Annotated in this window: 67 protein-coding genes and 1 riboswitch (1 of these 68 only partly in view); of the genes, 39 read left to right on the forward strand and 28 right to left on the reverse strand. The window is 39.3% G+C overall.

What is annotated here, in order from left to right:
• Window positions 1-374 (reverse strand): crossover junction endodeoxyribonuclease RuvC (gene ruvC, locus ABNR88_RS00775; RefSeq protein ID WP_348669788.1); only part of this gene is annotated, 374 nt, incomplete at its 3' end.
• 205 nt (window positions 375-579) lie between these two features.
• Here ruvC and trxA point away from each other — a divergent pair.
• Complete coding sequence (gene trxA, locus ABNR88_RS00780) at window positions 580-948, forward strand: thioredoxin (RefSeq protein WP_291925890.1); 369 nt, start codon at window positions 580-582, stop codon at window positions 946-948.
• Here the strand turns inward: trxA and ABNR88_RS00785 are convergent.
• The 13 genes from ABNR88_RS00785 to ABNR88_RS00845 are packed head-to-tail and all read right to left on the reverse strand — an operon-like array spanning window position 945 to window position 9922.
• A complete protein-coding gene (locus ABNR88_RS00785) occupies window positions 945-1271 on the reverse strand; it encodes an arsenate reductase (RefSeq protein ID WP_291925893.1) in 327 nt (108 codons plus the stop codon). The genes trxA and ABNR88_RS00785 overlap by 4 nt on opposite strands.
• An 11-nt stretch (window positions 1272-1282) precedes the next feature.
• Window positions 1283-1906, reverse strand: coding sequence for a hypothetical protein (locus tag ABNR88_RS00790; RefSeq protein ID WP_291925896.1), 624 nt, complete (start codon window positions 1904-1906; stop codon window positions 1283-1285).
• Window positions 1903-2313 (reverse strand): PGPGW domain-containing protein, encoded by a 411-nt coding sequence (locus tag ABNR88_RS00795; protein ID WP_348669789.1) that lies wholly within the window; start codon window positions 2311-2313, stop codon window positions 1903-1905. The genes ABNR88_RS00790 and ABNR88_RS00795 overlap by 4 nt, the downstream gene beginning before the upstream one ends.
• Entirely contained in the window at window positions 2307-2744 is a 438-nt protein-coding gene (gene dtd / locus ABNR88_RS00800) for a D-aminoacyl-tRNA deacylase (protein ID WP_291925902.1), read from the reverse strand. Before dtd ends, ABNR88_RS00795 begins: the two co-directional genes overlap by 7 nt.
• A 6-nt stretch (window positions 2745-2750) precedes the next feature.
• On the reverse strand, window positions 2751-4787 hold the full coding sequence (gene glyS / locus ABNR88_RS00805; protein WP_291925904.1) for a glycine--tRNA ligase subunit beta: 2037 nt from the start codon (window positions 4785-4787) through the stop codon (window positions 2751-2753).
• An 8-nt stretch (window positions 4788-4795) separates the two neighbouring features.
• Window positions 4796-5509 carry a septum site-determining protein MinC gene (gene minC / locus ABNR88_RS00810; RefSeq protein WP_291925907.1) on the reverse strand — a complete coding sequence of 238 codons (714 nt, stop codon included), beginning with the start codon at window positions 5507-5509 and terminating at the stop codon, window positions 4796-4798.
• Window positions 5506-5922: an antitoxin Xre/MbcA/ParS toxin-binding domain-containing protein gene (locus ABNR88_RS00815; protein WP_291925909.1), complete on the reverse strand. Its 417-nt coding sequence runs from the start codon at window positions 5920-5922 to the stop codon at window positions 5506-5508. Before ABNR88_RS00815 ends, minC begins: the two co-directional genes overlap by 4 nt.
• Window positions 5922-6848: a cell envelope integrity protein TolA gene (gene tolA, locus ABNR88_RS00820; RefSeq protein WP_291925912.1), complete on the reverse strand. Its 927-nt coding sequence runs from the start codon at window positions 6846-6848 to the stop codon at window positions 5922-5924. Before tolA ends, ABNR88_RS00815 begins: the two co-directional genes overlap by 1 nt.
• Entirely contained in the window at window positions 6848-7300 is a 453-nt protein-coding gene (gene tolR / locus ABNR88_RS00825; protein WP_291925915.1) for a protein TolR, read from the reverse strand. Before tolR ends, tolA begins: the two co-directional genes overlap by 1 nt.
• 9 nt (window positions 7301-7309) lie before the next feature.
• Entirely contained in the window at window positions 7310-7978 is a 669-nt protein-coding gene (gene tolQ / locus ABNR88_RS00830) for a protein TolQ (protein ID WP_291925918.1), read from the reverse strand.
• A complete protein-coding gene (gene ybgC / locus ABNR88_RS00835; protein WP_291925920.1) occupies window positions 7968-8369 on the reverse strand; it encodes a tol-pal system-associated acyl-CoA thioesterase in 402 nt (133 codons plus the stop codon). The genes tolQ and ybgC overlap by 11 nt, the downstream gene beginning before the upstream one ends.
• Window positions 8362-9390 carry a Holliday junction branch migration DNA helicase RuvB gene (gene ruvB, locus ABNR88_RS00840; RefSeq protein WP_291925924.1) on the reverse strand — a complete coding sequence of 343 codons (1029 nt, stop codon included), beginning with the start codon at window positions 9388-9390 and terminating at the stop codon, window positions 8362-8364. Before ruvB ends, ybgC begins: the two co-directional genes overlap by 8 nt.
• A gap of 22 nt (window positions 9391-9412) precedes the next feature.
• Window positions 9413-9922, reverse strand: a complete 510-nt coding sequence (locus ABNR88_RS00845) for a lipoprotein insertase outer membrane protein LolB (protein WP_291925926.1) — start codon at window positions 9920-9922, stop codon at window positions 9413-9415.
• A gap of 96 nt (window positions 9923-10018) precedes the next feature.
• Here ABNR88_RS00845 and hemA point away from each other — a divergent pair, with 96 nt between their 5' ends.
• Together hemA and prfA are read left to right on the forward strand one after the other, a co-directional pair.
• Window positions 10019-11269 (forward strand): glutamyl-tRNA reductase, encoded by a 1251-nt coding sequence (gene hemA / locus ABNR88_RS00850; protein ID WP_291925928.1) that lies wholly within the window; start codon window positions 10019-10021, stop codon window positions 11267-11269.
• Complete coding sequence (gene prfA, locus ABNR88_RS00855; protein ID WP_291925931.1) at window positions 11269-12360, forward strand: peptide chain release factor 1; 1092 nt, start codon at window positions 11269-11271, stop codon at window positions 12358-12360. The genes hemA and prfA overlap by 1 nt, the downstream gene beginning before the upstream one ends.
• Here the strand turns inward: prfA and ABNR88_RS00860 are convergent.
• Together ABNR88_RS00860 and fur are read right to left on the reverse strand one after the other, a co-directional pair.
• Window positions 12352-13140: a metal ABC transporter permease gene (locus ABNR88_RS00860; protein WP_291925934.1), complete on the reverse strand. Its 789-nt coding sequence runs from the start codon at window positions 13138-13140 to the stop codon at window positions 12352-12354. The genes prfA and ABNR88_RS00860 overlap by 9 nt on opposite strands.
• A 15-nt stretch (window positions 13141-13155) precedes the next feature.
• Entirely contained in the window at window positions 13156-13563 is a 408-nt protein-coding gene (gene fur, locus ABNR88_RS00865; protein WP_291925937.1) for a ferric iron uptake transcriptional regulator, read from the reverse strand.
• Between the two features lie 63 nt (window positions 13564-13626).
• On the opposite strand from fur, the gene bamE reads away from it, so the two are divergent.
• The 11 genes from bamE to miaB all read left to right on the forward strand — a co-directional run bounded on the left by bamE (window position 13627) and on the right by miaB (window position 24381).
• Window positions 13627-14397, forward strand: coding sequence for an outer membrane protein assembly factor BamE (bamE, locus tag ABNR88_RS00870; RefSeq protein WP_291925940.1), 771 nt, complete (start codon window positions 13627-13629; stop codon window positions 14395-14397).
• Window positions 14398-14410: 13 nt separating this feature from the next.
• Window positions 14411-15013: a cytochrome c biogenesis heme-transporting ATPase CcmA gene (gene ccmA / locus ABNR88_RS00875; protein ID WP_291925942.1), complete on the forward strand. Its 603-nt coding sequence runs from the start codon at window positions 14411-14413 to the stop codon at window positions 15011-15013.
• On the forward strand, window positions 15010-15675 hold the full coding sequence (gene ccmB, locus ABNR88_RS00880) for a heme exporter protein CcmB (RefSeq protein WP_291925947.1): 666 nt from the start codon (window positions 15010-15012) through the stop codon (window positions 15673-15675). Before ccmA ends, ccmB begins: the two co-directional genes overlap by 4 nt.
• 178 nt (window positions 15676-15853) lie before the next feature.
• Window positions 15854-16987 carry a methionine adenosyltransferase gene (metK, locus tag ABNR88_RS00885; RefSeq protein ID WP_291925949.1) on the forward strand — a complete coding sequence of 378 codons (1134 nt, stop codon included), beginning with the start codon at window positions 15854-15856 and terminating at the stop codon, window positions 16985-16987.
• Window positions 16988-17018: 31 nt separating this feature from the next.
• Window positions 17019-17096: riboswitch (S-adenosyl-L-homocysteine riboswitch) on the forward strand.
• A gap of 22 nt (window positions 17097-17118) precedes the next feature.
• Complete coding sequence (ahcY, locus tag ABNR88_RS00890) at window positions 17119-18489, forward strand: adenosylhomocysteinase (RefSeq protein WP_291925952.1); 1371 nt, start codon at window positions 17119-17121, stop codon at window positions 18487-18489.
• Window positions 18490-18680: 191 nt separating this feature from the next.
• Window positions 18681-19664 (forward strand): hypothetical protein, encoded by a 984-nt coding sequence (locus ABNR88_RS00895; RefSeq protein WP_291925955.1) that lies wholly within the window; start codon window positions 18681-18683, stop codon window positions 19662-19664.
• A gap of 280 nt (window positions 19665-19944) precedes the next feature.
• Window positions 19945-20844: a glycine--tRNA ligase subunit alpha gene (gene glyQ / locus ABNR88_RS00900; protein WP_291925958.1), complete on the forward strand. Its 900-nt coding sequence runs from the start codon at window positions 19945-19947 to the stop codon at window positions 20842-20844.
• 6 nt (window positions 20845-20850) lie between these two features.
• Window positions 20851-21423 carry a VTT domain-containing protein gene (locus ABNR88_RS00905; RefSeq protein ID WP_291925961.1) on the forward strand — a complete coding sequence of 191 codons (573 nt, stop codon included), beginning with the start codon at window positions 20851-20853 and terminating at the stop codon, window positions 21421-21423.
• The gene (locus tag ABNR88_RS00910; protein ID WP_291925965.1) at window positions 21413-21991 is read left to right on the forward strand and encodes a M23 family metallopeptidase; all 579 of its coding nucleotides are present in this window, start codon (window positions 21413-21415) and stop codon (window positions 21989-21991) included. Before ABNR88_RS00905 ends, ABNR88_RS00910 begins: the two co-directional genes overlap by 11 nt.
• A 17-nt stretch (window positions 21992-22008) precedes the next feature.
• Entirely contained in the window at window positions 22009-23046 is a 1038-nt protein-coding gene (locus ABNR88_RS00915; RefSeq protein WP_291925967.1) for a mechanosensitive ion channel family protein, read from the forward strand.
• A gap of 12 nt (window positions 23047-23058) precedes the next feature.
• Window positions 23059-24381 carry a tRNA (N6-isopentenyl adenosine(37)-C2)-methylthiotransferase MiaB gene (gene miaB / locus ABNR88_RS00920; protein WP_291925969.1) on the forward strand — a complete coding sequence of 441 codons (1323 nt, stop codon included), beginning with the start codon at window positions 23059-23061 and terminating at the stop codon, window positions 24379-24381.
• Here miaB and ABNR88_RS00925 read toward each other — a convergent pair.
• The 4 genes from ABNR88_RS00925 to ABNR88_RS00940 form a co-directional block, all read right to left on the reverse strand.
• On the reverse strand, window positions 24378-24833 hold the full coding sequence (locus tag ABNR88_RS00925) for a hypothetical protein (protein WP_291925972.1): 456 nt from the start codon (window positions 24831-24833) through the stop codon (window positions 24378-24380). The two genes, miaB and ABNR88_RS00925, sit on opposite strands and share 4 nt — an antisense overlap.
• Window positions 24823-25512, reverse strand: coding sequence for an SCO family protein (locus ABNR88_RS00930; RefSeq protein WP_291925975.1), 690 nt, complete (start codon window positions 25510-25512; stop codon window positions 24823-24825). The genes ABNR88_RS00925 and ABNR88_RS00930 overlap by 11 nt, the downstream gene beginning before the upstream one ends.
• Complete coding sequence (locus tag ABNR88_RS00935) at window positions 25513-26007, reverse strand: copper chaperone PCu(A)C (protein WP_291925978.1); 495 nt, start codon at window positions 26005-26007, stop codon at window positions 25513-25515.
• Window positions 26008-26082: 75 nt separating this feature from the next.
• Window positions 26083-26463 carry a hypothetical protein gene (locus ABNR88_RS00940; protein ID WP_348669796.1) on the reverse strand — a complete coding sequence of 127 codons (381 nt, stop codon included), beginning with the start codon at window positions 26461-26463 and terminating at the stop codon, window positions 26083-26085.
• Window positions 26464-26575: 112 nt separating this feature from the next.
• Between ABNR88_RS00940 and ABNR88_RS00945 the strand changes: the two genes are divergently transcribed.
• From ABNR88_RS00945 to ABNR88_RS01020, 16 genes are all read left to right on the forward strand, one after another.
• Window positions 26576-27493: a PhoH family protein gene (locus ABNR88_RS00945; protein ID WP_291925986.1), complete on the forward strand. Its 918-nt coding sequence runs from the start codon at window positions 26576-26578 to the stop codon at window positions 27491-27493.
• On the forward strand, window positions 27486-28571 hold the full coding sequence (gene mnmA / locus ABNR88_RS00950) for a tRNA 2-thiouridine(34) synthase MnmA (RefSeq protein WP_291925989.1): 1086 nt from the start codon (window positions 27486-27488) through the stop codon (window positions 28569-28571). Before ABNR88_RS00945 ends, mnmA begins: the two co-directional genes overlap by 8 nt.
• Window positions 28564-29202, forward strand: a complete 639-nt coding sequence (hflD, locus tag ABNR88_RS00955) for a high frequency lysogenization protein HflD (protein ID WP_348669798.1) — start codon at window positions 28564-28566, stop codon at window positions 29200-29202. Before mnmA ends, hflD begins: the two co-directional genes overlap by 8 nt.
• 86 nt (window positions 29203-29288) lie before the next feature.
• On the forward strand, window positions 29289-29549 hold the full coding sequence (rpsT, locus tag ABNR88_RS00960; protein ID WP_291925994.1) for a 30S ribosomal protein S20: 261 nt from the start codon (window positions 29289-29291) through the stop codon (window positions 29547-29549).
• A gap of 64 nt (window positions 29550-29613) precedes the next feature.
• The gene (locus tag ABNR88_RS00965; RefSeq protein WP_291925997.1) at window positions 29614-30096 is read left to right on the forward strand and encodes a Smr/MutS family protein; all 483 of its coding nucleotides are present in this window, start codon (window positions 29614-29616) and stop codon (window positions 30094-30096) included.
• A 3-nt stretch (window positions 30097-30099) separates the two neighbouring features.
• Window positions 30100-31503 carry an exodeoxyribonuclease VII large subunit gene (gene xseA / locus ABNR88_RS00970; RefSeq protein ID WP_348669799.1) on the forward strand — a complete coding sequence of 468 codons (1404 nt, stop codon included), beginning with the start codon at window positions 30100-30102 and terminating at the stop codon, window positions 31501-31503.
• Window positions 31490-32314, forward strand: a complete 825-nt coding sequence (locus ABNR88_RS00975) for a peptidoglycan DD-metalloendopeptidase family protein (RefSeq protein WP_291926003.1) — start codon at window positions 31490-31492, stop codon at window positions 32312-32314. The genes xseA and ABNR88_RS00975 overlap by 14 nt, the downstream gene beginning before the upstream one ends.
• Window positions 32304-32699 (forward strand): RDD family protein, encoded by a 396-nt coding sequence (locus tag ABNR88_RS00980; RefSeq protein ID WP_291926006.1) that lies wholly within the window; start codon window positions 32304-32306, stop codon window positions 32697-32699. Before ABNR88_RS00975 ends, ABNR88_RS00980 begins: the two co-directional genes overlap by 11 nt.
• A gap of 70 nt (window positions 32700-32769) precedes the next feature.
• Window positions 32770-33009: a hypothetical protein gene (locus ABNR88_RS00985; RefSeq protein WP_291926009.1), complete on the forward strand. Its 240-nt coding sequence runs from the start codon at window positions 32770-32772 to the stop codon at window positions 33007-33009.
• 17 nt (window positions 33010-33026) lie between these two features.
• Window positions 33027-33362, forward strand: a complete 336-nt coding sequence (locus ABNR88_RS00990; RefSeq protein ID WP_291926012.1) for a septum formation initiator family protein — start codon at window positions 33027-33029, stop codon at window positions 33360-33362.
• A 52-nt stretch (window positions 33363-33414) separates the two neighbouring features.
• Window positions 33415-34122, forward strand: a complete 708-nt coding sequence (ispD, locus tag ABNR88_RS00995; RefSeq protein WP_348669801.1) for a 2-C-methyl-D-erythritol 4-phosphate cytidylyltransferase — start codon at window positions 33415-33417, stop codon at window positions 34120-34122.
• The gene (ispF, locus tag ABNR88_RS01000; protein ID WP_291926018.1) at window positions 34119-34592 is read left to right on the forward strand and encodes a 2-C-methyl-D-erythritol 2,4-cyclodiphosphate synthase; all 474 of its coding nucleotides are present in this window, start codon (window positions 34119-34121) and stop codon (window positions 34590-34592) included. Before ispD ends, ispF begins: the two co-directional genes overlap by 4 nt.
• Entirely contained in the window at window positions 34589-36010 is a 1422-nt protein-coding gene (gene murC, locus ABNR88_RS01005; RefSeq protein ID WP_291926021.1) for a UDP-N-acetylmuramate--L-alanine ligase, read from the forward strand. The genes ispF and murC overlap by 4 nt, the downstream gene beginning before the upstream one ends.
• A 9-nt stretch (window positions 36011-36019) precedes the next feature.
• A complete protein-coding gene (gene murB / locus ABNR88_RS01010; protein ID WP_348669803.1) occupies window positions 36020-36853 on the forward strand; it encodes a UDP-N-acetylmuramate dehydrogenase in 834 nt (277 codons plus the stop codon).
• Window positions 36850-37737 carry a D-alanine--D-alanine ligase gene (locus ABNR88_RS01015; protein ID WP_348669805.1) on the forward strand — a complete coding sequence of 296 codons (888 nt, stop codon included), beginning with the start codon at window positions 36850-36852 and terminating at the stop codon, window positions 37735-37737. The genes murB and ABNR88_RS01015 overlap by 4 nt, the downstream gene beginning before the upstream one ends.
• Window positions 37738-37759: 22 nt before the next feature.
• On the forward strand, window positions 37760-38500 hold the full coding sequence (locus tag ABNR88_RS01020; protein ID WP_348669807.1) for an FtsQ-type POTRA domain-containing protein: 741 nt from the start codon (window positions 37760-37762) through the stop codon (window positions 38498-38500).
• Here ABNR88_RS01020 and ABNR88_RS01025 read toward each other — a convergent pair.
• Genes ABNR88_RS01025 through ABNR88_RS01040 form a run of 4 tightly spaced genes read right to left on the reverse strand, consistent with a single transcriptional unit; the run spans window position 38484 to window position 42047 of the window.
• Window positions 38484-39176 carry a hypothetical protein gene (locus ABNR88_RS01025; protein ID WP_291926034.1) on the reverse strand — a complete coding sequence of 231 codons (693 nt, stop codon included), beginning with the start codon at window positions 39174-39176 and terminating at the stop codon, window positions 38484-38486. The two genes, ABNR88_RS01020 and ABNR88_RS01025, sit on opposite strands and share 17 nt — an antisense overlap.
• A 5-nt stretch (window positions 39177-39181) precedes the next feature.
• The gene (locus tag ABNR88_RS01030; RefSeq protein ID WP_348669809.1) at window positions 39182-40789 is read right to left on the reverse strand and encodes a LysM peptidoglycan-binding domain-containing protein; all 1608 of its coding nucleotides are present in this window, start codon (window positions 40787-40789) and stop codon (window positions 39182-39184) included.
• Window positions 40729-41037, reverse strand: a complete 309-nt coding sequence (locus tag ABNR88_RS01035) for a BolA family protein (protein WP_291926040.1) — start codon at window positions 41035-41037, stop codon at window positions 40729-40731. The genes ABNR88_RS01030 and ABNR88_RS01035 overlap by 61 nt, the downstream gene beginning before the upstream one ends.
• Window positions 41034-42047: a CDP-6-deoxy-delta-3,4-glucoseen reductase gene (locus ABNR88_RS01040; RefSeq protein WP_291926044.1), complete on the reverse strand. Its 1014-nt coding sequence runs from the start codon at window positions 42045-42047 to the stop codon at window positions 41034-41036. The genes ABNR88_RS01035 and ABNR88_RS01040 overlap by 4 nt, the downstream gene beginning before the upstream one ends.
• Before the next feature lie 58 nt (window positions 42048-42105).
• On the opposite strand from ABNR88_RS01040, the gene miaA reads away from it, so the two are divergent.
• The gene (gene miaA, locus ABNR88_RS01045) at window positions 42106-43056 is read left to right on the forward strand and encodes a tRNA (adenosine(37)-N6)-dimethylallyltransferase MiaA (RefSeq protein WP_291926047.1); all 951 of its coding nucleotides are present in this window, start codon (window positions 42106-42108) and stop codon (window positions 43054-43056) included.
• On the opposite strand, the gene murD is transcribed toward miaA, so the two are convergent.
• On the reverse strand, window positions 43034-44332 hold the full coding sequence (gene murD, locus ABNR88_RS01050; protein WP_291926050.1) for a UDP-N-acetylmuramoyl-L-alanine--D-glutamate ligase: 1299 nt from the start codon (window positions 44330-44332) through the stop codon (window positions 43034-43036). The genes miaA and murD overlap by 23 nt on opposite strands.
• 64 nt (window positions 44333-44396) lie before the next feature.
• Here murD and ABNR88_RS01055 point away from each other — a divergent pair, with 64 nt between their 5' ends.
• The 6 genes from ABNR88_RS01055 to ABNR88_RS01080 all read left to right on the forward strand — a co-directional run bounded on the left by ABNR88_RS01055 (window position 44397) and on the right by ABNR88_RS01080 (window position 50276).
• Window positions 44397-45062: a Bax inhibitor-1 family protein gene (locus ABNR88_RS01055; protein ID WP_291926053.1), complete on the forward strand. Its 666-nt coding sequence runs from the start codon at window positions 44397-44399 to the stop codon at window positions 45060-45062.
• Between the two features lie 22 nt (window positions 45063-45084).
• A complete protein-coding gene (locus tag ABNR88_RS01060; protein ID WP_291926055.1) occupies window positions 45085-45630 on the forward strand; it encodes an RNA pyrophosphohydrolase in 546 nt (181 codons plus the stop codon).
• Window positions 45631-45718: 88 nt separating this feature from the next.
• The gene (locus ABNR88_RS01065) at window positions 45719-46996 is read left to right on the forward strand and encodes a homoserine dehydrogenase (RefSeq protein ID WP_348669810.1); all 1278 of its coding nucleotides are present in this window, start codon (window positions 45719-45721) and stop codon (window positions 46994-46996) included.
• Window positions 46997-47008: 12 nt separating this feature from the next.
• Window positions 47009-48073: a threonine synthase gene (gene thrC / locus ABNR88_RS01070; RefSeq protein ID WP_291926061.1), complete on the forward strand. Its 1065-nt coding sequence runs from the start codon at window positions 47009-47011 to the stop codon at window positions 48071-48073.
• Between the two features lie 34 nt (window positions 48074-48107).
• Window positions 48108-49001: a cysteine synthase CysM gene (cysM, locus tag ABNR88_RS01075; RefSeq protein WP_291926082.1), complete on the forward strand. Its 894-nt coding sequence runs from the start codon at window positions 48108-48110 to the stop codon at window positions 48999-49001.
• A 3-nt stretch (window positions 49002-49004) separates the two neighbouring features.
• On the forward strand, window positions 49005-50276 hold the full coding sequence (locus ABNR88_RS01080; RefSeq protein ID WP_291926063.1) for a chloride channel protein: 1272 nt from the start codon (window positions 49005-49007) through the stop codon (window positions 50274-50276).
• Here ABNR88_RS01080 and hemJ read toward each other — a convergent pair.
• Window positions 50273-50695, reverse strand: coding sequence for a protoporphyrinogen oxidase HemJ (gene hemJ, locus ABNR88_RS01085; RefSeq protein ID WP_291926064.1), 423 nt, complete (start codon window positions 50693-50695; stop codon window positions 50273-50275). The two genes, ABNR88_RS01080 and hemJ, sit on opposite strands and share 4 nt — an antisense overlap.
• A 103-nt stretch (window positions 50696-50798) precedes the next feature.
• Here hemJ and ABNR88_RS01090 point away from each other — a divergent pair, with 103 nt between their 5' ends.
• Window positions 50799-54482, forward strand: coding sequence for a DUF3683 domain-containing protein (locus ABNR88_RS01090; RefSeq protein ID WP_348669812.1), 3684 nt, complete (start codon window positions 50799-50801; stop codon window positions 54480-54482).
• A 7-nt stretch (window positions 54483-54489) separates the two neighbouring features.
• On the opposite strand, the gene ABNR88_RS01095 is transcribed toward ABNR88_RS01090, so the two are convergent.
• On the reverse strand, window positions 54490-54831 hold the full coding sequence (locus tag ABNR88_RS01095) for a gamma-glutamylcyclotransferase family protein (protein ID WP_291926067.1): 342 nt from the start codon (window positions 54829-54831) through the stop codon (window positions 54490-54492).
• A 109-nt stretch (window positions 54832-54940) separates the two neighbouring features.
• Here ABNR88_RS01095 and ABNR88_RS01100 point away from each other — a divergent pair, with 109 nt between their 5' ends.
• Window positions 54941-55288 carry a hypothetical protein gene (locus ABNR88_RS01100; RefSeq protein WP_291926069.1) on the forward strand — a complete coding sequence of 116 codons (348 nt, stop codon included), beginning with the start codon at window positions 54941-54943 and terminating at the stop codon, window positions 55286-55288.
• Between the two features lie 205 nt (window positions 55289-55493).
• Here ABNR88_RS01100 and ABNR88_RS01105 read toward each other — a convergent pair whose 3' ends face one another.
• Window positions 55494-55701, reverse strand: partial view of an MASE1 domain-containing protein gene (locus tag ABNR88_RS01105; protein ID WP_291926071.1) — the 3' portion only. Its footprint extends 338 nt past the window's final position; the window shows 208 of its 546 coding nt (coding positions 339-546); its start codon lies beyond the right edge, outside the window; the stop codon is at window positions 55494-55496.

Genomic DNA, 55701 nt, shown 5'->3' on the forward strand with positions numbered 1-55701 from the left:
TAAGACACTTGATCTTTACCGGCATGCCCTTTGCCAACAACTGCTTTTTTAATTTGATTAGGACTGTACTCCACCATAGCAATACCATTCATGCCCGCCGCAGAAATAATTGCACCTCGTGCATGACCAAGCTTAATGGCCGCATCAGGATTAGGCCTATCTGGACGCATAAAAGCACGTTCAATAACCACCACATCAGGTTGGTACTTTTTAACCACTTGGTCGATCTCTAAAAATATAGTGGTTATGCGATCTGTGAGCTCGCCTTTGGTGCGAATGCAGCCACTAGCAAGATAAGCAAATTTGAGTTTTTCTGCTTCGATCAAGCCAAAGCCAGTAATTCTTGAGCCGGGGTCTACCCCTAAAATCTTCATAGACAATTTCACACTAAATAACTAAAAACAGTTTACTACAATATAGATTTATCATAGCACTCAAACCAATGACTTTTGAGCCATAATCAGAGCTTAAATGTTCACCACGATCATAGCGCAGATTAACAAAAAAACCATAATGCAATTACAAATATAAGATGTTTATGATATACTTTAATTTTTTTAGATTAAACAAGGACAAATCATGGCAGTACTAGAGCTAAATAAAGACAATTTTGACGACACTATTCAGAATAACGAACTTGTGATTTTGGACTTTTGGGCACCGTGGTGTGGCCCTTGTAAATCTTTTGCACCAACTTATGAAGCCATGAGCGAAAAAATTGAAGGTGTTACTTTTGCAAAAATTAACACTGAAGATGAGCAAGATTTAGCAGGTAAATTCCAAATTCGTTCTATTCCGACATTAATGATTTTTAGAGATCAAATCGCTATCTTCTCTCAACCAGGTGCAATGGCAGAAGCCGATCTTGAAACAGTGCTCAATAAAGCTAAAGAATTAGATATGGATATCGTTCGTAAGGAAATAGAAGAACAACAAGCTAAAGGTTAAGTCAAATCTGAATAACTTTTTTCACTAAACCCAACTCTGACATCGGCGCCTGTTACTAAAACAGGTCGCTTAATTAAGGTTGGGTTTTTTAACGCCAACTCTAAAGTGATGTCAGCTTTCTGTACATCAGTAAGATTTCTATAAGTGGTTGAGCGCTTATTGATGAGCTTATCCCAGCCTACAGAATCAGCAAAGCTTTGCAAGGTTTTCTCGTCAAGCGGCTGTTCACGAAAATCAATAAATTCAAACTCAATATTATTTAATTGTAAATATTTTTGAGCTTTCTTAACAGTGTCACAGTTCTTGATTCCATACATTTTCATCTTTCGACCGCCTATTGATTGAAAAACTCAAGAACTTCTTTCTGCTCTCTATCAACAATAATACGCAGACCTTTTTGCGGATAATGCCAATACGACACCCCTTCTGTGGCAAGCTCCACTCTAGCCGGCTTACCAAATAGATTTTCAATCACCTCTTTATCTAAATTAGCACCAGGTATAAAAGTTAGTGATTTAATTTTAAGCCTAGACATGGACCTCTCTCCTGCTGAAGTAAAGGTTGTATTTTTAACACCAGATGGCATTTGCATTGACTCATCAATATTGTTTGACAATGATTCAATGATTTGCTCATCCAATATTAAATTTAAAATAATTCTAGCACTAATGCCGCCTACCTTGGTGCTAGAAAAATACACTTCCAGTTCTGGTTTTTCCAATTCACTCTCAAATAAAGAGGCGTTTATTTCAGTGCCAAATTGACGAGCAGCATCAATTAAACGACTCTCAGCCATGGTTAAGTTAAACACCACAGTTTGCTGGTTTTCATTGATATAGCTTTGCCAAGGCATTGCCTGATTTTTAGGCATTTCAACATCACGAGTGAATAAAAATATTGCCACAAATGCAAGGATTGCACCTAATAATGTGTAGCCAACTATGTGTCTTTCTTTCATCGAATAAAGGGTGTTTTTCCAGCTTTATCGCGCAACCAGTTGAGCGTTTTAAATGTTGGATTGTGGTTAATAAATTTAATTTCCAATTGTCTCTTTCCTGGAAATTCCATTAGAAATATGCCCAATATTATTGAGATAAATCCCTGTCCTGGTGTCACCAACATAATAATGCCAGCTAACACCAAAAGAACGCCAACAAATGTTTTAACCGTAGTCTTAAGTAGGCAAAGTAGTGTTTTTCTTTTTACTTGATATGCATAATTAGCTGAAAAATAATCAGCTGGAATTAATCCTAATAAATAGGGTGTTAATAATAATGTAGCTACAAAAACAACAGCTGAAACAATACCCACTAAAATGAATATTTCTTCATACTGACTTACAAGTGTTAGCACTTGGTCTAGCATGCTAATAAAAAAGTGACCGGCCCATCATTGGTAAGTGATACCTGCATATCAGCACCAAACTCTCCACTTTGTACATCGGCGTGCTGTTGTGATATTTGCGCCATAAAATAATCGTACAATGCTCTTGCTTCTTTGGGCGCTTTGGCTGTTGAAAATCCTGGTCTTGTGCCTGAATTGGTATCTGCTGCTAAGGTAAATTGAGAAACCGCCAATATGCCACCCTTAATATCTGACACTGATAAGTTCATCTTGTCATTGGCATCGTAAAATACTCGATACGATAATAAGCGTTTAATCATTTTGTCTATCTGTGATTTTTCATCCTGCTTTTCAATACCAATAAACACAAGCAAGCCTTGGTTAATTTCACCAACAATTTTACTATCTACTTCAACTTTACTATGCGACACACGCTGAATTAAAGCTTTCATCAGGACTTAGCTTAAGTGCGAGACGTCCGCTACTGATAAGAACAAAGATCTTACCCAGTTAATTAAACTAAGGCGCGCTGTTTTAAGCTGTGGGTTATCTGCATTCACCATCACTTCATCAAAGAACGTATCAATACTTGCTTTGAGTGAAATTAGTTCATGCATATTACTAATATAGTCCGTTGATTGAGCAAGTTTTTTAGCAACAAGACTGGTCGACTCAAATAAAGCTTTTTCAGCTGACTCCACCAATACCGAGTGATCAACTTCAATTGAAAGCTCTTGATGATCTTTCAACATATTAGCGATACGCTTATTAGCCTCAATTAAACTAGCCGAAGCCTCATCTTTAGTAAAGATGTTTAACGCTTCAACCCGAAGATGAAAATCATAGGGAGATTCAGGCTCAACCGCCAATACCGCCTCAAATGCTTTAGCGCTAACCTTTTGTTCTTTGTAGTATGCGCGTAAACGATCCATCATAAATTTGTAAATAGCTGGTGCACACTCGCCATCTACCTCGCTTGAGTGAGCAGATAATGAAGCTGAGATAAGCGCTTTAAGATTAAGATTCAGCTTACTTTCCACCATCATCCTTAACAATCCTAATGCCATTCTACGCAATGCGTATGGATCTTTAGAGCCTGTAGGTCCTTGACCAATTCCATAAATTCCGGTAATGGTGTCTAGCTTGTCAGCAATGGCAACCACCAACCCTTCCGGTGTTGAGGGGAGAGTGTCGCCTGCAAATCTTGGATGATAATGCTCACTAATAGCACTGGCAACTGCTTTATTTTCACCATCGTTTAGCGCGTAATAACCTCCCATTACCCCTTGTAGATCAGCAAATTCTCCGACCATTTCAGTCACTAAGTCTGTTTTACACAACAGTCCGGCACGCTTTGAATCTTGCTCATTGGCGCCAATCATTTCTGCAATTGAGCCTGATAAAGTCCCAATACGCTTAGCTTTATCACCCATTGAGCCAAGTGATTTCATAAATAATACGCGATCTAATTTTTCTAGATGAGATTCTAGTGTTTGGCGCTTATCTTGTTCCCAGAAAAACTCAGAATCCGCTAATCTTGGGCGAATAACACGCTCGTTACCACTAACAATTACCGAAATATCACTAGACTCAATATTGGCCACAGAAATAAAGCTTGGTAATAATTTGCCATTTTTATCCAACATATGAAAATACTTTTGATGTGATTTCATCGCGGAAATAAGCGCTTCTTCAGGAACCGCTAAGAACGACTCACTAAAACCGCCTGAGAAGGCCCGCGGATACTCAACTAAAGCACACACTTCACCCAATAGCGCCTCATCAATAACAGCAGTTGCCTTATCATCAGCAGCCACTTGAATAACTTGCTGGCGAATCATTTCCTTGCGAGTGTCAAAATCCACTTCAATTTGTGCCTGATCCATCATGGTTTGACGATACTCGGACGCTTTGGAAATTTCAATTTTTTGTGGGCCTGTAAAGCGCAATCCACGGGTTACGCTTCCAGCAGAAAGCCCCATGATTGATGCACTGATTACTTCCTCACCCAATAGCATAACCAACCAATGAGTTGGCCTAGAAAACTGCACCTCAGAACTACCCCAGCGCATTGGCTTGGCAATTGGAATATTTTTAATTGCTGTATCAACTACTTGCTCTAGCAAGCCCTTAGTTTCTAACCCTTTTTGTTGCTTGCTAAAGAAATAGTATTCCGCCTTACCAAAAGTCTTTTGTGCAAGGTCAGCACGTAAAACACCACAAGATTTAGCAAAACCTTCAACTGCCTGATCAGGCGCACTGATTGCAGGACCTTTGCGCTCAATAACCTGATCCTCTTGCTGACACTGCAAGCCATGCACCAAAACCGCTAAACGGCGCGGAGTGGCAAATGACTCAACCTCCAAATGCTTAAGTTTTAATTCTGACAACTCTTTAATTACATTGTCAGTTAATGCTTTTGAAAGTTTTGGTAATAACTTGGGTGGCAACTCTTCTGTGCCTAATTCAAGTAAAAAATCTTGTGTATTCATCATAATAAATTTTAAATAATTTGGAATCGTAATTGATTGTTGAACAAGTCAATCATCACCGATCTAGCGTATAGCTTAGTTGGCACTACATCGAATTTCTTATAAACTCCAGCAATAGAAACCAATTCTGCATTGAATGATTGAACGAAAATAGTGGCCTTTTCATCACCTTGAATACCAGCAAACAAACTACCCTGAACTTCTTTATAGGCAGAAATAGATCCAAATGACATTACATCTGCCCCCGATTTAACTTTAGATAGCAGTACTAAATCTCTGTCTTGGGCAATTATTTGCTGAAATGAATAAACCTTATTAGTGACAATTTTTGGCGCTTGATAAGTTCTATCTTGATGCGGATTAGGGTTGCTTGATTCAGGCTGTTTTATAGCTTGCGTTTTGGCTTTGGTCTTTTTACTTGATGATAAAGACTTGCCAAAAACTGCTAAACCAGAAAATTTGGCAAAATCAATCAACTCTTGTTTTTGTGAGCGAATACCTACAGCCACCATCTCATTTTGAGCCAAAATTTCGATTAAAACTGCCAGCTCATTTGCCTGGAAATTTTTATTCTCAATTTCTAGAATAACAGGTGCATGCTGAAATTGCGCCTTATTATCACTGGCAAGTGTGGTGATCTCCTCAACCAAAGCATCGGTATTGTTAGTTAAAACTTTTAAGGTGTAAAGTGCTTCTGTTTGGGTGATAACTTCAATTTTATTCAACTGCGCCACCCTTGAGTGCAATCCAGAAAGTGCCAAACTCGATTCATGCCCGTATCGCCACTCAACATGAGCTCTAGTGGTGTTTTGTGTTTAAACTTTTTAACACTACGCTTTAGCCATACACTGGCGTACTCTCTATTAGTTGGAAATGTCGTGCCTAATGATTCATGGATGCCTAAAATCATTCTAGTGCGCTTAACCATCTCATCATTAAATTCAAAAGACTTATCACCACGACGATACAAGTATAAATGCCTTGGCTTAAGCACTTCTTCAAGGCCTAAAACAGTTAGCTGGTCGCCATCTTCTAATTTCCAGTTTTCTAAAATTTGAGATAACTGGAAGGTTAATTGATTTTGCTCATCCTTACTTAGGTTGACGATGTCTTGCTCTGAAGCCGTATCTTTGTGCATTAATTTACCCTGAAGTGGAACAATATTTCACGGTCAAATACGCTTTTGTCTGGTGCATGCGGTAGTGGCGAGGCTTTATACACCGCTCTTTCAATAGCATCTTTAAATACTTTTGCTTTAACACTGTTACTCACATTACAAGACTGTAAATTAACACTTTGCACATTACCATTCAAATCTTGCAATATATAAACATCACAACCCCAGTCATCTTGGGCACCTTGGTAACGCCATTTTTCTTTAACTCTTGAAGCAATCTGATTAACGTAATTTGCTTTTAGCTCATTTAAAATATCCTCTTGAGCTATCTCCCTCTCTTGATCTTCTTCCGCCTGAATCTCTTTCTTTAAAGAACGTGTATCTTGCTCTTTTTCAAATTTGTTAGCCTCAACCTTTCTTAACTTTTCAATTTTTTGCTTTTCTTTCTCGGCTGCTTTTGCTTTCTTTTCAGCAGTTTTTTTACGCTTTTCAGCTTCAAGCGCTTTTTTCTCTGCTAATTTCTTTTTCTTTAATGCTTGTTTGTTTTTCTTTTCAGCTGCTTTTCTGCTTTTTTCAGCTTTAGCTTTGGCTTGTTTTTCTTTCTTGGTTTTTGCTTTTAATTTTTTAAGACGTTGCTGCTCTTTATAGCGCTCATTTTCAACACGCTTTTCAGCACGCTTAAGATCGGCTAGACGCTTTTCACGCTTTTGTCGAATATCAACTAGACGTTGCTTCTCTTTCTTAATTTCAGTTAAATCAACCGTTACCGCCTTAGGGACGGCGCTAGATGATTTTGGTGCCTGTTTAGGAATCTCCCAACGCTGAACATTTGAAAATATCAAGCCGATCACTAATACCACATGCAAAACAATCGCCGTCCAAAAAGCTACCGGGTGTTTATTAGCAATCTTAGGTAATTTGATTTTTTTAAGTAGTTCGGTTTTCATTAGTTTGCATCACCTGATTCTGTCACGATACCCACTTTATCTACGCCATTTTTTTGCAAAAATGACATTAGCGATACAACCACTCCATACGCCACACTTGCATCACCACGTACAAAAACTTTCATGCTTGGATAAATCTCTAAACGCGCACTAACACGGCCAGCAATAATACCCAGTGGTAATTTTTCACCTTTAGAAACATCAGAACCATCCTCGTCTAGAGAATTAATAAAGTACTCACCCTCTTTATTGATAGTGACAATGGTGGGTTGCTGCTCTGTAAAGTCCACCATTTTGGCGTCAGCTGTTGGTAGGTCTACCTCAATACCCTGCTCAATAATAGGGGTTGTCATCATAAAGATCACCAGCAATACCAACATGACGTCAATATACGGAACAATGTTGATATGTGCATCAACACTTGGCCTATGACGTTGTGGCAGTTCAATCATGTTCTATAGCTACTTTTGTCTTTGAAAAGTAACAAACAACTCTTCAACAAACGAGGTGTACTTATTTTGAATCTCGCCCACTTGAGTAATTAAACGATTGTAGGCAATGGTTGCAGGAATGGCGGCAAACAAGCCAAATGCGGTTGCAATTAGTGCTTCAGCAATACCTGGTGCAACAATAGAAATCGTTGCTTGCTTAACAGAGGCAAGACCAATAAATGAATGCATAATTCCCCAAACTGTACCAAACAAACCAATGTACGGGCTTGACGAGGCAATCATGGCCAAAACACTTAAGCCATGGTCTAGACGATCAACCTCATTGTTAACTGCGGTGTTCATAGAGCGATATGCACGCTCCGAATTCATAACCAAGGCCTGATTAGAAGCGGAGGTTGTATGGGTAAACTCACCATATCCTGCGCCAAAAATATGTTCCATTGGAGTTCGGCTGGAAACTTGATCAGGAATTTGTCCATGCAATATTGACAAATCCGTATCTGACAAAAAATTATTATGAAAACGCTTAACATCTTTGTTGGCATCCATTAGCGTTTTCTTCTTAGACATGATAATAGTCCAGGAATAAATACTCATTAACACTAAAACAAACATAACCACTTGCACCACAAAACCAGCGCTAATAATTAAGCTAAAAATTGATAAACTACTGTCCATTTATTTTCTCCAGAATGTCACTTGGAATGGCGCGCGGTTTAAAATTTTGCACGTCCAAACAAGCAACGGTAACTTGTGCTTCAAATAATACCTTATTTTGTTTAAGATCCCTTATTTTCTGCGAAAAAATCAAGCTAGCACGGCGAGATTTTTCCACTTGGGTGTGAATGGTTAATAAATCATTAAATCGAGCAGGTGACAGATACTCAGCTTGAAGTGATCTAACAGCAAAAATAACACCTTGGTCGTTAATCAACTGGTCTTGTTCAAAACCTAATTCGCGCAAAAATTCGCTACGGCCGCGCTCAATAAACTTCAGATAATTTGCATAATAAACCACGCCTCCACTGTCTGTGTCTTCGTAGTAAACCCTAAGCTCTAAATCACTCATTAAATAAATCTTGGTGGTTCGAAGGTTGGTTTAATCCTAAATGCTTGTAAGTTAAGTTCGTGGCACTACGTCCACGAGGAGTGCGCTGAATAAACCCTTGTTGTATTAAATAAGGCTCAACCATATCCTCTAACGTACCGCGCTCTTCACCAATAGCAGTGGCTAATGTATCAAGGCCAACAGGGCCGCCAGCAAACTTATTAGTCATAATGAAGAGATAATCACGATCAAGTTGTTCCAATCCAGCTTCATCTACTTTAAGCGCGCTCAAGGCTTCATTGGCAATTGCTTGATGAATGATGCCATCCGTTTTTACATCAGCAAAATCACGCACCCGACGTAATAATCGATTAGCAATTCGTGGTGTTCCGCGTGAACGCATGGCGATTTCATGGGCGCCACTTGGCTCGATCTCAATACCTAAAATCTTAGCGGAGCGCTCCACAATAATTTGCAGATCTTGGTCGTTATAAAACTCTAAACGCTGAACAATGCCAAACCGATCACGTAGTGGTGAGGTGAGCATGCCTGCGCGCGTGGTTGCACCGATCAAAGTAAATGGAGGTAATTCTAATTGCACAGAATGCGCAGCCACCCCTTCGCCCACCATAATATCTAACTTAAAATCTTCTAGTGCAGGATAAAGGATCTCTTCAACAACTGGATTGAGGCGATGAATTTCATCAATAAATAAAACATCGTAAGGCTCTAACTTGGTCAAAATAGCGGCTAAATCACCCGAACGCTCTAAAACAGGTCCGGAAGTTTGCTTCATTCCTGCACCCATTTGGTTGGCAATGACATTAGCTAAGGTTGTCTTTCCTAGCCCAGGTGGTCCGTAAATTAAGCAATGATCCAATGCATCTTGACGTTTTTTAGCCGCCTTAATAAATAGTGACATCTGTGCTTTTACATCATCTTGACCAATATACTCAGACAGGCTGTCTGGGCGCACCGAAGCAATGACGATATCTTCGCCACCTTGATCTTTGCCACCTACTAAAGAATCTTCTTCTATCATACTAATTTAATCATTTTTTAAGTCATTTTAACTGATTAACTTCTTGTAACAGTAATTTGATTTTGATAGGCTTATTACGATGTTTCAATTTAACCATTTTGGCGATACTTGATCCTTGATATGGCATAAATTTGCCAATCTGAACCTGCCATTCACTCTGTGCATCGAGCCGATGCTTAAAGATGATATCGGACAAACTGTGTAGTGGGAAGTTCCAACCTAATTCTTGCGTCATCCACTGTTGCAAATTAAGTGGTGTTTGCACATGATCCACAAACAAGCCGTGCTCAGTTGAACGAACATTGACCTCGCCCAATCCCAATGCACTCACTAGCACCATCTCAAATTCTTGCTCAACAAAGCTAATATTAAAGCTAATATTTTGATTGCTGCCATTAACTAAAATACCCGCCCGACCCTTGGCACTCCATGCATCAGGAGCGATACTTGGCACACTATAGTGTGTTTGAGTATTGAGTGTTTCACAACCCTGTAAAAATAAAAGAATACACAATGTAAAGAGCTGCTTCATAGGGTGAGCATTCTAACATTGGAGTTGTAATAGCGAACGCCTAAAAATTGCGATTTAGGTATAATTAAGTGCTTATTGAGTTTGTTATTTGGGTTTATGTCACGCATTGCTATTTTAAGTGTTAATCATGCACAAGCACCGGTTTCGGTACGTGAGCGTGTGGCCTTTGAACCTAACCACTTGGCCGATGAATTGCAAAAGTTAAACAGTATTTCAGGTGTTGAGGCTTGTGTTATTTTATCCACTTGTAATCGCTCTGAAATTTATACTGTCGTGGACAACGACAACCCTCAAGAAATCTTAAGCCAATATCTATCAGATACGCACCAGGTCTCTAGGCAAGAACTTGACTCTTATCTGGTTTATTTTGAAAATGATGCAGCCTTAGAGCATATTTGCAATGTCGCTTGCGGTTTAGATTCTCTCGTCTTGGGAGAGCCTCAGATTCTAGGCCAACTTAAAGATGCCTATCATAGCGCCAAGCAAGCCAAAACACTAGATAAAAAGCTGGAAAAATTATTCCAGCACGCTTTTTCAACGGCTAAAAAAGTACGCACCGACACTCAAATCGGCTCATCACCCGTTTCCATTGCTTATTGCGCTGTCAAACTCAGTGAAAAAATATTTGCAGATTTATCTGAGCAAACTGTTTTACTTATTGGCGCCGGAGAAATGATTGAACTGTGTGCTCAACACCTAAGCCAAAAAGGCGTTAACAACATCATTGTTGCCAACAGAACGCTTGAAAATGCACAAAAAATTGCCTCCATTTATGGTGCTCAATCCATTAGTTTAAAGCAGTTTTCTTCAGTCATTCATCAGGCTGATATTATTATTTCCTCTACCGCTGCTTCAGTGCCTGTTATCGGTAAAGGGCTGATTGAAAGTGCATTGAAACGTCGTAAGCACAAGCCAATGTTTATGCTTGATATTGCCATACCACGTGATATTGAGCCTGAAGTAGGCCAACTAGACGATGTGTATCTATACACTATTGACGATCTTGAGCAAGTGGTGAGCGACAATGTAGATTCACGCGAAAAAGAGAAAGTGCTTGCGCAAGAGATTATTGTTAAGCAAGCTCAAGTATTTAACAAATGGTTATCAGTTTTGCCTAATGAACAACTGGTACAAAGCTATCGAACCAGTGCCAATCAAATTAAAGATGATATTGTATTAGATGCCATTAAACGCCTTAATAATGGTGACGATGGGGAGAAAATTATTAAAAAATTGGCCGACCAACTCACTAATAAAATATTACATACAACCTTTAAAAACATTAAGCAGACTGCACATACAGATTTATCTCAGTGTGAAGGCTGCGTTCCTAATATTAAAAAATAATGAATGAATCTATCCTTGCTAAGTTAGAGCAAATGTCAATGCGCCTAGAAGAAGTTGGCGCCATGTTAAGCGATCCAAGTGTGGCCAGTGATGCTAAGAAATTTAGAGAGCTATCCATTGAACATTCACAACTAACGCCTGTTAATGAGCAGTATCAAGAATACTTGGTAACCAACCAAAACCTTGAAGATGCCAAGCTAATGCTCGAGGAAGATGATGCCGAGATCAAGGCCATGGCCAAAGAGGAAATTAGCGATGCTAAAGACACTCTAGAGCGCCTAGATCTTGACCTTAAAAAATCTTTACTGCCTAAAGACCCTAACGACTCTCGCAATATTATTGTGGAAATTCGCGCTGGCACTGGCGGTGATGAGGCATCTATTTTCTCAGGGGACTTGTTTAGAATGTACTCTCGCTATTGTGAAAAACAAAAATGGCAATTGGAAACCTTAAGTGCTAATGTAGGCGATCACGGCGGCTACAAAGAAATCATTGCCCGCATTAGTGGCGTTGATGTTTACTCTAAACTTAAATTTGAATCAGGTGCACACCGTGTTCAGCGTGTACCAGAAACTGAAAGTCAAGGTCGTGTGCACACCTCTGCTTGTACTGTGGCCATCATGCCAGAAGTGGAAAATATTGAAGATATCGACATTAATATGGGCGATGTTCGTGTTGACACCTTTAGAGCCAGTGGCGCTGGTGGACAGCACGTTAACAAGACCGACTCAGCCGTTCGTGTCACCCACATTCCAACAGGAACCGTGGTGGAGTGTCAAGATGGACGCTCACAACACAAAAATAAAGCGCAAGCCATGTCAGTATTAGCATCAAGAATTTTAGATGCACAACAACAAGTTCAGCAAAAAGAACAAGCATCAGCCCGTAAAGAATTAGTCGGCAGTGGCGATCGATCTCAACGAATTCGCACTTATAATTATCCTCAAGGACGCATTACCGACCATCGAATTAATCTAACACTCTATAAATTGGCGGAAATCATGGAAGGTGATTTAGAGTCAATCATCGAGCCATTGATTGTTGAGCAACAAACCAACCAGTTGACAGAGTTAAATGACGCGCTAGCTTAACCTTCTTGGAAATAATTGCGATAGAATAAATAATACGCCAAGCGCAATTACAATGGTTGGGCCTGTCGCTAAATCATAAAACGTAGAAACAGTCAGCCCCATTAATACAGCCACCATAGAAACAACAATTGATTGTAAGACCATGCTTAATGGGGAGTTGGCAAACACCCTGGCAACCGCAGGTGGAATAATTAACAAGGAAGTGATTAGTAAAACACCTACAATTTGCACAGAAATTGAAACTGTTAAAGCAATCATCAACATAAACAACAATTGATAAAAAGTTCGATTAAGACCCTGGGAAACCGCCAATTCTTCATTTAAAGTCAATAAGAGTAATTTTTGCCAAAAAGCAACCAATAAGCCGATTACAATGATCAGTACAACATAAATCCAGATAATATCTTGATTATCAATTGACAAAACATCGCCGAACAATAGAGCGAAATAATCAGTGCTCTCTCCGCCAACAATACCCAATATAACAATACCAAGTGACAAAGCCAGATGTGAAAAAATACCTAAAATAGCATCATTAGATAAAAACTGTTTTTGTTGCAAAACAACAATCAACCCTGCAAACACAACACCCACACTCACCAAGCCCACATGCATGCCCATGCCGCTTGCCAAGCCAAGTGATACGCCAAGCAAGGCAGAGTGCGAAATAGACTCAGAAAAATAACTCATGCGCTTCCAAATCACAAAACAACCAAGTGATCCTGCAATAATAGAGATACCGAGCGCAGCTATTAGCGCTCTTAAGATGAAATCTTCCACAACCAAGTTAGTCAGTTATTGGCAATCTTTACACAAACCGTATAAATACAGACAGTGGTCAGTTAGCTTATAACCATATTTAGTGGCGATATCATGCTGATGCTGTTCAATTACATCATCAGAAAACTCATCGATTTTTCCACACTTAACGCACAACAAATGATCATGATGCTCAACATTTGACAATTCATACACGCTTTGGCCATTGTCAAAATTCAATTTGTTAATCATGCTCGCCTCTTCAAACTGCGTTAATACACGATAGATAGTGGCTACACCAACCTCTTCACCTTGCATAACCAAGGTGCGATAGATATCTTCAGCGCTCATATGGTGATTGTCGCTTTTTTCTAAAATTTCTAAAATTTTAAGTCGCGGCAATGTGACTTTTAGTCCAGCACTTTTTAAATCTTGAGCATCCATATTCAAATCCTTGAGGTAAAATCAGAAAAATAATTCCTAATCATTTTAATCAATTAAATCCAAATGAACAAACTAACTTTAATTGCAATCTCATTCTCATTTCCATTTTTGTCAGCTTGCACCCCTTCCATGCCAACATTGCCAGATTTTCCAGACATGCCAGATATTCTGCCAGATATGTCATTACCCACTCTATATAAAGACGATATTCAACAAGGTTCGGTTTTAACAAGATTTAAAATCAATCAACTCAAAGCAGGCATGTCAAAAGCACAAGTACAAGACTTGATTGGCTCACCTAGCATTAGCGACCCTTTTCACAACAATCAGTGGGATTATATTAACCATTCAACACGCCACGAGAAGGATGACACTCATTACCGCTTAGTGCTTAAATTCACCAATCAGAAATTAACCACAATTGACACTTCCGGTATCACCAGCCTGGATAAATTAACTGATAAAGAAAAGGCACTTGAAGACCAGCGTATCGCTGCAGAAAAAGCAAAAATCAAAGCGCAAAAACTGGCAAAAGAAAAAGCCAGAATTGCAAAAGAAAAGCGTGCTACAGAAGAAAAACGCATTGCTAAAGAAAAGATCGCCCAAGAACAGGCGGCGGCAGCTTTAAAAAAAAGAATTAAACTAGAGCAAGCTCAGCAGCATCAAATTGAACAGCAAAATGCAATCAAAACAGCTGAGTTAAAAAAAGCCCAAGCAGAACAACAGCTTGAACAGCAAAAAATATCCGCTGAAAAACTCCAAGAGGCTGTTGAAAAAACCAAAACTGAAGAAAAACCCAAAGAGGTAGAAACACCTTGGTATAAATTTTGGTAGAACTTCAGTAATCGTGTCGTCACTTGTTATTAACAATCTAAGTTGCCAAAGAGGTTACAACCAACTCTTTAGCGACTTATCCTTTCGAGTAGAGACGGGCGAAATATTACGAATTACCGGCGCTAATGGTAGTGGCAAAACCTCACTTTTAAAAATCCTAGCCGGTGTCAATATCCATGAACAAGGTAGTATCGAACTTGACCAGCATCGTGTTAAAAGTGACGAATACCAGCAGGAAGTTTTTTATCTAGGCCATCAAGCAGCACTCAGTGCTGAGCTAACCAGTCTTGAAAATCTTGAATTTTTAAGCGCTTTAAACCAGCCTGTTAAGCGAGATTCACTTATTCAAGCATTGGTTGATATCGGCCTTAAAGGCTATGAAGATGAGTACTGCGCCAACCTTTCAGCTGGCCAAAAACGTCGAGTTATTTTAGCCAGCTTATTTGTTTCTAACGCCAAAGTATGGCTACTAGACGAGCCTTTTACTGCGCTCGACCCCAAGGGCGTTGAAATTGTGGAAAATAGAATTACCCAGCATTGCACGAATGGCGGACTATGCCTATTTACCACGCATCAAGATTCAGCTTTACCCAATCAGCGCATGATTTCTTTATGAATATTTACTTACAAACCTTAAGTCGTGACCTGCGCGTAGCTCTTAGAAACCCTTCTAGTATTCTCAACCCTTTGTTATTTTTTATTATTTCTGTCTCATTATTTCCGCTAGCCATTAGTCCGGAAGCTGCAACACTCTCTCAGATTGCAGCTGGTATTATTTGGGTGGCTAGCATGCTGGCTGTGCTTTTATCTCTGAATGCTCTTTTCCATCATGACTTTGATAATGGTGTATTAGAGCAAATGGTTACCTCGCATCATTCTTTACCACTACTCATACTCTCAAAAATTACCGCACACTGGCTATTGACTGGCGTTCCAATTATTTTATTGTCACCTCTGCTCGGTGTGTTTTTATTTTTAGATGAAGAGGGTATTAAAGTACTAATGATGACTTTATTATTAGCGACACCAAGCTTAAGTTTGATTGGCAGTATTGGTGCCTCTTTAATTGTCGGTATTAAAAATTCCGGAATGCTTCTATCTTTACTTATTTTGCCACTCTACATCCCCATTCTAATCTTCGCCTCAAGTGCAGTCTCACAGGCGCAATTTGGCTTAGATATTAGCGGTCAATTGTATTTCCTAGCCATGTTTTTAGTACTAAGTTTAATGAGTGCACCTTTTGTGAGCGCCATCGCCCTAAAAATAAGTCTAGAATAAACCTTATTGTTTGTTATAATAACTAGAAGCGCTGATTTGTCCCGATTGCTAGCGTTACTACCTAGAGTAGTTAAATTAAGCTAAAGCAGGCGTTCTTCTTCATTGAAAACCCTTCTTGACAAGGGTTTTTTAATGTTTATAAGGACTGCAATACAAAGCAGTCTAAAGGAGAACAAAAATGATATTCACTTCTGAATCTGTTTCGGCAGGACACCCCGATAAAGTTTGCGACCAAATTTCTGATGCTATCTTAGATGCGGCACTAGCCCAAGATAAAAACTCGCGTGTTGCTTGCGAAACTTTAATTAAAGACAACAATGTTGTATTGGCTGGAGAAATCACCACCGGCGCTAGCATCAACTATGAAAAAATCGTTCGTGACACCATTAATGAAATTGGCTATAACGACGATGAATTAGGCTTTAACGGCACAACTTGTAATATTGCAAATCTTCTAGGTGAGCAATCTCAAGACATCGCTCAAGGTGTTGACGAATTTGAAAATCATGAACAAGGTGCAGGCGATCAAGGTCTGATGTTTGGTTATGCCTGTAATGCTACTGATGTACTGATGCCAGCACCAATATTATATGCACACCGTTTGGTTGCCAAGCAGGCAGAGTTGATGAAAAACGGCCAACTACCTTGGTTACGCCCCGATGCAAAATCACAAGTTTCTTGTATTTATGAAGGTCACAAGATTGTGGGCATTGATGCGGTGGTGCTATCTACTCAGCACGATGAAAGTATTGAGCTTAAAGATTTACAAGAAGCTATTATGGAAGAAATCATTAAGCCTGTTTTACCAAGTGAATGGTTGAGCGCTGATACACAATATCACATCAACCCAACAGGTAAGTTTGTTATTGGTGGCCCTGTTGGTGATGCTGGTCTTACAGGTCGTAAGATTATTGTTGATACATACGGCGGCATGGCTAGACATGGTGGCGGTGCATTTTCTGGAAAAGACCCTTCAAAAGTTGATCGCTCTGCAGCTTATGCAACACGCTATGTTGCCAAAAATATTGTCGCTGCCGGATTGGCAGACCGATGTGAAATTCAAGTGTCTTACGCAATTGGCGTAGCTGAGCCAACTAGCATCAGTGTAGAAACTTTTGGCACTGGAAAAATTTCCAATGAGGCTATTGAAGTTTTGGTTCGCGAGCATTTTGATCTACGCCCTAAAGGCTTAATTGCAATGCTTGACCTTAAGCGTCCAATTTATCAAAAAACTGCCAGTTATGGCCACTTTGGTCGCACTGAAGATGACATCACTTGGGAAAAAACTGACCGAGTGCATTTGTTGAAATAAACTTATAAATCAAGTTTGGTATAATAGCCAAACTGCCAAGGAGCGTTGCGTTGAAATTATATTTCAATCAGGCTTGGCAATCAGAACAATACAACGACGCTCATTTTTTTAAATTTTCCAAAGGAGAAAAAATGAGCAATCCAACGATTGATAACAACGACTATAAAGTTGCTGATATGGCACTAGCCGATTACGGCCGTAAAGAGGTAGAGCTAGCTGAAGCGGAAATGCCAGCGCTAATGACTCTGCGTGACAAATATCGCAATGAACAACCACTTAAAGATGCGCGCATCTTAGGCTGTATTCACATGACCATTCAAACTGCAGTACTGATGGAAACGTTGGTTGATTTGGGCGCTCAAGTGCGCTGGTCAAGTTGCAATATTTTCTCAACACAAGATCACGCTGCAGCAGCCATGGTTGCCGCAGACATTCCTACTTTTGCCTGGAAAGGTGAAACTGAGGAAGAGTTTTTATGGTGTATTGAGCAAACTATTCTAGATGGTGGCAAGCCATGGAACGCTAATATGGTGCTTGATGATGGTGGCGATTTAACGCAAATGTTGCATGAAAAATACCCTGAAATGCTCAATGATATTCACGGTATCAGTGAAGAAACTACAACTGGTGTTCATCGTTTATTAGAAATGATGGAAGCAGGCACATTAAAAGTACCTGCCATTAACGTAAATGACTCGGTTACCAAATCTAAAAATGACAACAAATACGGTTGTCGTCATTCATTAAACGATGCGATTAAACGTGGAACCGACATGCTAATGTCAGGAAAAAAAGCATTGGTTATTGGCTATGGTGACGTAGGCAAAGGCTCAGCACAATCGCTTCGCCAAGAAGGCATGATTGTTAAGATTTCTGAAATCGATCCAATTTGTGCTATGCAAGCTTGTATGGATGGATTTGAGATTGTTTCTCCTTATAAGCAAGGTAACAACACTGGAAATACAGATGACATTAATAAGCGTTTACTTGCCACAACAGATCTAATCGTTACCACAACGGGTAATTACAACGTATGTGATTCTGCGATGTTACAAATGTTGAAAAAAGGCTCAGTGGTTTGTAACATTGGCCACTTTGACAACGAAATTGACACGCAATATATGCGTGATAACTGGCACTGGGATGAAGTTAAACCTCAGGTTCATCGCGTTTACCGTAGTGATGATAAGAGCGATTACTTAATTTTATTATCTGAAGGTCGCTTGGTGAACTTAGGCAATGCTACTGGACACCCTTCTCGCATCATGGATGGTTCATTTGCTAACCAGGTGTTAGCTCAAATGCACTTGTTTGATGCAAAATTTGCAGACTTAGGTGGTGATATTTACGTTGAAGTTTTACCGAAAAAACTGGATGAAGAAGTAGCAGCTGGTATGGTTGGTGGCTTTGGTGGTGTATTGACCACACTAACTGACACACAAGCAGACTACATCAACGTCTCAAAAGAAGGACCATTTAAGCCAGAATCTTATAAATACTAGATTCCAACTTTAGTAAAATATCAAATGCGACTCTTGAGTCGCATTTTTTATGTCATATTGAAAATTTGCTAAATTTTTTTTAATCAATTAAAAATTAGACATAAATTACTAAAAATAGCCATTTTTAAGCGATATTCAGCTATTTTTTAACAAAATTATTAAAATATCGCCAATATTTAAGGTTTTTTACCATGTTAAATCCTATTTTTACTGAAAAACAGCTATTTGAACAAGCATTTTCCAATAATTTGGAAAAAATGCTAGAAAATAATGAATTAGGCGTGTTTATTTTGGTTCTAGCAAATGCACTATCTGATGAAAAACTCTGGCGAACACTCAAACCTGTATTAATTCAAAAGTTTGAATCTTTAAAAAATGGCGATATTATTGGCGCTGCAGATGATGTGACTGTTTTTAAGCAACTACTCAATCTAGATTTAAACACCCTTGAGGTGACCAAGTATAAAACACTTGGTAATTTTGAATTGCAATACAACCCACTTCGAGCGCTACGTCCACAACGAATGTCGAGTGCCAAAACCCAAGGTATGAGTGAAGATTTTAATGAGAATGGGTTTAACTTTAACAAGGCATTTTTACAAAATGAGTTGTTTTGGCAAGGCAACCTCTTTTCTAAAGACATCTCACTTTTTTACAATAAATTCCCCTTTGCCAAACTACACGGCTTGGTTGTTGTTGAAGCCGATAAGCAACATCCACAACTACTCACGTCTGATCTTCACCAGTTTGCTTGGATGATGGCCAATGCGGTTGGACTAAACATCAAAGGCTTTAGCTTAGCTTACAATTCATATGGTGCTTATGCATCGGTTAATCATTTTCATCTACAATGCTTTGTAAGAGAAGCGCCACTGCCGATTGAAAACAACGACAAACATCCCTTGGTTAATTATTGGTTTAACGCCGTAGGAGATGCCTGGGAATTTATCCAAAGCTTACATCGTGACGAGCAGCCTTATCATTTAATCTATCGAGATCAGGCTATTTTATGCGTGGTTCGCCAGCGTCAAGACGACTATACACATGAAAGCTGGACACAGGGTTACGCCTGGTATGAAGCCTGTGGCGGTGTTAATACCGCCACTTTAGAAGACTATGACCACCTAGATGAAGGCATGCTTAAAGCTGAACTTGTTAAATTAAAAATAACTTAGTAAAAAAGTAATTTATTAATTTAGTCAATTATACTAAAATCGTTTTTTTTTTTTTGCTATAATTGGTGCAATTACTAAATAACCTCAACATTTAGTAATTGTTAAAAAAGACTTTATCTCCATATTGCTTTTTTAACTTTTGGGGGTTTTGAATAATTCTTCTCGGCTTTACATAAACCCCCAATCCTTTAACACTTCATCTATTTACAAATACCCATTTACCATAAGTTTGATGCGGTAAAATTTTTGTAATTTTTAGACTTATTTCAACTGACTCATTATGTCAATTTCAGACTTAGATGCAAGTGCATCCTTTCAAAATTTAATTTTAAAACTGCAAACTTTTTGGGCGTCAAAAGGCTGCACATTATTACAACCCTTTGATATGGAAATGGGTGCAGGCACTTTTCATCCAGCCACTTTTTTAAGAGCTATTGGGCCAGAGCCTTGGAAAGCGGCCTACGTGCAGCCTTCACGCCGCCCCACTGATGGGCGCTATGGTGAAAACCCAAACCGCTTGCAACATTACTATCAATTTCAAGTCATTCTAAAACCCTCGCCTAAAGATATTCAAGATTTGTACTTAGAATCTTTGGCTGAAATTGGTATTGATTTAACCAAGCATGATGTGCGCTTTGTTGAAGACAACTGGGAATCCCCAACGCTTGGTGCCTGGGGACTTGGCTGGGAGATTTGGCTAAACGGCATGGAGGTTTCCCAATTTACCTATTTTCAACAAGTTGGTGGCTTAGCCTGCAAACCTGTTTCTGGAGAGCTGACTTATGGTCTTGAGCGCTTAGCCATGTACCTTCAAGGGGTTGACAGTGTGTTCGATTTAGTTTGGACCGAAGGTGTGAGCTATGGCGATGTGTTTCATCAAAACGAAGTAGAGCAATCTACCTATAATTTTGAAATTGCTGATACTGACGTATTGTTTAAACAATTTGACGAAGCTGAAGCCATGAACGAACAGCTAATTGAAAAATCACTACCTTATCCTGCTTATGAACAGGTGATGAAAGCTTCGCATTTATTTAACTTGCTAGATGCGCGTCACGCCATTAGTGTGACTGATCGAGCACGCTTTATTCGCCGTGTGCGCGCCATGAGTCAAAAAGTTGCACAAACTTACTTTGACTCGCGTGAAGCTCTTGGCTTTCCAATGGTGAAAGACAACTAAGCTTAAATGCAAATTTTCTCTAGATTTTATCAAACCGTACTAAATTGGGCACATAGCCGATTTGCTGTTTACTGGTTGTCTGTTGTTAGTTTTTTAGAATCCAGCGTACTACCCTACCCTCCGCCTGATGTACTCTTAGCGCCAATGGCGTTGAAACAGCCTAATAAAGCCTACTCATTTGCTTCTATTGCCACAATTTTTTCTGTTTTGGGTGGATTGGCTGGCTATTTATTGGGTGATATTTTATTAAATTTTTTACTAAGTTATGAGCTTGTTAAGCCTGAATCGGTGATTTTAATCAAAGGTTTTTTTGATGAGTATGGTATTTGGGTAGTGGGCATTGCAGCCTTTAGCCCTATCCCCTACAAGCTTGCCACAATCAGCGCCGGTAGTATGGCAATGCCATTATTGCCTTTTATCGCCATCTCTCTAGTAGCGCGAGCTGCACGCTACTATCTAGTGGCTGGACTAGTTAGAGCATACGGTAATGCTTGCGATCAATGGTTGCAAAAATATATTGACCGCCTAGGATATGGATTAATTATTATTGTTATTTTTGGAGTTTGGTATGCTGGCTAAATTATTAAGCGTTATTTTGCTAATTTCTCTAAGTGGATGTTATTCTACAACACCTAAACGGGCGGTTATTGTTGTTGAGAAGTCTCGTCATTTAGAGAATATTAACCAACAGCGTCACTCTGTTGAACAGCCAACCCAAAAAGCCCGCCGAATAACCGATCAAAGTGCTGAAAAATCAGCCAAACAAAACAAGCCTAAATCTGTACGTCAAAAATCCAACAAGAAGTCTAATACATGGCAAACTCCAGTTAATGCCAAAATTGCTAAAAGCTTTTCTAAAAAGCACCAAGGACTAACATTTAACACTCGACAAGGGCAAAAAATTCGCGCCATCCGTGATGGCAAGGTTATTTATATTGGCGACAAAATGAAAAGCCACGGCACTATGATTGTTGTTCGTCACCCTTTGGGGTTTTATAGCACCTACACTCAAAGTCAGTCTTTATTGGTCTCTGAGGGCGATCAAGTTGTAAAAAATCAAATTATTGCTAGTACGAATAATCAGTTGTTTTATTTTGAAATGAAAAAATTCAAACAAACCATTAATCCGCTCAAATACTTAAAATAAACGCTAAAATATTAATTATGAATGATTTCTTACAAAATACAACACCTTTTCAAATAGCCGGCATTTTATTTGCCATTGCTCTGGTTGCTCATGTAATTCTTGGCTTTATCTTAAACCAGGTTGTTAAACACACTGGAAAAACTAAAAACCAGTTGGATGATCATTTAATCAAAGCAGTATCTGCACCACTAAAGGTGCTCATTTGGTTTGGCTGGATCTATTTCTCCATTAGCGCGTTTAAGACTGAAATTAACCTTGTTACTACGCTCATTGAATATATCGATATTCTGCCAATTTTCATTATTACCTGGGGTGTGGTTCGTGTTATTTCCGGGGTCGAGTCTTATTTAGTTGAGGCGGACAATCATGTTGATAATGACTCAGTCCGTTTATTTACACGACTGATTAAAATATTAGTCATTGTTGCTATTTTACTGGGTGTGGCGCAACACTTAGGCTTCTCAATCTCGAGCTTGCTTACTTTTGGTGGTGTTGGTGGTATTGTCATGGGCTTTGCCGCCAAAGACATGCTTAGCAATATTTTTGGCGGCCTTATGATTCAAATGGATAAACCCTTCTCAACTGGCGATTGGATTCGCTCGGCCGAATTTGAAGGCACGGTTGAAAAAATTGGCTGGCGCATGACGCGTATTCGCACTTTTAGCAAAAATCCAGTTTATATTCCGAATTCAATTTTTGCCTCAATTCCAATCGAAACCCCATCACGCATGACAAACCGTCGTATTAAAGAAGTGGTGGGTATTCGTTATGATGATATCAAGCAAATGCCAATCATTGTAAATGAGATTGAAAAAATGCTTAAAGCACACAAAGATATTGATCAAACTGAAGCTTTACGTGTGTATTTTAATTATTTTAATGCTTCATCGATTGATTTTAATATCTACGCTTTTACCAATACAACTGGCAAGAGTGAGTACCAACTAATAAAGCAAGAAATTCTACTTAAGGTTGCTGAAATTATCGAGTCTAATCAGGCCGAAATCGCCTTCCCAACCCAAACACTGCATATTCAAAACAATACTGAATCGTAGTAGCAAGATTAAATGATGAATAAATTACATATCCGCACGTTCGGATGCCAAATGAACGAGTACGACTCTGATCAAATGATTAACGTACTCAAACACTCACACAATTTAACACTAACCGATCAAGCAGATGAGGCAGATGTGTTACTTTTAAATACTTGCTCCATTCGTGAGAAAGCCCAAGAAAAGCTATTTCACCAATTGGGTCGTTGGCGCAAGCTTAAAGAAAAAAATCCTAATTTAGTGATTGGTGTTGGTGGTTGTGTCGCCTCACAAGAAGGTGAGTTGATTCTCAAACGTGCTCCTTACGTGGACATTATCTTTGGCCCGCAAACCTTGCACCGACTTCCGGCAATGCTGAATGAGGTGCTGGGTGACAAAAAAACCAGTATTGACATCTCCTTTCCTGAAATTGAAAAATTTGATCACCTACCCGAGCCTGAATCAAACGGGGTAAGTGCCTTTGTTTCTATCATGGAAGGTTGTAGCAAGTATTGTACTTTTTGCGTAGTACCTTATACGCGTGGAGAGGAGGTTTCTCGCCCTTTTAATGATGTAATTAAAGAAGTGGAAATACTCGCCAAGCAAGGGGTTCGTGAGGTTAATTTACTCGGTCAAAATGTCAATGCTTACCAAGGTGAAATGGATGATGGCACCCTGGCCGATTTGGCATTTTTGATTAATATTGTTGCGCAGATTGAAGGTGTTGATCGTATTCGCTACACCACTTCTCACCCTGTTGAATTTTCAGACAGCCTAATCCAAGCTTACGCCGAAGTGCCTGAGCTGGTTTCGCATCTGCACCTGCCAATTCAAAGTGGCTCTGACAAAATCCTAGGCCTAATGAAACGCGGCCACATGGCCATTGAATACAAATCTAAAATCAGAAAACTGCGTGAGATTCGACCTGATATTTCCATCTCTAGCGACTTTATTATTGGCTTCCCAGGGGAGAATACTCAAGATTTTAACGATACCATGAAGCTTATTAACGATATTGGATTTGATAAGTCCTTTAGTTTTATTTACTCTGCGCGCCCTGGTACGCCTGCGGGTAATTTTGTTGATGATGTCGATATGCAGATTAAAAAAGAAAGACTGGCTTTAGTCCAAAAAACTATCGACGCATCTACCGAAGTTATTTCGAAGTCCATGGTTGGCAGTATACAAAAAGTATTGGTGGAGAATTTGGCTAAAAAAAGTGACGGCTTATTTGGCCGCACAGAAAATATGCGCAATACGCATTTTCCAGGGGATCAATCTCTCATTGGACAAATTGTCAATGTAAAAATCATCGATGCTCGCGGTAATTCTTTAGTGGGTGAGCTAGCCGATTAACTTTTATGCGTTTTAAAAGGCAGTGAAATGCGCCAAATTACGCCGTCTTCCTGAATACTTACATGCGCTAACCAATGCATAGTATCAAGCACACATAGCGACAAAAACCCCTTACCCACATATTGACCAACACCTACCTTATTAAGTATATACGGTGGTAAATGATGATTAATTTCAATCCCTTCGAAACTAACTAATACCTCATCCGCATCCAAACCATGTGTCAATACACGCAGCGACAAGGCTTGAGTAGTAGGAATACCGCGCGGTGTAATATCAAATTCAATGCTTTTACCACCCCCTAAGCTCACCATGCAGATTGATGTTGATATTTGACACTCAGTCACCTTAATATCATGAGTGATAGACCTTTCAACCATCCATTGGTAGGCATACCCACTAGCAATGAATAGCGCCGTCAAAACAATAACTAAGGCGGATTTACTCTTCAAAAGCCTTGACTAATTTCTCAATATCATTTGCCATATTGCTCAGATTATGCGAAGTTGGAAAGCCAGCTAACACTTCCCCATCAGGGCTAACAAGATAAATTCTGGCTGTATGGTTGATCACATAACCCTTCTCGATTGCATCCTCAGGTAAGGATTCTTTTTTATTAAGTGTAATTTGCTTGCCATTCTCATCATAAATGACACGTTCATAATACGCACCAAAATCCTTAACCAGTTGATCAATTTGCTGCGGATCACCCGACACCCCTACAAACCCTTTATCAAAATGAGTAACGTAAGTTTTTAACACCTTAGGTGTATCTCTTAAGGGGTCAAATGTCACCGCAACCACATTAGGGACAACCTCTGCCTGCGTGTTTTCCAGTTGCGCTTTTAACATAGACATGTTAGCCAGCTCTGTTGGGCAGATATCAGGGCAATGCGTATAGATAAACAACAATAAAGTCCAATTGTCCTTAAGGTTATTATTGCTAAACACATGACCATTATGGTCACTTAGTGAAAAATCTGATAGCGGCTTATCAGGGTTATGCATTATTTGCGCAGTTGCCAATTGAGCACTTAAACTTTTATAATTTTTAGCACCATCCAAAGGATAGAACGCTACAGTTATTAATAAAAGAAGTGCGCCAATTGCTGTGAGAATCTTGATATTCATTTAATGCGCTGAATGATGCTTCATCATTCTTTTTCCCTTCCTAACCAGCGCCTGAATTGTTTGTGTATTGCCATTATTAAATTCAAGACTTAACTCAATTTTTTCACCCTTGCCTGGCACTCTGTTCGGGCCAATTAACATAACATGCCAACTACCTGGCTTTAAGTGTAGTTTTCCTTGAGCTGGAATTGGCATAAAGTCCTGCTTGACCATTTTCATCATGCCGTTATTATTAATTGTTCTGTGTAACTCAATACGCTTATAGCCTGGAGTATGAACAGAAACAAGCCTTACCTCTTGGTTGGTATTATTACTAATTTTTAAAAATAGGCCTAATGCAGGTGCATTGGCTGGCGCTGAACGAATCCAAGGGTCTATGATTGTGATTTGATGTTGATCGTCATTCTGTTGATGAACATGGTTTTGTGCAATGGCAGCGGTTGTGCTGGCTAATGCTGTTAATGTAAATAGTGCTATTTTAATGTTGTTTAACATGATTGTTTTTTCCTTTTAACTGTCTAATGTGAGCCCCACTCTTAATTTACATATGGGGTTATATAAAAAAATGTATCAGCTAAAAAGAGGGGGTGCGCGAATGGCAAAAGATTTAGATAAATTATTTAATTGGGTATTGTCTTGAATCGTTAAAATGTGAGTTACACCGCCACTTGTCAGGCTAACGAGTTGCTCGGTATTGGAGCTTATCACGTCTAACGCACCAAGCGTTAGCAGGCAAACTGGGCAACTAGATGTGTCTGAACGCTCTTGCTTGTTATCTTGTGCAATCCAAACTTGTTGGTAACCTTGTGTGGTGCAAATAATAGAATAATGTCCGTTTTGCTTTGAATCTGAAATAAAAGCAGAAGCCGCTGGAGACAATAGCTGAAACAGCATGACTAATATAGTCATACGAATAGCATTTAAGGAAATTTTTCCCGTCATTAGGCGCATGTTTATCTATCGTTGTTATTGATTATTTTTTTATCATTGTATCACTAACCTACGCCCAATTCAAATAGTCAACTGTTTTATTGGTGCCATCAAAAATGCTAAAATATACCTTATGCATATTACCCTAGAAGTTAATAACACTGAGCAACTCGCAAGCGTTTGCGGATCATTTGACCGCAACCTTGAATCCATTGCCAAAAGCCTTGATGTTGAGATTAATAACAAAGGCGAAGAGTTCGTTATACATGGCGATAACAAGCATATTGCTGCGCGAATCTTACAAGATTTAAGCACTCTATCAAAAACTCAGGCAATCGAGGTACATGATGTGGAAATGAGCTTGAGAGCTTATACACAAGATGACTTACCTGGAGAATCGGTCAATATTAAAACCAAGCGCAAGTTTATTCATGTGCGTTCAAAAAATCAACAGCATTATGTCAAGGCCATCAAAGACCAAGATTGCACATTTGGTATTGGCCCTGCTGGCACTGGAAAAACTTATCTTGCTGTAGCACGCGCTGTTGAAGCGCTTGAGCGTTCAGATGTTAGGCGTATTGTTCTCGTTCGCCCTGCGGTTGAAGCTGGCGAGAAGCTAGGATTTTTGCCAGGTGATCTTACTGAAAAAGTTGATCCTTACCTGCGTCCTATTTATGATGCCTTGTATGAAATGATGGGTTTTGACAAGGTGACCAAATTATTAGATAAAAACATCATTGAAGTGGCACCACTCGCTTTTATGCGTGGACGCACACTAAATGAAGCTTTTATCATTTTAGATGAAGCTCAAAACACCACTACAGAGCAAATGAAAATGTTTTTAACGCGCATGGGTTTTGGCTCAAAAATGGTAATTACCGGGGATGTCACCCAGATTGACTTAGCTCGACCTGACAAGTCAGGCTTACTTCATGCTATGAAAGTCCTAGAAAGTGAACCCAAAATTTCTTTTTGTCATTTCCATTCCAGAGATGTGGTTAGGCACAAATTAGTTCAACGCATTGTACAGGCTTACGAAATCTTTGAATAAGCTCGGAAAAATTATAGTTGGCTTGTCTGGTGGTGTTGATTCGTCAGTTGCTACACTTATGCTGTTAGAGCAAGGCTACGATGTTGAAGCTCTATTCATGAAAAATTGGGATGAGGATGATAAAGATGGCCACTGCACGGCTGAACAAGACTTATCTGACGCACAAAAAGTGGCAGACAAGCTTGGTGTTAAACTTCACAGTATTAACTTTTCAGCAGATTATTGGGAGGATGTATTTGAGCATTTTCTACAAGAACATAAAAAGGGTCGAACACCCAATCCTGATGTCTTATGCAATCAAAAAATAAAATTTAAGGTTTTTCTTGAACATGCCCTATCTCTTGGTGCTGACAAAATTGCCACCGGCCACTACGCCAGAATTACCCATGACAATAACAGCTACCAACTTAGAACAGGATTGGATAATAACAAAGATCAAAGCTATTTCCTGCATTTGTTAAATCAACAACAGCTCAGTAAAAGCTTATTTCCACTAGGAGAGATTAGTAAAACAGAAGTTCGTGCACTAGCCAAAAAACACGATTTAATCACCGCTGATAAAAAAGATTCAACGGGTATTTGCTTTATTGGAGAGCGTAATTTCTCACAGTTTTTACAGACCTACCTCCCAAAACAGCAAGGCGACATTGTTAATGAACACGGAAAATTTATCAAGTACCATCAGGGTTTGGCTTTTTATACCATTGGGCAGAGAAAGGGTTTAGAAATTGGTGGTGGCTTTAGCGATTCACCAGAGCCTTGGTTTGTGGCTGACAAACGCATTGATAGCAACGAACTATTGGTTGTTCAAGGTGATCATCCCTTGCTGTATCACAACACACTGAGCACATCTAACCTCCACTGGATTGACACTCAACCCAATTTTCCATTAGCGTGTCAGGCTAAAATTCGCTATCGTCAAGCCTCTCAAGATTGTAAAATAATTCAAGATAACGACCAAGTTAAAGTCATTTTTACTCAACCACAAAGAGCCATCACACCTGGGCAGTCAGTTGTTTTTTATCATGAAGATATCTGTCTCGGTGGTGCAATCATTGAACAAAGGACTAATGAATAAAATACAACATCAAACCCTAGCCTTAGCCGGAATTTTACAAAGTGCCGTGCTGGTAGATCAGCTTGCTTCAAGCGGCATCTGCCACAATGAATGCTCTGGCGCCAGCCTTAGCAGTATTGTTAATACCAGCTCAGATGTAACAGATATTTTTAGCTCTAAAGAGCAGTTAGCTGTTGGTATTTCTACTTTAAAAGCAGTTCTGGGTAAGAAAACGAAATCCATGCAAACCATCACTTTCTATGCTCTTTCCTTGATCAATCTTGAAAAAAAATTGATGAAAAATCCTGCCTTATTAGACACAATTACAACTGAAATTAGTGCGTTTAATCAGCAAGCATTCTTTGAAATCACTCATGTCAACTCTATTGCACGCCTTGGGGAATTGTACAAATCAACCTTGGGCGGACTAAATCCAAGAATTATGGTCAAGGGTGAACAGGCATATTTATCCAATCAACGAACTGCAGACCATATTAGAGCTCTGCTATTATCTGGCATAAGGGCCGCTTCTTTATGGAAATCCCAAGGTGGAAAAACCTGGCACTTGCTTATCAACAAACACAAAATCCTTAAAACAATAGACAGCCTGGAAACGCTCGAAGACTCGTCAAAAAATATTACTCAATCTTAGTAATTTAAATTTTCAATTTTTACTAGACTTTTGCTCGCTAAGACTTTATAATTACGCCTTTAAATATTTAACCCTTATATATCAAGATGGCTAATTCAGCAGGTTCAAAAAAACGCGCAAGACAAGCAACAAAACGCAACAAGCACAATTCTCAAATTCGCGCTAAAGTTCGTACTTTTATCAAAAAAGTATCTTACGCATTAGAAGCTGGAAACAAAGAAGAGGCACAAGGTGGTTTTGTTGCCATGCAGAAAATGATTGACCAATCAGTTAGTAAAGGTCTTATGCATAAAAATCAAGCAGCAAGAAAGAAAGCTCGATTCAACGCACAAATTAAAGCATTGTAAAAACTGAGTTAACATTGCTATAATTAAGCCCTCATTTGAGGGCTTTTTTAATGCACAAACAAACATGATTAACGACGACGATAAGCAGCTTTTTAGGGCTAGTGTTGATGCTAACGCACCCATTGACAAAGATGGTGTAAGCTCAGCAAACCAGCAAACCAATCATGCCGCTTTTACTGCTTATAGCTACATTACTGAAGCACGTCTTAGCGGTTCAGAATCAGTAGCTTATGCAAAAAATGGCTTATCACCAAAACTAATCAAAAAAATGAAACGGGGTGATATCGACTTTGCACCCTCTTTGGACCTTCATGGACAGACTGTTATCGAGGCATGTGAATCCATGAGTCAATTTATGTATCATCATCAGCATGAACCCTTTATTCACATTATTCATGGCAAGGGCTACCACTCTGAAAATGGTATGAGTATTTTAAAGACTCAAGTAGTTAGCTTTCTACACCAACACCCTCAAGTAATAGCTTTTAATTCTTGCCCTGCTAAAGATGGCGGTAGTGGTGCGGTATTCGCCCTGCTTAAACAATAGGCCATGTTTAATTTAGATGAAATCTACACAGTCTCTGACTTTTTGTCATTGTGTAACAAAACGGTTGAAAACAACATTCCTACTAGCTGGCTGCAAGGGGAGATTTCTAACTTAGCGCGTCCGGCGTCTGGTCATTGGTACTTTTCTTTAAAAGATAGTCGAGGACAGGTTCGCTGCGCTTTGTTTCGCCTTAATCAGCGCAATATTAAATTCAACCCTGAAAATGGCCTAGAGGTGTTGGTGCGCGCTGCACCGACTTTGTATGAAGCTCGTGGTGACTTTCAGCTTATTATTCAACATGTTGAACCCGTGGGTGTTGGCAATCTTAATCTAGCCTTTGAGCAGTTAAAAAATAAACTTTCAGAAGAAGGTTTATTTGATTCAACCCACAAGAAGCCTCTGCCCGCTATTGTTAAGACTATTGGCGTTATTTCATCGTCCACCGGGGCAGTTATTCAAGATATTATTAGGGTGCTGAACAAGCGCTACCCTTTTGCTCATATTTTATTATTTGATAGCGTTGTCCAGGGTCAAGGTGCATTTGAAAAAATTGGCCAAGCCATTATTGCAGCAGATAATTCTCAACGCTGCGATGTATTAATTGTTGCTCGTGGTGGTGGCTCTTTAGAAGACTTATGGGCTTTTAACGAAGAATCATTAGCACGTATTATTTATTATACCAAAACACCTATTGTTAGCGCCATTGGCCATGAAACCGATACCACAATTGCTGATTTTGTCTCAGATGCAAGTGCTCCAACGCCAAGTGCTGCTGCAATGCTAGTAACACCAGATAGGCTAGAGCTACGCTCTAGTCTTACAAAGCTATCGCTACTATTGCATCAACAAGCTGTTCAAAATCAACAGCGCAAACAAACTGCCCTTGATCAATTAAAACTTAGAATAAATACACCTGACAGGCAGTTAAATCATCTATCACAACAACTTGATTATTTATCTCACCGTCTTAACAATACCGTAACAAGCCTAATTGAAACTCAAGCATTTAAATTGAGCACCCTGTTTTCCAATCTAAAACAACACTCACCAAAAGAACAGATCAAACACTCTATTGCCATTAGCCAGCTATCAGCCAATCGATTAGATAGGCAAATTTTTCAAACCATTAGCAATTACAAGCAAACACTTGTCCAATTAAATGTTCGACTTAGAAATGCAAGCTTACAATTAATTGAACAACAAAAACACCAGCTGGCTAGCCATGCCCATGCACTAGGGCATTTATCTCCACTCAGCACTCTGTCTAGAGGTTATAGTATTACAACAACAGAGATTGAAAATCAAGTACTCACATCAGTCACCAATACTCAATCTGATCAAATTATCAAAACACGCCTAAGCGATGGCGTGATTATTTCTAAGGTGGAAAAAATTGAAAAAAATTGAACTCTTTCTACTATTGTTTTTGCCTTTGAGTGTTTTAGCCAACCTCAATATTAAAAACACCCCCATTCCAGGTGGAATTGCTGTGGTTGATTTCTACACTAACCACGCCAATCCTAAAGCTTTTTATAGTCAGGTTCCAGTCTATACACAGCATATTAATGACACACACTGGCAAGCGTTAATTGGCATCCCTCTATTGGCCAAAATAGGTGAAAAGCAGCTAACCATCAAGGATTTTTCCACACGCAAAATTACCTTTGAGGTGACAGATCACTCTTATCAAGAGCAGCACATCACTCTGAGTGGTAAAAACAAAAAATACATCAATCCAAATTTGGCACACATGGATAGAATCAAGCGAGAGCGACCAATTCTCTCCAAGGCACGCAAAACCTTCTCTGAAACTTTTATTAAAGATACTACTTTTATGCGCCCGACATCGGGAATTACCACCAGTCCTTTCGGGTTTAAACGATTTTATAATGGCCAGGCACGCCGTCCACACACAGGCTTAGATTATGCTGGAAAAACTGGCACTAAAGTCAAAGCTTCTGCTGGCGGAAAAGTTATTGTTAGTGATGAATTCTTCTTCAATGGTAATGCTGTTTTTGTTGATCATGGACAAGGATTGATTAGTGTCTACATCCACCTAAATAAGCGCCTAGTAATGCCTGGACAAGTCATTAAACAAGGTGATGCAATCGGCACGATTGGGCAAACAGGGAGATCCACAGGGCCACATCTACATTTTGGCATCTACCTTAACCAAACCGTTATCAACCCTAACCTACTCATTAATCATGAAATCTAACGTCTCATTACTACGCCGCACTGGCGCCATGCTCTACGATGCTTTTTTAGCCTTCTCTTTAGTTTTTTCTATTGGTATGATTAGTAGAGTCTTAATAGGAGATATGGGTAATGCCTTTTTCTATTTAATCACCCTGCCAGGTGTTTATTTATACTTTAGCGTTTCGTGGGTTAAAGGACGTCAAACTATTGGCATGAAAGCCTGGAAATTTCAAGTAATTCAGCACAACCAAACCAACATAACCCATCAACAAGCATTTGTTCGTTTTATAGCCGGGCTTGCTTCTTTTTTAACCCTAGGCGCAGGTTTTATCTATCAGCTATTTAACAAAAATAACTTAGCTTGGCACGACAAAATATCCAACACTTTATTAGTGAAAAATTGACTTACATCAATAAAATAAAAAGGATCTGTGATATAATATTTTTAATTATTTTATTCATCAGGGTGAGAACATGGGCTCAACAGTAGACAACAGTGGCGTAAAAGGTAATATTTTAATGATTAGCACTTTAGCAGTAACTTTAGTTGCACCTTTAGCTTTAATCATTCTTTCGTATATTGAAGTGATTTCTGGCACTGCAGAATACATTGCCGCTATTGGTGTTATTGCTTCTACTATTTACATTATTGGCGGCTCAATTTGGATGTTTTCACAAGACGCTAAAGATGGTCACAATCTTGCCGATGGCTAATAGCTTCAGTAGTCAATTTGAATATTAATTCTCTAAAAAAGCCAAATAATTTATTTGGCTTTTTTTATCGCCATTGGATTAGTGTTATCCTGCTAATCGTTTTAGTAGCGCTCATTCGTCAAAATTTTATTGTTAATACATTTCCTGCTGATGTACATGAAAAACAACTAATACTTGAAAATAATCTAGCCACTAACCAGCAACTACAACAAGAAAATTTAAAACTCCAAGTGGAGCTTAACGCCAAATCTGATCAAAAGCTAGAAATTCTAGAATCTATGGCGAGACAAAAATTCGGCCTGATTAAACCAGGGGAAAAGTACTACCAAATCAGCACTTCTGATCAAGATTAAAACCAACATTGCTTGGGTATAATAAAAACAATCTACTTTAATTTTTACCCCTATGTCAACTGATCATTGCTATCTTGTTATACCTGCCAGTGGCATTGGAACACGGATGCAAGCCAGTGTAGCCAAGCAATATTTACAGCTAGATAATGGCCTTAGTGTCCTTGACCAGACCTTGTCAACCTTACTCAATATTGAAAAAATAAAAGGCTGTGTCGTAGCTATTTCCAAACAAGACACCCTATTTAAATCCTCTAAATTTTATCATCACCCTAAACTCCTGGCGATAGCTGAAGGTGGTGAAAAGCGCCACCAGTCAGTCATCAATGCATTAAATGCATTAAAACCTTATATCAAAGATAGTGACTGGGTATTAGTGCATGATGCTGCTAGACCTTGCATTGAAACAAGCAGTGTTGAGAGTCTTATTCAGCATCTTGAAAGTCAAACAACAGGCGGACTATTGGCAACCAAAGTGGTGGACACTATTAAAAAATCCAATCATCAAATGGTTCAACATACCGTTGATAGAAGCAACCTCTGGCAAGCACAAACGCCACAGATGTATCGGTTTGGAGTGTTATTACAGGCGTTAAATAATGCTAATCATGATGGTGCTGATATCACAGACGAGGCAAGTGCTATTGAGCACGCAGGCCTTGACTCCCTACTTGTCGAATCTTCCAAAACTAATCTTAAAATCACCAATCCTGAAGATTTAGCCTTGGCTAACTTTTATTTAAACAAACCCTCATTCTCATGAAATTTAAAACTGGCTTAGGACAAGATTCACACGCATTTGAAGACAACAGCAAACCACTCCTACTAGCAGGAGTTGACTTTAAGCATGCCCAAGGGTTGCGTGCAAATAGTGATGGTGACGTAATATTTCATGCGCTAACAAATGCAGTTTCTTCTATTACTGGCATTAATATTCTTGGTGAAAAAGCAGATAAACTTTGCCAACAAGGTATCGTGGATAGTCGTGAATATCTCAAGTTAGCCTTACAAGATTTGAGTACTTGGCAGGTGCAGCATATTGCCATTTCTATCGAATGTTTAATGCCAAAAATAACACCCTTCATTCCCAGTATGAAAAAAAATATAGCTCAATTATTCAGCATCTCCATAAATGATATTGGCATTACAGCTACCACAGGTGAAAATTTGAGTGCTTTTGGTAAGGGTGAAGGCATTCAAGTGTTGTGTGTTATTAGCGTCACTCAAGCATGAAAAATTTAAGACAAGTATCCAAATCTAGAGTTAATAAAATTCATTTTATTGGTATTGGCGGCTCTGGCATGAGTGGTATTGCCGAGGTGCTGCACAATCTAGACTACCAAATTTCTGGCTCAGACATTTATCAAAACAGCACCACTGATAGACTATCAAAAATGGGTTGTAAAATTAGCTATCAGCATCATGCTCAAAATATTGTCGATGCACAAGCTGTCGTCGTCTCTAGCGCCATTAGTCTGGACAATCCAGAGCTAATAGCAGCTCAAGAACGCCACATTCCAATTGTTCCTAGAGCAGAAATGCTAGCCGAAATCATGCGTTTCCGTTTTGGAATTGCCGTGGCCGGTACACATGGTAAAACTACAACAACGAGTATTATTGCCCACATTCTTAATCAAGCAGAACTTGATCCAACTTACATTATTGGCGGAATTCTAAACTCTAACGGTGTCAATGCCAAACTAGGAGAGAGTGACTATTTAATTGCAGAGGCAGATGAATCGGACGCTTCTTTCTTGCACTTACAGCCTATGCTTAGCATTATCACCAATGTTGACCAAGATCACATGGCCACTTATGATAATGATTACCAACAATTAAAAGATACCTTTGTTAGTTTCACCTCAAATTTACCTTTTTATGGCGCTTGCATTCTGTGTAGTGATGACCAAGGTGTTCGCGATATTATGGACAACATCCATCGTCCTGTCATTAGCTATGGGCTTAATACTGATGCTGATATACGCGCTATAAATATCAAACAAGTTGGCATGCAAATGCATTTTGACGTAGTGTGTACGCACGCCAATTCAAAATATAACCAAACTTTTCCAATTCAGCTCAACCTCATTGGCAAGCATAACATTCTAAATACATTGGCCGCAATTGGCGTTTGCTGTGAACTTGATATCAACATTAGCATCGTCCAATCTGCGCTCAATCAGTTTTCTGGTGTTGCCAGAAGACTTGACTATCATGGACAACTAGCAATTCAAGAGCACTCAGTAGATTTATTTGATGATTATGGTCATCACCCAGTTGAAATTAACGCTATTTTTGACTCACTAAAAAATACTTACCCTGATAGGCGCCTTGTGGTGATTTTTCAGCCACATCGTTATTCCAGGACTCGAGATTTGTTTGATGACTTTGCCCGTGTTTTGAGCTATGCACAAGGGCTTATTTTGCTAGACATTTATCCAGCTAGTGAAAAGCCTATTACTCACATTAGTAGTTCGACATTGGCAGAATCCATTAGAAAGCGCTCAACATTAAATCCGGTTGTAATTAAAGATGCACAAGAAGCTTTAAATGTGTTGCCTCATCTAGTTAATCAAGATGATGTGCTATTAACCTTGGGCGCGGGTGATATCCATACCCTGCCTAGCTTGTTAAAAGCAAACTATGGTTGAGTTGTTTACGTGCTAAGACACAACGAATCTATGGCCTCACACTGCTCTTTACGTGCAGGTGGATTGGCGCAAGATTTTTTCATGCCAGATAACACCCAGGCGCTCATTAATTTTTTAAAATCAAATGTCAGGCCCTTGTTATTTATAGGTCTAGGCAGCAATCTTTTAATCCGTGACCAAGGATTTAATGGGGTTATTGTTAAGCTGACACAGCTTAAATCGGTTGAAATTAATCAATCCTGTATTGTGGCACAGGCAGGGGTAACACTTGCCAAATTATCCAGATTTGCACAAGAAAACAACCTACACGGAGCTGAGTTTCTAAGTGCCATTCCTGGCACAGTTGGTGGCGCATTAGCCATGAATGCAGGCGCCTTTGGCGCAGAATTCTGGCAATTTGTTAAATGCGTTCATACAGTAAATACATCTGGTGAGAGCTTTCAGCGACAACCTTCTGAATTTGAAATTAATTATCGAAACATCAATGCGGTCAATGCTGATGAGTACTTTATTGCAGCAGTGCTGGAGTTTAACTTGACAGCGTCTGATCAAAATATTCAGCAACTACTACAAAAGAGAAATGATTCTCAGCCTATGGGTCTGCCCAGTTGTGGCAGTGTTTTTAAGAATCCAACTGGGCATTATGCTGCTGAGTTAATTGAAAAATCTGATTTAAAAGGCATTTGCATAGGGGGCGCCTGCGTATCCAATAAACATGCTAATTTTATTATTAACCAAAACAAAGCCAGTGCCACAGACATTGAAAGCCTGATTTTGCATATTCAACAAACCGTAAAATCAAAATTTAATATTAATTTGGAAACAGAGCTAAAAATTATATGATTGCTGTATTAATGGGTGGTAATTCTGCCGAGCGCGAAGTGTCTTTAAATAGTGGTGAAGCTGTCTATCAAGCATTAAAATCTCAACAAATTAACTGTTTTAAATTTGACTGGAATGGTGATAATCTAGAGGATCTCTGGTCTCAACATTTTGATCTAGCCTTTATTGTTCTGCACGGTCGTGGCGGGGAAGATGGAGTTATTCAACAACTACTGGAAGATCGGAATATTACCTACACAGGATCAAATGCGAGTGCAAGTGCCAACGGCATGGACAAACATCTATGCAAAAATATCTGGCAATCTGAGAATCTTCCTCTAGCACCCTCAATTCTTGCTAACAAAGACTCTACAACACCCACGATTGATTTTCCACTACCCTGGGCCGTTAAGCCGGTTTCAGAGGGCTCTAGTATTGGCATTAGCAAAGTGACGAGTCTTGATCAATTAGACAACGCCTTAACCTTGGCTCAGCACTATGATAACAAAACCTTAATTGAGCAGTGGATAGAAGGAGAAGAGTATACGGTCGCCATTTTGGATGGTGAGGCGTTGCCAGTGATTAAAATTGTAGCCGATCAAGATTTTTATAATTATGAATCTAAATACCTATCTAATAGTACTCAATACCTTTGTCCATGTGGCTTAACAGAACAACAAGAAAAGCAACTACAAGCGATAGCACTAAAAGCATTTCAAGCAATTAAGGCCACTGGCTGGGGTAGGGTCGACTTTATTCTAGATGAACACAACTCACCCTTCTTGCTTGAAATCAACACTGTGCCAGGCATGACATCGCATTCTTTAGTGCCAATGGCTGCCAAAGCAGCAGGCATTACTTTTGAACAATTGGTTAAAAAAGTCATTCATGCAGCTCAAAAGTAGAAACCAGCATAGGCTGCCTTTATTGCAACAGATAAAACGTTGGTTTAAGCCGCTGATTTTTGGCTTGATTATCACCGCCATTGGTTGGGGGGCAACTCAATACAACCCTAGTGAATTACTAAAGATTAGCATCAACTGGGAAATAGATCGCCCTCAACTGGTCAATCAAAAAACACTTGAACAGCAAATTAAACCCTTAATCAATCAATCTTACCAACTAGATTTACATAAGGTTAAGTATGAATTAGAGCAGCACCCTTGGGTTCAAGAAGCTCAAGTAAGACGTCTTTTCTGGGATGCTATTCATATTGATGTAACCACCCATAAAGTTGCCGCCCATTGGGAAAACATAGATTGCAAGCAGCCTTTTGAGCAAGAGGATTGTCAAGGCTATATAACCACACAGGGCAACCTTATCATGCCTGAAAACTTATTTTATCAAATTGATGGTCAAACACCATCTGACCTTGTTTTGTTGAAATCTGGCGAACATCCCAAACAATACGATTCTCTTTTAAAAGATTACCGTGTTTATCAAAAAATCTTATCTGAGTTAACCATTCTTTCTTTAACAAGAAGCAATATTGATCGCTTAACCATAAAACCAAATATAGCTGTTGTACTTGGTTACAACAAGCAACAGCAGCGTTTACAAGATTTTATTAAAATTTACAAAAAATTAAGACAAAAAATCCCGCTTAAAAAACTCAATAAGGCCACTTATGATATGCGTTACCCAAAAGGATTTACGCTGAAGTATTAGCCTTTTGAATGAGCTGATAACACAACGCTAAATTAACCAAACTCCAATAAAACAAAACAGTCTTAACTATCCACCCAAAAACATCTGACAATCCTAAGGCGCTAAATAGTGCTGTAAAAATCATGCCAATTAAAGCTGGGATAATGGCTTGCAATAAAAATAGATTAGCTTGAGAAACAAAGTTTAATTGCCACTTATAATTTGAAGGCTGGTGTAGGGCAATGCGCACAAAATTAAGTGTGATTGGCATAATTAAAAAATAAATAACCAACTGCAAAAATCCAATACCTGTCAGCATTACCGGCACAGTGGTTACAAATCCAATAAACAACGTTAAACCAATAAACCTAAAAATTTGGCGAATATCAAAAATTGGAGACATGGCTGACACAGCCTGCTCACCCAAAACAACCAATCGATACATATTAACAGACAGCATAATATAGCCATAAAAGAACAGTAGCAGATATACCGGTGTATTATCTGGCAACACCACTTCAGTCAATTCTCCACCTTGAAATACCACATCCATCAGCTCAAACATTTGTGGCAATATAAGCAATAACGGCAGTGAAATAGCCACCGGTAGAATTGAAATTTCAACAATTTTCTTCCAGTGTGTTAACGCAAAAGCAAAACTAGCCAGGATAATTTTATTAATAGGGAGTATGTTCATAAGATTTATTTCATTTTTGAATTGATAACGTTAACCATAATAGTAAGTCTTTGCCCGGGTTGCAACGGCTTATTATCAAGGCCATTCCATTGTTTAATTTGCACAACACTAACGCCAAATTTAGCAGCAATAGTTGACAAATTATCACCACGTTTTACTCGGTAAGATACTTTTCGATCAATATCAATACCCAGTTTTGTTACTGATGACAAATCTTTGTAAGTGCTCAAACTAGACTGCCAAAGGACTAATTTTTTGCCCAATTTTAATGGCTCTGAACGTTTAATATGATTCCATTTAATAATATTATTAATACTCACCTGATATTTTCTGGCAATTAGCCACAAACTGTCACCTTTTTGAACAGAGTGGATAACCTTATGCCCAGGTTTATTTGAATTTAAGCGGTTTTTTTCCCGCTCAGATTCTGATGATGAATAGGCCTTAGAACCCTTTTGAGCAACTGGCACAATCAAATAATCCCCTGCTTTAATTAAGTTATTTCTTAATTGGTTGACACTGGAAATTTGATTAATCGTGGTTGTGTATTTTTTAGCAATAACACTCAGGCTATCACCCTGCTTAACCTGATATCTCACCCACCTCAATCGCGCCCTATTTGGATTATCAAGCATTGATTGTTTAAAATATTTCATATTTTTACTTGGCAGTAACAAGGTATACACACCTTCAGTTGGTGTCGCCCAACGCTTCAGTCCAGGATTGAGTGAGTATAAATCCTCCAATTCCACCGCAGACCAGTCGGAAATTAAAGCCAAATCAAACTGAGTGCTCAATTGGATAGACTCTAAAACTGGACTGTTTTTAACAGGGGTAATAGTTTGTGAATATTTTTCAGGGTGCTTAATAAGCTCAGTGACTGCCAACAATCTCGGCACATAACCCTTCGTTTCATTAGGCAGTTTTAAATGCCAAAAATCTGTTGGCTTGCCTTGTTTTTTGTTATCTCGAATGGCTCTTTGCACGCGCCCTGGGCCAGAATTGTAAGCAGCAATAGCTAACAACCAATCCCCTTTAAATAATTTATTCAAATTTTTCAGGTACTTAACAGCCGCCTTAGTAGAGGCTAATACATCTCGACGACCGTCATACCACCAGCTATCCTTTAAACCGTAGAGTTTGCCTGTAGATGGGATAAACTGCCAAAGACCTGAAGCCGTACCGTGAGAATATGAAAATGGATAATAGGCGGATTCAACAATAGGCAACAAGGCAATTTCAAGAGGTAAGCCTGCTTTTTCAACCTCTTGCACAACTAAGTACAAATAAGGGTTGGCACGTTTGGTAATGCGCGTTAAATAGTCGGGGTGTTTTTTAAACCAATCAATATGCCAATATAATTGCTTTTGACTGGGTGCTTTTAATGTAGATCTATTGGTGATATAACGCCAAAGATCTTCTTCGACAACAGGCTTGGCGACAACTACTTTTTTTACTTCAGTTTTTACAAGCTGATTGGTGGAATTACCTGTTTGAGGACTGCAAGCACCTAGAAGCAAAAAGGTTAGGAGTAGAAGTTGTTTGGCAATCCTTAAGATAAATGCCCGCCTGAACATTTTGGCGATGTTGGCGCGCCATTTTTTACCTGCCACTCATCTGCTGTATAGGTGTGCATGGCCAATGCATGAATATGAGTAAGCTCTTCCTTAAATAAATGATTAATCAGGCGGTGTCTTGCAATTAAAGTAAGCTCATTAAACTGATCACTCACCACAATTAATTTAAAGTGCGATTCTGATGCGGGACCTGCATGATTACACGACTCATTGATCACCTCTAAATAACTAGGAGATAGTGACAACTGCAATTGCTCAGTTAGGTGTTGCTGCATATTGCTCATGATTCACTCACTTGATAGGCGAAATCAAAGCTATCATTAAAAAAGTTATTCTCAAACATTCCTTTCTTAACGAATGTATTAGCTGCAGATTTCACCATTTCTGGCGGCCCACAAGCATACACTTCATATTCAGTTAATGTTTCAAAGTCTTCTAAAACCGCCTCATGAACATAGCCCGTTCTACCTTTCCAGCCCTCATCAGGCCTTGATAGTACAGGCACAAAATTAATGTTCTTAAATTTTTCAGCCCACTCACTCGGGAGTGACATATACAAATCTTGCTCACTTCTCACTCCCCAATAAATATCAATACGCCTTTGACTACCCGATTCAATCGCATGCTCAACCATCGCTTTAACAGGGCCGAACCCTGTGCCGCCTGCAATCATAATCATAGGCTTTTCACTGTCTTCTCTTAAGTAAAAACTACCCTTAGGTCCTTCAATTTTTAACAAAGACTTTTCTTGCATTTTATTAAATACAAAATTAGTAAACTTTCCTTTAGAAATCAGGCGTACATGCAACTCTATAATGCCGGTATTATGCGGTGCATTAGCAATCGAAAAAGCACGCGGTTCAAAATCAGGGTGAATTAAATCTATGTATTGGCCCGCTAGATACTGCATGGCTTCACTGCCTGGAATTTTTAAGATAACCTTTGCCACATCATCGTTTAAATGCTCAATTTTATCCACCTTACAAGGTAAGGTCTTTACTTGAATATCCGCAACACTCTCAAGCTCGGTGACCACAATCGATAAATCTGTTTTAGCATGGCACTTACACGGAAGAATCATATTCTCATCAATCTCTTGCGCTGTTAGTCCAGGTGGAATTCCGTCCGAATAGCCAACCTCTCCCTCCATAAGTGTCGCCTTGCACTTGCCACAAAAACCATTCTGACACCCATAAGGGAACCCTAAGCCTTGACTAATGGCGCCATCGAGAATAATCTCATCTTTTGCAACCTTAAAGCGGTTGCCACTTGCCTGATTTTCTACTGTAAACATGACTTAATTCTATCAATCTATTGAATGCTGACATTATAATCTAGGTTAGTTGTAATAAATGCTTACTAATACAAGGATCTTTGTGATCAACCCACCTGCTAATACCGTGCTTTTTTTAATGGGTCCCACTGCCTCGGGCAAAACGGATCTAGCAATTAAAATTAGTCAAAAAATTAAATCTCGACTAATTAGTGTTGACTCTGCATTAATCTATCAAGGAATGGATATTGGCACAGCAAAACCTAGTAAAAAAACACTCAATACTCACCCCCATCATTTGATTGACATTTGCAAGCCTAGTGAAGCTTATTCAGCTCATGATTTTGTTACCGATGCCACTCAACAAATTGAGCTGGCTTTTCGCAATAATGAGCTGCCTATTTTAGTGGGTGGCACCTCATTTTATTTTAATGCCATAGAGCACGGTCTATCTGATCTACCCGAATCGACCCCAGAATCACGTGAAAAATATAACCAGCTATTGAAAGAGCAAGGGTCAAAAGCATTACACCAAACCTTACAAAAAATTGACCCCGTTGCCGCTAACAGAATTCATGCTCATGATTCACAACGCATTACTCGCGCACTAGAAGTATTCGACATTAGTGGCCAGACTCTCACCACGCTCCAAGGCAAAAAACAAGGAGGGCTCAACTGCATAATTAACAAAATTATCCTCATGCCTGACCGGTCTGAACTTCATCAGCGCATCGAAACTCGATTTCATTTAATGATGGAACAAGGTTTTATAGAGGAGGTTAAAGCTTTAAAAGCTAATACAAAGCTCCATCAAGATCTACCCTCAATTCGCTGTGTTGGCTATCGACAAGCCTGGCAATTTTTAAATCAAGAAATAGATGAAGCAGAAATGATTGAAAGATCTATTATTGCCACACGTCAACTGTGCAAACGCCAAAGTACTTGGCTCAAAAATGAAACCCAAGGATTAACTCTAAAAACAGCAGATCTTGAAAAATCGCTAAATTTTATCCAAGAACAGCACGTTTAAATTCACGGCCACGATGCTCAAAATTATCATACATATCAAAACTTGCACAAGCCGGAGATAAAAGCACAACCCCATTATTAATCATATCTTTGGCTAAAGAAACCGCCTCACGCATATCTTGTGCATGGATAGTTTTCGCCGTGTGAATGCCGTGCTCAAAATCCATAGCACTTTGACCAATTAACACCACACCAAATACATCTCGATCAATAAGTTCGAAAAATTCAGCATGGTCTTCATCTTTTGCCAGTCCACCTGCAATTAGAACGATATTTTCGTGCTTATCAATAAGAGCTTTAAGTGCGGTTATACTTGCTAAAGCGTTGGTTGCTTTTGAGTCGTTATAAAATGCAATACCTTGTTTGTCTGTTACCCATTCTAATCGGTGCTCAAGCCCTTTAAAAATTTTGACACAATCAGTCATTGTAACCATATTTAGGCCGATTTGATCACCCAACGCCAATGCTGCCAAGATGTTAGCCACATTATGCTCACCAATCAATTGCATTTCATCAACCCCCATCAATACCTCATCACCCTTTAAAAAGTAACAACTGCCATGGCAAGTCACCGTGCCAAAATCTTGCTCTTGTTTGGGTATATTAATACCAAAATGAGTGGCTGAAGCTTGCGTAGGAACCAGTGGCTCATCCATATTAATAATCAAATTTTGGCAATAATGATACAAACTTAGCTTCGAATTTGTGTAATGTTCAAAGCTTTGGTACCGATCCAGATGATCAGGGGTAATGTTTAATACCACACCGGTTAATAAATTTAAATTTTTACTATAGTCCAACTGATAGCTTGACAACTCCAATACATAAAGCTCGACTTCATCATGCAAACACTCTAGTGCAGGTTTACCAATATTACCACCTACTGCAACTTTTTTACCACTAGCCTCAACCATTTCTCCTAATAGTTGAGTGACAGTTGATTTACCATTAGAGCCAGTAATGCCAATAACAGGCGCCTGAACATACCTAGAAAATAACTCGATATCACTAACAATATCAATACCCTGCTCAAGTGCCCATATGACAATTTCCTCATTTTGAGCAATACCTGGAGAGATGAAAATCTCATCAACTTCTTCTAATGTGGACTTGCTCCAACCATCCAGAGCAACCTCTACTGTGGGAAATTCTGATAAAAATTCAGATAGGCGTTGTGGCGCCTGTCGAGAGTCAGCCACTTTAAACGCAATTTTTTGCTGTAGCAAAAAGCGTGCAATGGAAAAACCGGTTATTCCTAAGCCTAAAACTAGTTTCATGCTATTGTTTTATTTTCAGTATAAAATAAGATCATTTTACACACTTAATCCCAGGGGATAAATCATGAGTACATTTTCAACAACAGCCATTAGCAGCATCAAAGTTAAAAACAAAGTTTTATCAGATACAATGAGATTACTCTCTTATACACTTGTCTTTGGCGGTCTAGCCTCTTGGTTTTCAGTAGCCTCAGGCGCTGGATTTGGCGCAGCTATAATGAGCTCTATTGCTGCAATTGTGGTCATTTGGTTTGTACTGCCTAAAACCCAAAATAGTAACAAAGGTATTTTAACTGCCTTTGCCGTAGCAGGTTTATTAGGCTATTCAATTGGTCCAATGCTAACACACTATCTAGCTATGCCAAATGGTGCAGACCTTGTCATTCAAGCCTTAACAGGAACGGGCGTTGCTTTTTTTGCCATCAGTTTTTATGCTCAAAATACCACAAAAGACTTTAGTTTTTTAAATGGTATGATCTTTTTTGCCATGATTGGCATTATTGTTTTATCGCTATTAAATTTCTTTTTTCTGGAGTCGTCAGCCTTTAGTCTTCTTATTTCATTTGCAGTTGTGATGATTATGGGTGCTTTCATGTTGAGTCAAATGTCTGCCATTATCAATGGTGGAGAAACCAACTACATCTCTGCAACTGTTGGACTCTACCTAGCACTTCACAATATGTTTACTAGCTTATTACACCTTTTAGGTGCTTTTTCTAGCGACGATTAAGGTTTAACAATAGACTTCAATCATGATTGACAATGAGGGATACCGCGCCAATGTGGGCATCGTTATCACCAATGACAAGCATCAGGTTTTATTAGCTAAACGCTATAAACAAAACTCTTGGCAACTTCCGCAAGGTGGTATTGACCAAGGTGAAAGTGATGTAGAAGCACTTCTGCGTGAATTGAATGAAGAAGTCGGCTTAGAGCCTCACCATGTTGATGTTATTGCTAAAACGCCAAAATGGCTACGCTATGACTTGCCTGAATATCACGTTAGACGCTCTCAAAAGCCAATTTGTGTTGGTCAAAAACAAGTTTGGTTTTTGCTACGCCTCACTGCAAGTGAAGACAAAATTAAACTAGACACGCACTCTGATATTGAATTTGACGAATGGGCTTGGGTGGATTATTGGAACCCCATTGAAAAAGTAATTGATTTTAAAAAACCAATTTACGAAGATATGTTAAAGGCGTTAGCGCCAGTACTATTTGACAATCAACATACGGTTCCTGCGAATTATTCACGCCCTCTCAAATGCTCTGCCATTGTTTTAGATAAAATCAAATAAAATCCCTATCTAATACCTCTGTACACCAATATCCAATTGGTATAATTCACCTCTTATTAAGATTTTTTTAAAAAAAGGATTTGGTGACGTGAATATTGGAATTTTAGGATTAGGCACTGTTGGTGGTGGCGTAGTAAATGTTTTAAGTAAAAATCAAAATGAAATTTTTGCTCGCACTGGCGAACAAATCAACATTACTCACGCTGCAGTTAAGCACCTCTCTGAGCCTAGAATTTGTGCAGATGGTGACATTAATATTACCGAAGACGCCTTTGAAGTTGTTAATAATCCAGAAGTAGATGTTGTTTTAGAGCTAATCGGTGGCACCACCATTGCCAAAGAATTAGTAGTAGCGGCAATTAACAACAATAAACATGTTATCACCGCCAACAAAGCTTTAATTGCCACACACGGTAACGAGCTACTTACACTGGCTAAAGAAAAGAATGTGCATTTGCTATTTGAGGCTGCTGTTGCAGGCGGCATTCCTATTCTAAAATCTTTAGAGCAAGGCTTAAGTGCTAATAAAATTGAATTAGTCGCTGGAATCATTAACGGCACAGGAAACTTCATTCTTACTGAAATGCGAGATAAAGGTAGAGATTTTTCCGATGTTTTAAAAGAGGCTCAAGATTTAGGCTATGCCGAGGCAGATCCGACTTTTGATGTAGAAGGTATTGATGCTGCTCACAAACTTGCCATCCTGGCCTCTATCGCTTTCGGCTGTGAATTACAAATGGATAAAGTATCTACCGAAGGCATTAGTGAAATTAGCGGTGAAGACGTCGCATTTGCAACTGAACTTAACTATTCAATCAAACACTTGGGTATTGCCAAAAAAGTTGATGGCGAATTACAAATGCGTGTTCATCCAACGCTCATTCCAAAAACACAGCTACTGGCCAATGTTGACGGGGTAATGAATGCAGTACTGGTTAAAGGTAATGCAGTAGGACCAACACTTTATTATGGCGCAGGTGCGGGTGATGAAGCCACAGCTAGCGCTGTGATTGCAGATTTAGTTGATATTATTAAAAATACCGTAAGTCATGATGTGCTAGGCTGGAAATCTCTCACTGAAATCCCTAACTGTGATGTTAACAATATTGAAAGTGTTTTTTATTTGCGCCTACTAGCCACTGACAAGCCTGGTGCGCTTGCTGATATTACAACCACACTAGCCAAACACAATATTAGCGTTGAGTCTGTCATCCAAAAACAAATTGATGCACAAAATAATGCTCACATTGCAATCATTACCAATAGCGTCACCACTGCTAATTTAAACGCTGCTATAACAGAAATCCAAAGTCATGAATTCATCCAAGAGGATGTTAAAATTATTCATGTAGAAAACCTTGATTAAGGAGAAAATACAATGAGATACACAGGCCTAATTGAAAACTATCGTGACAGACTTCCTGTTAGCGATTCAACTAAACTGATCAGTCTTGGTGAGGGTAACACCCCTCTAATTCGACTAGAAAATATTCCCGCCACACTTGGTAAGGATGTGGATATTTACATTAAATATGAAGGCCTTAATCCAACTGGATCTTTTAAAGATCGCGGCATGACAATGGCAGTGACTAAAGCAGTCGAAGCAGGCTCTAAAGCTATTATTTGTGCCTCAACAGGCAATACCTCTGCAGCTGCTGCAGCCTACGCCGCTCGTGCAGGTATTAAAGCATTCGTACTAATCCCTGAAGGAAAAATTGCCTTAGGTAAGCTAGCTCAAGCCATGATTCATGGTGCGGTTATCATCCAAATCAAAGGTAATTTTGATGATGGCATGCGTCTTGTTAAAGAAGTGGCTGATCACGCACCGGTGGCGATTGTAAACTCAATCAATCCTTATCGATTACAAGGTCAAAAAACAGCTGCGTTTGAAATTATCGAGGAGCTGGGTGATGCACCAGATTATCACTGTCTACCTGTTGGTAATGCAGGCAATATCTCAGCACACTGGATGGGCTACAAAGAATACCATGAAGATAAAAAAGCAAGTAGCACGCCAAAAATGGTAGGTTATCAAGCGGCAGGTGCAGCTCCTTTTGTCAAGGGTGCGATGGTTGATAATCCTGAAACCGTTGCCACCGCTATTCGCATTGGTCATCCGCAAAGTTGGGAGTTGGCTCATAAAGTAGAAAAAGAGTCTAATGGTTGGTTTGATTCACTAACCGATACAGAGATTTTAAGTGCACAAAAACTATTAACCGAACAAGAAGGTATTTTCTGTGAACCTGCTTCTGCTACTTCGCTAGCTGGTGCAATGCGCGACATTCAAAGTGGTAAGATCCCTGAAGGGTCTAAAGTAGTTTGCACCTTAACAGGTCATGGCCTGAAAGATCCAGATACTGCCATTTCACAGTGTACTGATGAGATGATTAATATCAATCCAGTCATGAGTGAAGTGCGTGATGCAATCTTAAATAATATGTAAATCTACCAGTCTTGTGTAGATTTTAGGGGAAATGATGTCGTATCAAACTATCGATCAAACTATTGGCAACACCCCTTTAGTCAAGCTACAACGCCTTAATCCCAATTCATCAAACACTGTTTTGGTAAAACTTGAGGGCGACAACCCGGCAGGATCAGTTAAAGATCGAGCAGCTTTTAACATGATCGCTCAAGCTGAAAACCGAGGTGATATCAAACCAGGCGACACCCTCATTGAGGCGACCAGCGGCAATACAGGTATTGCACTAGCAATGGTGGCTGCCATTAAAGGCTATAAAATGATGCTGATCATGCCTGAAAACCTCTCTCAAGAGCGTCGTGATGCGATGACTGCCTATGGCGCCGAACTACTCATTGTTACTCAAGAAGCGGGTATGGAAGGCGCGAGAGATTTAGCTGACAAACTTGAACGAGATGGTAAAGGTGTACAACTCAACCAGTTTGCTAATTTTGATAATTCGGGTGCGCATATTAATTCAACTGCGCAAGAAATTTGGAAAGACACCCAGGGTCAAGTAACGCACTTTGTCTCAGCTATGGGTACAACAGGCACCATCATGGGTGTTTCTACAGCACTCAAACAAAAAAATAACGACATTCAAATTATTGGTGTACAGCCAGAAGATGGCGCTCAAATTGCAGGCATTCGTCGCTGGACACCAGAATATTTGCCTAAAATTTTTGATGCCTCAAAAGTAGATGCTGTAATGGATGTCTCTCAACTTTCAGCAGAAAAAACCACACGTGAGCTCGCTACCCAAGAAGGTATTTTCGCTGGCGTATCGTCTGGTGGCGCAGTTGCAGCAGCACTGGAGCTTTCTACACAGGTCAATAACGCAACCATCGTCACAATTGTATGTGATCGTGGCGATAGATACTTATCAACCGGTCTTTTTAACGCAGTGTAAGTAATGCGCAGATATCTCTCGCATCAGTTTCCCAATGAGATAAAAACCTACCTATCTTTAATAGCTGCCAGTATGCTCGCCGTTGTTGCTATTGATTTTTTTCTACTTTCTAGTGATTTTGCACAACACACATTTAAACAGCTTGTTGCAAAAAACCCCGCTCTAAGTTTAATCATCACCCCAATTACTTTTGTTTTAATAGTCTACATGGCCAAATATTTTTGCCATTACATCCAGGGTAGTGGCATTCCACAGCTTATTGCAGCTAATGATTCACGTAATAAAACCATTCGTGAAAAGCTATTGTCGTTTAGGGTTGCCACAGGCAAGATTGTCTTTATTTTTATTGGCATGTTAGGGGGTGCACCCATTGGCATTGAGGGGCCGAGCATTCATATTGGCGGATCAATCTTTTATGGTTTTAATCGATTTTTAAAACTAAAGCGTAAACTTCTTATCCATTCGCTCATCGCCATTGGTGGCAGTGCCGGTCTGATTGTTGCTTTCAATGCACCACTGGCAGGGTTTTTATTTGCTTATGAGGAAATCGGTCGAAAACTCAAAAAACAAGCGCTGGTATTGATTGCCATTGTTAGTGCCTTAGTTTACACGCTCACCTTGGCTTATCGAGGTAACACCCCTTACCTGGGTGATTTATCCGCCTACTCACTAAATCTTGAGCTGCTTTGGCAGCTAATACCTTTAGCCATTCTAACAGGTGTTGTTGGTGGATTATTCTCCAGAATAACTCTGTATTTAATCGCTAAATTTATCAGTCACAGCAAAGCTCGCGTGATCGCTATCGCCTTATTCTTAGGGCTAATTATTGGACTATTTAACTACCTATCAGCTGGAAAAATTGCCGGATCTGGGCGTGACGAAGTTATCTTTATGCTAGCAGGTAACCCACTAGGGCTTGAGTTTGTACTCATGAAGTATTTTGCCACTCTGACTTCTTTAGCCTCGACCATTCCTGGCGGGTTGTTTATGCCAAGCATCTCAATTGGTGCTGGTATTGGTGCTGAGATTGCGCCTTACTATTTAAAAATTGATACTCAGGTGATTATTATCATGTCAATGATTGCCTATCTAAGCGCTGTAATTAGAGCGCCACTCACTGCAGTTTTTGTGATTTTAGAGATGAGTGCTACTATTAATTTACTCATCCCAGGACTACTGGTGGCGTTTATCGCAAACTGGACTAGTAAGCAGATATTTGCCCAACCAATTTATGAAGCTCTAGCCGAAAATTACCTAAAACTAAGTAAAAATTAGAATGGCTTAACCACCACTAAAATAACAATGGCCACCAAAATTAACACAGGAAACTCATTAAACCAGCGATAAAACACATCTGAACGTTTGTTTTTGTCTTGTTTGAATACTTGCAGCAAATACCCACAATAAAAATGATAAACAATCAATGGCACCACCAGAACTAACTTAGCGTGTAACCAATACTGCGTTTTGTAAATCTCCCAACCGTCAACCACCATCCAGGTGCCCAAGACCACAGCTAAAACCATACTTGGCGTCATAATACCGCGGTAAAGCTTGCGCTCCATTACCTTAAAACGTTCAATGCTAATCTTATCTTGACTCATCGCATGATAGACAAATAAGCGCGGCAAATAAAACAAAGCTGCAAACCAAGTAATAATGCTAATAATATGAAATGCCTTAATCCACAACATGTTTTTTCCTTTTTAAAGCACCCTATCTACGGTGCAAACAACCAGACTTAACTACCAACCATTATAGTAAAATAAAATTTAATTTTTGTTAACTTTACTTCAATTGAAGCAATACCGAGAAATACCCTATAACTACACCTCTTTTTCTGACAAGGAAATTGTCTGTCGATTTTTAGGTGAAGACGCTTGGGCATTGTTAGAATCTCTTCGCACCAATCGCAACACTGGGCGTAGTGCCAGAATGTTGTTTGAAGTATTGGGTGATATGTGGGTGGTTGATAGAAACCCCTATCTCCAAGAAGATTTGATCAAAAACCAACGTCGTTGGAAATCTCTTATTGGGGCGCTTAATTCACGCCTTGACTTGGTTAGAAAACGAGCAAATAACAACACTAAGGTTTTAGAGCTACTTCAAAGTGCTGATTTAGCTGTGACCAAGTTTGAACACTGTTTAAGTGACTTTAAGCAACATAAAAAACGTATTAAGCAAGCCTTGCTCAAAGTAACCAATATTAACAATATTCGCTTTGATGCTCTATCTCGTTCTGCTCATGCAACCGATGCTACGGACTGGCGCGTAGAATACCCACAAGTGGTTATCACGCCAGATACCGAACTTGAAATTGCCGCTATTGTCAAAGCATGTATTGAACTTAAGCTTACCATTATTCCTCGTGGTGGCGGCACAGGCTACACTGGTGGTGCCATTCCACTCCACACGCAAACAGCAGTTATTAACACCGAAAAGCTTAGTTTTATTGATGATATTAAAAATACCAATAATTTACAAAGTGTTAATGTCGGTGCTGGTGTTATTACCAAGCGTGTTAGTGACTTAGCCACAAAAAATAATCTTGTTTTTGCAGTTGACCCCACCTCACAAGATGCTTGCACGATTGGTGGCAATGTTGCTATGAATGCAGGTGGTAAAAAAGCCCTTAGATGGGGTACAACCATTGACAACCTATTATCTTGGAAAATGGTAACACCGGATGGATCTTGGTTGCGTGTAGAGCGATTAGAACATAATCAAGACAAAATTCAACTACTTAAATCTGTTAGCTTTAAGATTGATACACTTAAAGATGACTGTAAGACTGTTGTTAGCTCGGAAGTTTTAACGATTGATGCTAAAAAACTACGTAAAAGCGGCCTGGGAAAAGATGTTACCAATAAATTTTTAGATGGCCTTCCGGGTATTCAAAAAGAAGGTTGTGACGGTTTCATCACCTCTGCAGAGTTTATCTTGCATCAGCCTTTAGCGCATATTAACACCTTATGCTTGGAGTTCTTCGGTCATGACCTTAAGGCTGCCGTATCGACCATTGTTGAGATTAAAAATCTTATCGATAGCACTACATCAGTAGATCTTGTAGGTATGGAGCATCTTGATGCGCGCTACATCAAAGCAGTCAAATACACCACCAAGGCGAACAAATCTGAGCTGCCAAAAATGGTATTGCTGATTGATGCCTCTAGCCAGTCACAATCATCACTCGATGAAGCGGGTGAAAAAATTAAGGCCATCACTATTCAAAAAGAAGGCGAGTGTTTTATTGCAAAAAGCTCTAGCACAAGGCAAATTTTTTGGAAAGACCGTGCTAATACTGCTGCCATTGCCGCTCACACCAATGCCTTTAAAATTAACGAAGATGTTGTTATTCCACTAGATAAACTGGCTGAATACAACGATGGTATTGAGCACATTAATATCCGCCTTTCCATTGAGAACAAACTAGACACACTTGGCGAGATTCGCACCTATCTGGAAAGTATCAAACTTGAAACTCAGCTAATTAAGGAGAAGAGTTCAGCAGCTATCGAGCTATTGAATCAGGTGAGCAACCAATGGCAAGAAATTCTTGATCAGTTGGATGATTCGGCTATATTTAGACAAGTGCAAACTGCTAAGCGTGTCGTTTCTTATATGGATGAATTTGCCCATCCACTTAATGATTTGCTCATGGGTGATATTTTTACTGAAATACGTCATGACATTCAAGATATTCACGCGTCGCATCGTAATGTTCGCCTATTTGTAGCAACACACATGCACGCTGGTGATGGCAATGTACATACCAATATTCCGGTACATTCTCATAATGTTCAGATGCTAAAAAAAGCAGAATCTGTGGTTGATGAGATTATGATTCTAGCGACCAATCTCGGTGGCGTTATTTCAGGCGAGCACGGTATTGGTTTAACTAAATACCAGTATTTATCTGCTGAATATAAACAAGAATTTGTTGAGTACAAAGCTAAAGTTGATCCTAACAACCACTTTAACAAAGGCAAACTAATGCCTGGTAGCGGGCTAAATGGCGCCTTTACCCCTTCTCTGCACTTAGTTGAACAAGAAGCGCTCATTCTTGAAAGTAGTGAAATTGGTGAAATTAATGACATGGTTAAATCCTGCTTGCGCTGTGGCAAGTGTAAGGGTGTGTGTACCACACACGTTCCAGAAGCCAATCTTTTATATTCACCACGTGACAAAATTATCGGCACCAACCTCATCTCAGAAGCCTTTTTATACGAAGAGCAAACTCGTCGAGGTGTTTCGCTAAATCATTTTGTAGAACTTGATGATATAGCTGATCATTGCACAATTTGCCATAGATGCGCCAAACCTTGCCCAGTAGATATAGACTTTGGCGATGTTTCTATCAAGATGAAATCTGTCTTAATTAAGCAAGATAAGCGTCAGACAAACCTAGTCTCAAAAGCTTCAATGGCTTATCTTAATACCACTCAGCCTTGGAAAATTAAATTAGCCAAAAAGCTGTTGATTGATTATAGTTACAAAGCACAAAACATCGCCTCTCGCCTTGCCGCGCCATTTTTAAATAAAAAGCCTGATAAGACTGTGGGCAAGCCGAACGTAGCAATTGAACTGCTTACTTTATTGGATAAGCCACTACCAACTGATACCGGTCTTAAGCCAATGCGTGAGTTATTGGGCATTCATGACAACACCAGTGTGCCAATTTTATCGCACCCTACCAAGTCCAATGCCGACTCACCGAGTGTATTTTATTTCCCTGGTTGTGGCTCTGAGCGTCTGTATTCTCAAATCGGCTTAGCAACTGTCGCCTTGCTTTACCACCAAGGCGTTAAGGTGGTACTTCCGCCAAGTTACCTATGTTGTGGCTATCCCCAAAGAGCCAGCGGTTTTGAGGCTAAAAGTGTCGCAATTTCAACGGACAATCGGGTGTTGTTTCACCGCATGGCTAATACCTTAAATTATCTAGACATCAAGCATGTTCTTACCTCGTGTGGCACTTGTATTGATCAGTTAATGACTTACGAGCTGGGCGATATTTTTAAAGATTCCCGCTTAACAGATATTCATGAATATCTACTTGAACAAGATGTCACGCTTAAGCCGACAGGCGAGCAGTATCTGTACCATGCACCTTGCCATGATCCGATTAAATCAGAGGAATCTAGCAATCTCATCTCTAAAATTGTCAATTGCGAAGTGATTAGCAACGATCGTTGTTGTGGTGAAGCTGGTACATTTGCCGTAGCGCGCCCTGATATCGCCAAGCAAGCCAAATACAGAAAAGAATTGGAAATCAAAAAAGACCTTGCCATGATTAAATCAAGTGATAAGCCAATTAAAATGCTTACCACTTGCCCAGCCTGTCGTCAGGGTTTGTCACGCTATCAAAGTGCCACTAATATCAAGCCTATTTACCCTATTGAACTAATTGCGGAACAGCAGCTGGGTAAAAAATGGCACAAAGACTTTATAAAATCAGTCAATATCGAAAAAGTCTTACTTTAAAGACGCTTTAGGCTTGCACATATACCCAAGCTTTTTTGCCTGATTTAAACTCAGCTTTAATGCGCTTATAATCGCTCACTTCATATAAATCAGATTGCGCCAACTCTTGTTTTGTAATTTTAAAAACAACGCCAGAAATTTTATCATCAGCATTCATAGAAAACACAGCAATAGGATGGTGTGTTTTACCGCTTAAATCCACCACACTCTGATCTTGTATCAGCAGAGTTTCTAGCTTATAGCCCAATAGCTGGTCTACATAACCCTCTAACTCACGGCCAAAGGTTTCAATTTGTACCGGGGTATCTTGCAGTGTCCCATAAGAAAAAAGCAACTCCATTTCACTCATAAATATCCTTAAATACAATTAATATGGAAAACCATAATATACTAATTTTCTAATACAAAATATAATGCTCTCTCTACTTGAGGAGTGATTATATAACAAGGAAATTTATATGAAAGCTCAAATTTTAAAAACCTTAGCTTTGGCAATTAGCCTCAGTGCAATTAGCACTTCTTTTGCCTTCAACCCAAAAGATATTCACAATGAAACCTGTCTAAATTGCCATAAAGACAATGGTGCAAACTATAGTCATGACAACAATTTTTACGAGTCACGCTCATTGAACAATATCAAGCTAAAAAGCTTTGCTGACTTAAAGGCTCAAATCAATCGTTGTTCAAATTACTACGATTCAGCTTGGTTTCCAGAAGAAGAGGCGGAAATTGTCAAATACCTGAATGATGAGTATTATCAATTTATCATGAATGCGAAAGCCATTCAAGCCAGAAATTCTTATTAGCTCTAATACAAAAAAACCCTAATCGTTGATTAGGGTTTTTTTGTATCTACATTTGTTAAAAATATCTAATGAGGCGTTGTACTGGAGAAATAATTCTGAGGAGAGTTAGGAAACCAATACAACTAAAATGATTATCCCAAAATTGAAGAAATTTACTATTATGGTAAACCATAATAGTAACGCTTTAATCGAGCTATAAATCCAGTTAAATAATTTTATTTCTGATTAAAGCTGGTGAGAATATTGTAAAAACTACCGCAATAAAGATCAGACCGCCCAGTATATCCCCTTGCACATAAGACTGAAAATACACCTTACCCGCGCTAAACTGGTCAGGTGCATACAAAAGCCCTGCTTTGACTATAGTGGTCGTAAATGCTGATAAAACAACTAATGGCACAAGCTGTACATAA

The organism is uncultured Candidatus Thioglobus sp. (assembly GCF_963981275.1).
GTDB lineage: Bacteria > Pseudomonadota > Gammaproteobacteria > PS1 > Pseudothioglobaceae > Thioglobus_A.

What these genes read in the sequence shown, in the direction of transcription:
- ABNR88_RS00905 (WP_291925961.1), top strand. Translation starts at nt 20,851, where the DNA reads ATGCAAATTTTCTCTAGATTTTATCAAACCGTACTAAATTGGGCACAT.
- ABNR88_RS00895 (WP_291925955.1), top strand. Translation starts at nt 18,681, where the DNA reads ATGTTAAATCCTATTTTTACTGAAAAACAGCTATTTGAACAAGCATTT.
- ABNR88_RS01100 (WP_291926069.1), top strand. Translation starts at nt 54,941, where the DNA reads ATGAAAGCTCAAATTTTAAAAACCTTAGCTTTGGCAATTAGCCTCAGT.
- ispD (WP_348669801.1), top strand. Translation starts at nt 33,415, where the DNA reads ATGTCAACTGATCATTGCTATCTTGTTATACCTGCCAGTGGCATTGGA.
- ABNR88_RS01015 (WP_348669805.1), top strand. Translation starts at nt 36,850, where the DNA reads ATGATTGCTGTATTAATGGGTGGTAATTCTGCCGAGCGCGAAGTGTCT.
- hflD (WP_348669798.1), top strand. Translation starts at nt 28,564, where the DNA reads ATGAATAAAATACAACATCAAACCCTAGCCTTAGCCGGAATTTTACAA.
- trxA (WP_291925890.1), top strand. Translation starts at nt 580, where the DNA reads ATGGCAGTACTAGAGCTAAATAAAGACAATTTTGACGACACTATTCAG.
- cysM (WP_291926082.1), top strand. Translation starts at nt 48,108, where the DNA reads ATGTCGTATCAAACTATCGATCAAACTATTGGCAACACCCCTTTAGTC.
- ABNR88_RS00965 (WP_291925997.1), top strand. Translation starts at nt 29,614, where the DNA reads ATGATTAACGACGACGATAAGCAGCTTTTTAGGGCTAGTGTTGATGCT.
- hemA (WP_291925928.1), top strand. Translation starts at nt 10,019, where the DNA reads ATGTCACGCATTGCTATTTTAAGTGTTAATCATGCACAAGCACCGGTT.
- ABNR88_RS01055 (WP_291926053.1), top strand. Translation starts at nt 44,397, where the DNA reads ATGAGTACATTTTCAACAACAGCCATTAGCAGCATCAAAGTTAAAAAC.
- ABNR88_RS00985 (WP_291926009.1), top strand. Translation starts at nt 32,770, where the DNA reads ATGGGCTCAACAGTAGACAACAGTGGCGTAAAAGGTAATATTTTAATG.
- ABNR88_RS01095 (WP_291926067.1), bottom strand. Translation starts at nt 54,831, where the DNA reads ATGAGTGAAATGGAGTTGCTTTTTTCTTATGGGACACTGCAAGATACC.
- bamE (WP_291925940.1), top strand. Translation starts at nt 13,627, where the DNA reads ATGAACAAACTAACTTTAATTGCAATCTCATTCTCATTTCCATTTTTG.
- thrC (WP_291926061.1), top strand. Translation starts at nt 47,009, where the DNA reads ATGAGATACACAGGCCTAATTGAAAACTATCGTGACAGACTTCCTGTT.
- xseA (WP_348669799.1), top strand. Translation starts at nt 30,100, where the DNA reads ATGTTTAATTTAGATGAAATCTACACAGTCTCTGACTTTTTGTCATTG.
- metK (WP_291925949.1), top strand. Translation starts at nt 15,854, where the DNA reads ATGATATTCACTTCTGAATCTGTTTCGGCAGGACACCCCGATAAAGTT.
- ABNR88_RS00845 (WP_291925926.1), bottom strand. Translation starts at nt 9,922, where the DNA reads ATGAAGCAGCTCTTTACATTGTGTATTCTTTTATTTTTACAGGGTTGT.
- ABNR88_RS00910 (WP_291925965.1), top strand. Translation starts at nt 21,413, where the DNA reads ATGCTGGCTAAATTATTAAGCGTTATTTTGCTAATTTCTCTAAGTGGA.
- murC (WP_291926021.1), top strand. Translation starts at nt 34,589, where the DNA reads ATGAAAAATTTAAGACAAGTATCCAAATCTAGAGTTAATAAAATTCAT.
- ruvB (WP_291925924.1), bottom strand. Translation starts at nt 9,390, where the DNA reads ATGATAGAAGAAGATTCTTTAGTAGGTGGCAAAGATCAAGGTGGCGAA.
- murD (WP_291926050.1), bottom strand. Translation starts at nt 44,332, where the DNA reads ATGAAACTAGTTTTAGGCTTAGGAATAACCGGTTTTTCCATTGCACGC.
- ABNR88_RS01035 (WP_291926040.1), bottom strand. Translation starts at nt 41,037, where the DNA reads ATGAGCAATATGCAGCAACACCTAACTGAGCAATTGCAGTTGTCACTA.
- ABNR88_RS00945 (WP_291925986.1), top strand. Translation starts at nt 26,576, where the DNA reads ATGCATATTACCCTAGAAGTTAATAACACTGAGCAACTCGCAAGCGTT.
- ABNR88_RS00795 (WP_348669789.1), bottom strand. Translation starts at nt 2,313, where the DNA reads ATGCTAGACCAAGTGCTAACACTTGTAAGTCAGTATGAAGAAATATTC.
- hemJ (WP_291926064.1), bottom strand. Translation starts at nt 50,695, where the DNA reads ATGTTGTGGATTAAGGCATTTCATATTATTAGCATTATTACTTGGTTT.
- tolQ (WP_291925918.1), bottom strand. Translation starts at nt 7,978, where the DNA reads ATGGACAGTAGTTTATCAATTTTTAGCTTAATTATTAGCGCTGGTTTT.
- glyS (WP_291925904.1), bottom strand. Translation starts at nt 4,787, where the DNA reads ATGATGAATACACAAGATTTTTTACTTGAATTAGGCACAGAAGAGTTG.
- ABNR88_RS00935 (WP_291925978.1), bottom strand. Translation starts at nt 26,007, where the DNA reads ATGTTAAACAACATTAAAATAGCACTATTTACATTAACAGCATTAGCC.
- ABNR88_RS00785 (WP_291925893.1), bottom strand. Translation starts at nt 1,271, where the DNA reads ATGAAAATGTATGGAATCAAGAACTGTGACACTGTTAAGAAAGCTCAA.
- ABNR88_RS00980 (WP_291926006.1), top strand. Translation starts at nt 32,304, where the DNA reads ATGAAATCTAACGTCTCATTACTACGCCGCACTGGCGCCATGCTCTAC.
- ABNR88_RS00940 (WP_348669796.1), bottom strand. Translation starts at nt 26,463, where the DNA reads ATGCGCCTAATGACGGGAAAAATTTCCTTAAATGCTATTCGTATGACT.
- ABNR88_RS00930 (WP_291925975.1), bottom strand. Translation starts at nt 25,512, where the DNA reads ATGAATATCAAGATTCTCACAGCAATTGGCGCACTTCTTTTATTAATA.
- ispF (WP_291926018.1), top strand. Translation starts at nt 34,119, where the DNA reads ATGAAATTTAAAACTGGCTTAGGACAAGATTCACACGCATTTGAAGAC.
- glyQ (WP_291925958.1), top strand. Translation starts at nt 19,945, where the DNA reads ATGTCAATTTCAGACTTAGATGCAAGTGCATCCTTTCAAAATTTAATT.
- ABNR88_RS00790 (WP_291925896.1), bottom strand. Translation starts at nt 1,906, where the DNA reads ATGAAAGAAAGACACATAGTTGGCTACACATTATTAGGTGCAATCCTT.
- ABNR88_RS01040 (WP_291926044.1), bottom strand. Translation starts at nt 42,047, where the DNA reads ATGTTTACAGTAGAAAATCAGGCAAGTGGCAACCGCTTTAAGGTTGCA.
- prfA (WP_291925931.1), top strand. Translation starts at nt 11,269, where the DNA reads ATGAATGAATCTATCCTTGCTAAGTTAGAGCAAATGTCAATGCGCCTA.
- ABNR88_RS01060 (WP_291926055.1), top strand. Translation starts at nt 45,085, where the DNA reads ATGATTGACAATGAGGGATACCGCGCCAATGTGGGCATCGTTATCACC.
- ABNR88_RS01080 (WP_291926063.1), top strand. Translation starts at nt 49,005, where the DNA reads ATGCGCAGATATCTCTCGCATCAGTTTCCCAATGAGATAAAAACCTAC.
- ABNR88_RS00915 (WP_291925967.1), top strand. Translation starts at nt 22,009, where the DNA reads ATGAATGATTTCTTACAAAATACAACACCTTTTCAAATAGCCGGCATT.
- ABNR88_RS00815 (WP_291925909.1), bottom strand. Translation starts at nt 5,922, where the DNA reads ATGCACAAAGATACGGCTTCAGAGCAAGACATCGTCAACCTAAGTAAG.
- miaA (WP_291926047.1), top strand. Translation starts at nt 42,106, where the DNA reads ATGCTTACTAATACAAGGATCTTTGTGATCAACCCACCTGCTAATACC.
- tolR (WP_291925915.1), bottom strand. Translation starts at nt 7,300, where the DNA reads ATGATTGAACTGCCACAACGTCATAGGCCAAGTGTTGATGCACATATC.
- miaB (WP_291925969.1), top strand. Translation starts at nt 23,059, where the DNA reads ATGATGAATAAATTACATATCCGCACGTTCGGATGCCAAATGAACGAG.
- dtd (WP_291925902.1), bottom strand. Translation starts at nt 2,744, where the DNA reads ATGAAAGCTTTAATTCAGCGTGTGTCGCATAGTAAAGTTGAAGTAGAT.
- tolA (WP_291925912.1), bottom strand. Translation starts at nt 6,848, where the DNA reads ATGAAAACCGAACTACTTAAAAAAATCAAATTACCTAAGATTGCTAAT.
- ABNR88_RS01025 (WP_291926034.1), bottom strand. Translation starts at nt 39,176, where the DNA reads ATGAACATACTCCCTATTAATAAAATTATCCTGGCTAGTTTTGCTTTT.
- fur (WP_291925937.1), bottom strand. Translation starts at nt 13,563, where the DNA reads ATGGATGCTCAAGATTTAAAAAGTGCTGGACTAAAAGTCACATTGCCG.
- ahcY (WP_291925952.1), top strand. Translation starts at nt 17,119, where the DNA reads ATGAGCAATCCAACGATTGATAACAACGACTATAAAGTTGCTGATATG.
- ccmB (WP_291925947.1), top strand. Translation starts at nt 15,010, where the DNA reads ATGAATATTTACTTACAAACCTTAAGTCGTGACCTGCGCGTAGCTCTT.
- rpsT (WP_291925994.1), top strand. Translation starts at nt 29,289, where the DNA reads ATGGCTAATTCAGCAGGTTCAAAAAAACGCGCAAGACAAGCAACAAAA.
- ybgC (WP_291925920.1), bottom strand. Translation starts at nt 8,369, where the DNA reads ATGAGTGATTTAGAGCTTAGGGTTTACTACGAAGACACAGACAGTGGA.